This window comes from Streptomyces sp. NPDC097595, assembly GCF_044761525.1.
Taxonomy (GTDB): domain Bacteria; phylum Actinomycetota; class Actinomycetes; order Streptomycetales; family Streptomycetaceae; genus Streptomyces; species Streptomyces drozdowiczii_A.
On sequence record NZ_JBIWCN010000007.1, the window covers coordinates 225,217 to 282,887 of the forward strand.

Sequence of the window (57,671 nt, forward strand, 5' to 3'; positions counted from 1 at the left end):
TGGGCCGGGGCGGCGGCCGTGGCGGTCAGACCCAGGGAACTCGCCGAGGCGAGCACGAGCCCCGACGCCAGGGCGGCCGGGCGGCGGGGGAAGCGGAGACGCATGAACTGTCCTCCAGGTGAGGGGAGTTCCGGCCGCACGGGCGGCACGGCCGGGCCTGAGCACGGAGTTTTTGGGCCTCGTGAGCGACTGTCAATGGTTTCGGCAAGAGTTTCGAAAGCGTCGGTCTCCCGCTGTGTCGGATTCGCGTGTCAACAGTGCATGTCAGCGGGCATGAGGGGTGGCTTGTCCGGATGTCGAGAGGGTGGGCGAGGCTGCGGCGGTGTCGTGGCAGGGGATCGTACGGCGAAACTTTCGGACCCTCGGAAGTCTTCGCCCGCCACCGTATTGACAGTGCGCCGTCAACTCGCTGTCATACATGGGAGCGCTCCCACAATTCCCCACGCCCCGAGGAGGCGCACATGACCATCCACCCCCGCCGCTTACCGCGCAGACCCTGGACGGCGGCCGGCTCCGTCGTCGCGCTGGCCCTGTCGCTCTTCGTCGCCATGCCCGCCGGCGGACCGGCCGCGGCGGCGGAGTCCGCGCCCGGGTGCCAGGTCGACTACACCGCCAACGAGTGGACCGGCGGCTACACCGCCGAGGTGAGCGTCACCAACGAGGGCCCCGCGCTCAGCGACTGGCGGCTGACCTGGACGTACGAGGGCGACCAGCACGTCACCTCCGGCTGGAACGCCACCGTCACGCAGACCGGCCACGCCGTCACCGCCGTCGCCACGGCCTGGAACGGGGCGGTGGCCGAAGGCGGCACCGTCTCCTTCGGCGTGCAGGGGACCTCGCAGTCGGGCGGCCCCGCGCCCACCGGCTTCACGCTCAACGGCGTCTCCTGCGGCGGCGAGGACACCACACCCCCGACCACGCCTCCCACGACACCGCCGCCCACCACACCGCCCTCCGCCGAGTGCGGTGACGCGGTCGTCTGCGACGACTTCGAGGACCAGGCCGGCCCGGCCCCCGCCGGGAACTGGCGGTTCACCGCGCCCGACTGCCAGGGCACCGGAACGGCCGCCGTGGACACGGAGACCGCGCACAGCGGCACGCGCTCGCTGCGGCTGGACGGGAAGGCCGGCTACTGCAACCACGCCTTCGTGGCCTCCACCGCCGACCTCTCGACGGTCGGTCCCCAGCTGTACGTACGCATGTGGGTGCGGCACACCACGGCGCTCCCGGCCGCGCACGTGGCCTTCGTGTCGATGCCCGACAGCTCCCAGGGCGGCAAGGCCCTGCGGATCGGCGGGCAGAACGGGGCGCTCCAGTGGAACCGGGAGAGCGACGACGCGACGCTCCCGGCGCAGAGCCCGACCGGGGTGGGGCTGAGCAGGCCCCTGCCCACGGGCAGCTGGCAGTGCCTGCGGTTCGCGGTCGACACCTCGGCCCCGGGGCTCGACACCTGGCTGGGCGACGAGCAGGTGCCCGGTCTGCACGCCGACGGCGTCCCCACGCGTGACGTGGACGACCAGTGGCTCTCGCGGACCACCCCGCCCCGGCCCACCGCCCTGCGGCTGGGCTGGGAGAGCTACGGGGTCGGCGACGACACCCTGTGGTTCGACGACGTGGCCGTGGGCTCGGCGCCGATCGGTTGCTGAGAGGCGGACGCGTACCGGCCGCCCCCGGCCGGTACGCCGTTCACCCCAGGTGGTCGCCCAGCGTGCCGATCGCGGCGGCCGCCTCCAGGACGTGCGGGACGGCCCGGTCGGCGAGGTCGGGGTCGGAGGTGACCACGTTGATCGCGGCCCGGACCGGCCAGCCCGGCAGGGGGGCCGCGATGCCGTGGGCGCCGATGTTGACCTCGCTGTGGGTGATGACGTAACCGGTCTCGCGGATCGCCGGTACGCGGGGCGGTTCGGCGGTGCGCGGGGGACCGGAGGCCAGGGCGGCGAGACCGCCGGAGCCGTGGTCCAGGGGGTCGCGGCTGCCCTTGCGGTACCAGAACAGGGGGCCGTCCGTCGGCGGTTCGGCCACCACCGTGGTGACGGCGGCGGTGCCGACCGCCTCGACCAGGCTCGCGGTGGCGTCCAGCCGGCGGGCGAGGCGGTGCAGGACGGGCTCCGCGACGGTCCGCAGACTGGGGCCGGTGCCGCCGAGGAGCCCGGTCACGGCCGGGCCCACGGTGTAGCGGCCGCTGTCGTCGCGCGCGGCGAACCCCGTGCGGTGGAGCGAGACGAGCAGGCGGTGCGCGATGGAGCGGTGGAACCCCGTCGCGGCCGACACCTGACTGGTCGTCAGCCCCGCCGGGTGGCGGCCCAGTTCGACCAGGAGGGCGAGCCCGCGCTCCAGGGTCTGCGAGCCGCCGCTCTCGGAGTCGTTCGGCGGTGTCATTCCACCTCTTCGGGGAGCGGCCGGATGGTGGGGAGGATCCTGCCACGGACCTCGCCCAGGCCGATGCGCCCCCGCGCGCCCGGCGCCGAGTAGCGCAGGACGACCTCGTCGCCGTCCTCCAGGAACGTGCGCTCCTCGCCGCCCGCCGTCCAGGTCTCCTTGCCGCCCCAGGACAGTTCGAGGAACGAGCCGCGCTGGTGCTTGTCGGGGCCCGAGATGGTGCCCGAGGCGTAGAAGTCGCCGACCCGCAGCGAGGCGCCGTTGACCGTGAGGTGGGCCAGCATCTGCGCGGGTGACCAGTACATGGAGGCGTACGGCGGGCGTGCCACCACCGTGCCGTTGACCTCGACCTCCACGTCGATGTCGTAGCCCGACGGGCCCTCCTCGCGCAGGTACGGCAGTACGGCGGGCTCCTGGCCGGGCAGCTCGGTGCGGGCGTGCTCCAGCGCGGCGAGCGGGGTGACCCAGGCGCCGATGCTGGTGGCGAAGGACTTGCCGAGGTTGGGGCCCAGCGGGACGTACTCCCAGGCCTGGATGTCGCGCGAGGACCAGTCGTTGACGCCGGTGACGCCGAACACGGTCTCGGTGAACTCGGAGGTCGCGACGCGCTGCCCGAGCGGGACGGTGCGGCCGACGATGAAGCCGAGCTCGGCCTCGATGTCCAGGCGCAGCGACGGGCCGAAGGTGGGCGCCGGGTCGGCGGGGGCCTTGCGCTGTCCGGCGGGGCGGTGCACGGGGGTGCCCGAGACGACGATGGAGCCCGCGCGGCCGTGGTACGCGACCGGCAGATGGCGCCAGTTGGGCATCAGGGCGTCCCCGTCCGGCCGGAAGATCCGCCCGACGTTGGTGGCGTGGTCCACGGAGGCGTAGTAGTCGACGTAGTCCCCGACCTCGAACGGCAGACGCAGGGTGACCTCGGCCAGCGGCACCAGTCGGACCCGGTCGCGGTACGCCGGGTCGGTGAGCAGACCGGTCGCCCAGGCCCGGACCTCCGCCCACACCGTCGCGCCCGCCGCCATCAGCGGGTTGAGTGCGGGCGCGTCGAGCAGCGGCGCCCAGTCGGGGCGAAGACCGGTGGCGGCGGCGCCCAGGTCCAGGACGTGGTCGCCGATGCGGACGCCGACGCGCGGGGCGGTGTCCTCGGTGGAGAACGCGGCGTACGGGAGGTTGTCGACGTCGTACGCGCTGCCGGCCGCGGCCTCGACCCAGGTGGCGGGGTGGGTGGTGGACATACGTGGGCCCTTCGGTGACGGGTGGTCAGGTGGGGTCAGGCGGCCGGGCCGAGCAGGCCCAGGGCGGTCAGGTCCTCCAGCGGTTCGAGCACGCTGCACGACCCGTACGAGACGAAGGCCTCCCGCGCGGCGGCGGCCTCGGCGGCCGGGAGCGTGGTCACGGCGCGGGCCAGCTCCTCCGGGTCGCGCTCGGCGAGGGCCGCGCGGACATCGGACAGGGGTGCGCCGGCGCGGGCCCGGGCCGCCGCCAGGAGCACGTTGAGGTAGCCGTGGTGCTCGAAACCGGTGGTGGCGGCGGTGTGCCGGACCGCGTGGTGCAGCCCGGCCGTGCACTTGAAGGGGGTCCCGGCGGCGACCGCCCCGTGGATCCACGCCGCCACCTCGTCCTCGGACGGGAACGCCGCCGCCTCGGTCCCGCCGGTGCGGAACTTCAGCCGGAAGCCGTGGCGTACCGCCGGTGCGAGCGCCTGCTCCCACTCCGGCGTACCGGGGCGCGGCACCTCCACGTACACCGTGCCGGGGAAGCCCAGTGCGGCCAGTTCCCCGATCTGGGGGCCGGGCGGCCTGGCGGGGTCCGGCTTGAACTCCAGGGCCGCCGGCACGAGCCGGTCGGTCCCCGCGAGGGCGGTCAGGACCGCCGGGAGCGCGGCCGGTCCGGCCACCACGCTCACCCGCAGCCCGCCGGGGAACAGCCCGGGTTCGGCCAGTCCGGCCAGTTCGGCGAGCCGGTCGGCGCCGACCACGAAGGGGCCGACGAGCTCGGCGTGGCCGGACGCGAGATGCCCGGCGTGCTCGGTCACCGCACGCGGCAGCGGGGCCAGGCCGGGCGGGAAGACCGCTGCGTCGTCCACGAGATGACGGAAGGCGAGAGGGAAGGACACGCGCGACACCCTAGCCGAGGCCCTCGTAATACGGACAGAGCGTGTTCTGATATCGGTCACGCGGCTCAGGCGGGCGCGGGTGGGATCTTCAAGAATGCGCAATGGTCTAGGCCAACTCATTGACGTGAATGCGTCATCCTTCGATTCTGGCGGCACCTTCTCCCGACAGGAGCCTCCATGAGACGTCTTCGCGCTCTGCTCTCCGGCGTGGCCACCGCCGCCCTGGCCACCGCAGGACTCGCGGCCTTCGCTGCACAGCAGGCATCGGGTGCGTCCGCCGACGCCACTGCGCTCTCCAACCGGTGGTACGCCGCCGCGCCCTATCTGATGCCGCACGACAACAATCCGCCGGACGCGGGCGCCATCATGGACGCCACCGGCCTCAAGGCGTTCCAGCTCGCCTTCATCCTGGCGCCCAACGGCGGCGGTTGCAGCCCCACCTGGGACGGTACGTCGCCGGTCTCCTCGGACACCGCGGTCGCCTCCGTCATCAGCGCGATCCGCGCCAAGGGCGGCGACGTGTCGGTGTCCATCGGCGGCTACGGGGGGACGAAGCTCGGCCAGACCTGTTCCGACGCGGCCGCCACCGCCGCCGCGTACCAGCAGGTCATCACCAAGTACCAGCTGAAGGCCATCGACTTCGACCTGGAGGAGCCGGAGTACGAGAACACGGCGGCCATCGCCCGCGAGATCGGCGCCGCCAAGATCCTCCAGCAGAACAATCCGGGCCTCTACGTCTCCGTCACCACGGCGGCGACCGCCGACGGCACCGGCTGGTTCGGCAAGCAGATGCTCAACGAGGCCAAGGCGCAGGGCTTCACGCCCAACAACTTCTCCATCATGCCGTTCGACGGCGGCTTCAACGGGGCCGCCGCCCAGACGAGCGCCCTGACCAACTTCAACGCGATCCTGCGCACCACCTTCGGCTGGGACGAGGCCACCGCGTACGCCCACGAGGGCTTCTCCGGGATGAACGGCCGCAGCGACACCGGCGAGTACTTCAGCCAGGCCGACTTCCAGACCGTCCTGGACTTCGCCACCGGCCACCACATGGACCGCTTCACCTTCTGGTCCCTCAACCGCGACCGCCAGTGCACCCCGCCCGACAACAACGGCAAGACCTCCGGGACGTGCAGCAGCGTGGCCCAGGCGGACTGGGACTTCGCGAAGTACTCGGTGAAGTTCGCGGGCGTCACCCCGCCCACCACCACCCCGCCGACCACGCCGCCCCCGACCGGCAGCTGCGCCGCCGCCGCGTGGAGCGCGGGCGCCGTCTACAACGGCGGCAACACCGTCTCGTACGGGGGCCACACCTGGAAGGCCAAGTGGTGGACCCAGAACGAGACGCCCGGCTCCACCGGTGAATGGGGCGTCTGGCAGGACCTCGGCCCCTGCTGACCCGGCGGGCCGCCCCGGTCCCGGCCGGGGCGGCCCGTACCACGTGCATGCCTGCACGTGTCACCCGCTTTGCTCTGCCCCACCACTCTGCGACTAGTTTGTGTCCAGCACAGACGGGCGGTCCGTGACGGCAGAGGTGCACGGGGACGAGAGGTCGGGAAGAGTGTCGCTGCGCGCAGGCGATCCAGCCGAGATCGGCGGTTATCCGCTGGAGGCGCGGCTCGGTTCAGGTGGCATGGGCACGGTCTTCCTGGCCCGTACGAGCTCCGGCCGGCCCGTCGCGATCAAGCTGATCCACCAGCAGTTCGCCGGCGACAGCGAATTCCGCATCCGCTTCCGCCAGGAGGTCGCGGCGGCGCGCCGGGTCAGCGGCGCCTTCACCGCCGCCGTGGTGGACGCCGCGCCGGAGGCCGAACAGCCCTGGATGGCGACCACCTACATCGAGGGCCCCACCCTCGCCGAGCGCATCGCCGCCGAGGGCCCGCTGAACGGCGCCGGACTGCGCAGCCTGGCCATCGGGCTCGCCGAGGCGCTCCGCGACATCCACCGCGTCGGGGTCGTCCACCGCGACCTGAAGCCGTCGAACGTCGTGCTGTCGCCCGAGGGGCCGCGCGTCATCGACTTCGGCATCTCGCGCGCCGCCGACCAGCAGACCCTGACGATGACCGGACGCGTCATCGGCACCCCGCCCTTCATGTCACCGGAACAGCTCCAGGCACCGCGCGGCGTCGGACCGCGCTCCGACGTCTTCTCGCTGGCGACCCTCCTGGTGTACGCGGCCACGGGCCACGGCCCCTTCGACGCGGACAGCCCCTATCTCACCGCCTACCAGGTGGTGCACGAGGAACCCTCGCTGGACGCCGTACCGGCATCGCTGCGCACGGTCGTCGAACCGTGCCTGGTCAAGGAGCCCGAGGGCCGGCCCTCCGCCGACGAGCTCCTGGAGCTGCTACGGGACCTGCCCGTCGACCTCGGCGGCGCGGCGGCGGCTGGACGCGCCCCCGGCCGCACCCGGGACGTGACCACCCAGCACCACCTGGCCACGCGCGACACCCAGGCGCCCGGCGCCCCCGCCCCGGAGGAGACCGGCTCCCCCGGGGGACGCGGGCTGCGCGGCCGCTGGCGGCCCGTGCTCGCGGCGGCGGTCGCCGTGGCCGCGATCGGCGGGGGAGTGGCCGCCCTCCAGACGGGCGGCTTCGGCGAGGAGCCGGACGACGGCAAGGGCCGCACGGTCGCCGCGCCCGCCGGCACCCTCCCCGACGGCTTCACGCCCTGGCGCGTGACCGTGCCCGGCGGGCAGGAGGACATCCCCGACGAGCTGCGGTGCGTCGCCCGCGGCGATGCGGCGTTCTGCGGGGGCGGCGGCGTCGTCGCCACCCGGATCGACGTGCGGGACGGCTCACGCGCCTGGACGGTGAAGAGCCCGGGCGTCCCCGTCCAGGGCATGCACCTGGCGGGCGCCACCGACGACACCGTGATCGGTTACCGGTTCGCCGCCCAGGACGACCCCGAGGCGCGCGGCGACGAGGTGGTGGCCGTCGACGCCGACAGCGGCGAGGAGCTGTGGTCCACGGTCTCCGGCGCCCAGTCGACGGCCGTCACGGGCCGGACGCAGGACGCCGTGGTCTTCGGCACCGACGTGATCACGGTCGACGCCTCCGATACCGCCTTCGAGGTCCGGGACGCGCACAGCGGGGAGCTCGCCCGGACGGCGCCGTTCCCCGCCGGCTCCCGCTGCGCACCCGTCCCGGTCGGCACCCGGCTGCTCGCCATGTGCGCGACCGACGCCGAGCTCGACGCCTCGGAGGTGCGCCACCCGGCCCTGTACCCCCTCGACCCGGCCTCCGGCACCTGGGGCGAGGCCATCCCCGTCGACGGCCCCGCCGTCCCCGTGGGCGTCGCCGACGGACGGCTCGTCCTGTTCCGGGAACACCGGGACGGACCGGCGCTCGCCGGCTACGACGCGGTGGTCCGGGTCGACCCCGCTTCCGGGAAGGCCACGAAGGCCCCGCTGCCCGCCCCGTACGAGGGCACGCCCGGAATGGCGGGCGGCACCGTGTACATGAGCGGGCAGACCGGCCGCGTCACCGCGTTCGACCCCGCCACCGGCCGGAGGAAGTGGTCCCGGCAGACCAGCGTGGAGGGTGCGTCGGGCCCGGTGGCCGGGGAAGGTGCCCTGCTCTTCAGCTCCGCCACCGGCCGCGTGGTCGCCCTCTCCCCGTCCGACGGCACGGTGCTGTGGGCGACGGACCCCAGGGCCGACGGCCTGACCGGCGAGGTGGGCGCGAGCCCCCGCGTGACCGTCGCCGGACGCGCGGTGATCGTGACGGCCGCCCGGAACACCGTCTTCGCCTTCGACGCCCACCATCCGCCGAAGCCGGGCTGACCCGGGCCCCGTCTACAGTGGCCCGCATGAACCGCTGGACCGAACTCACCGGAGACACCTCGGGCGAGGACTACGCCGCCCGTTTCGCGGCCCTGGCCCGCAGCGGCAAGGACATGCACGGCGAGGCACGGTTCTGCGCCGCCCTGGTCCCGGCCGGGGCCCGGGTCCTGGACGCCGGCTGCGGCACCGGCCGGGTCGCGATCCGGCTCGCGGAGCTCGGGTACGACTGCACCGGGGTGGACGTCGACGCCTCGATGCTGGCCGTCGCGCGCGAGCAGGCGCCCGGGCTGCCCTGGCGCCGCGCCGACCTGGCCGCGCTCTCCGTCGAACCGGAGTTCGACCTCGTCGTCGCCGCGGGCAACGTGATGGCGCTGGTCGCCCCCGGCACCGAGGCCACCGTCGTCGCCCGCCTCGCCGGAGCGCTGCGCCCGGGCGGTCTGCTGGTCGCCGGGTTCGGCCTGGACGCGGCCCACCTCCCCGTGCCGCCCGGCCTCACGCTCGCGGAGTACGACGCCCACTGTGCCGCCGCCGGCCTCGCCCCGGTCGACCGCTTCGCCACCTGGGACGCGGCGCCGTACGACGGCGGCGGCTACGCGGTGAGCGTGCACCGGCGGGACGGCGTCTAGGTCCTGTCCGGCGTCGCGCACAGGGGTCTGAGGCCCCCTGGTTCGAACCTTTGTCCGCCGGGGGCAATATGCGGCGGCCGTTGATCCATTCCATCGCGTGTTCGTATTGACTTGGACTAGGTCCATCGTAGGATCGGTTCCGGCCGAGGCCAGGGCAGGACGTCCTCCGGGCGAGACCGGTCAGGCCGGCCCCCACATTCTCAGAGCGCCGAGATCCGCCCCGTCCGGAAGGAATTCCATGACTGAGAACCACGAAGCGATCGTCACCGACCCCAAGTCGGAGGAGGCCGGCGGCTGCCCCGTCGCGCACGGTCGCGCGCCGCACCCCACCCAGGGCGGCGGCAACCGCCAGTGGTGGCCGGAGCGGCTCAACGTGCGGATTCTCGCCAAGAACCCCGCCGTGGCCAACCCGCTCGGTGAGGGCTTCGACTACGCCGCGGCGTTCAACGCGCTGGACCTGGCCGCCGTCAAGCGGGACATCGCCGAGGTGCTGACGACCTCGCAGGACTGGTGGCCCGCCGACTTCGGCAACTACGGCCCCCTCATGATCCGGATGGCCTGGCACAGCGCGGGCACGTACCGCATCAGTGACGGCCGCGGCGGCGCGGGCTCAGGTCAGCAGCGCTTCGCCCCGCTCAACAGCTGGCCGGACAACGTGAGCCTCGACAAGGCGCGGCGCCTGCTGTGGCCGGTCAAGAAGAAGTACGGCCAGAACATCTCCTGGGCCGACCTCCTCGTCCTCACCGGGAACGTCGCCCTGGAGACCATGGGCTTCGAGACCTTCGGCTTCGGCGGCGGCCGCGCGGACGTCTGGGAGCCCGACGAGGACGTGTACTGGGGCCCGGAGACCGACTGGCTCGGCGACGCGCGCTACACCGGCGACCGTGAGCTGGAGGAACCGCTCGGCGCCGTGCAGATGGGCCTCATCTACGTCAACCCCGAGGGCCCCAACGGCAACCCGGACCCGATCGCCGCGGCCCGCGACATCCGCGAGACGTTCCGCCGGATGGCGATGAACGACGAGGAGACCGTCGCCCTGATCGCCGGCGGCCACACCTTCGGCAAGACGCACGGCGCCGGCCCCTCCGAGAGCGTCGGCCCGGACACCGAGGCCGCCCCGATGGAGCGCCAGGGCTTCGGCTGGGAGAGCTCGTACGGCACCGGCAAGGGCGGCGACGCCATCACCAGCGGCCTCGAAGGCATCTGGACGGACACCCCCACCACCTGGGACAACAGCTTCTTCAACATCCTCTTCGGCTACGAGTGGGAGCTCTTCAAGAGCCCCGCGGGCGCCCACCAGTGGCGGCCGAAGGACGGCGCGGGCGCGGGCACCGTGCCCGACGCGCACGACCCGTCGAAGAGCCACGCCCCGACCATGCTCACCACCGACCTCTCGCTGCGCTTCGACCCGGCGTACGAGCAGATCTCGCGGCGCTTCCACGAGAACCCGCAGGAGTTCGCCGACGCGTTCGCCCGCGCCTGGTACAAGCTGACCCACCGCGACATGGGTCCCGTCGTCCGCTACCTCGGCCCCGAGGTCCCGCAGGAGACGCTGATCTGGCAGGACCCGCTGCCCGAGCGCACCCACGAGCTGATCGGCGCCGCCGACATCGCGGCGCTCAAGGAGAAGGTCCTCGCCTCCGGCCTGTCCGTCTCCGAGCTGGTCTCCACCGCCTGGGCCTCCGCCTCCTCCTTCCGGGGCAGCGACAAGCGCGGCGGCGCCAACGGCGCGCGCATCCGCCTCGAACCGCAGAACGGCTGGGAGGTCAACGACCCGGACCGCCTCGCGGGCGTCCTGCGCACCCTCCAGTCCGTCCAGGAGTCCTTCAACGCCGGGCAGCAGGGCGGCAAGCAGGTCTCGCTGGCCGACCTGATCGTCCTCGCGGGCGCCGCCGGGGTCGAGAAGGCGGCCAAGGACGCCGGTACGGACATCGAGGTGCCGTTCACCCCGGGCCGGGTGGACGCCTCGCAGGACCAGACCGACGTCGAGTCCTTCGTGGAGCTGGAGCCCGTCGCCGACGGCTTCCGCAACTACCTGGGCAAGGGCAACCGGCTCCCCGCCGAGTACCTGCTGCTCGACCGGGCGAACCTGCTCAACCTGAGCGCGCCCGAGATGACGGTCCTCGTCGGCGGTCTGCGCGTCCTGGGCGCCAACCACCAGCAGACCTCGCACGGTGTGCTCACCGACGCGCCGGAGACCCTCACCAACGACTTCTTCGTCAACCTGCTCGACATGGGCACGACGTGGAAGTCCACGGCCGACGACCAGAGCGCCTTCGAGGGCCGCGACGCCGTCACCGGTGAGGTCCGCTGGACCGGCACCCGCGCCGACCTGGTCTTCGGCTCGAACTCCGAACTGCGCGCCGTCGCCGAGGTCTACGCGAGCGACGACGCCAAGGAGAAGTTCGTGCGCGACTTCGTCGCCGCCTGGGACAAGGTCATGAACCTGGACCGGTTCGACCTCGTCTGATGATGCTGTAAGGGCCGGCCCCCCAACTGGGAGGTCGGCCCTTGCTGTTGTGCGCGTCCGATCAGGCGGTGGCCACCGCGAAGACGTGGATGATCCCGCCGTCCGTGGTGCTCGGCAGCGTCACGGACGCCAGCTGCTTCCCGGCCTGGAGCGCGATCGGCGCGGTCGTGAAGATCTCGGTGCCCACCGGGTCCTTTCCGCCGCCCTGCACATCGCGGTACTCGGTGTGCACCGCCACCGTGTTCCCGTACGACGGCTGCTGCGAGCCGCCGCCCAGCGTCCAGTCGCTGAAGCCGATCTCGGCCTGCTGCGTGGTGCCGTCGGTGTACGTGAGCGTCACCGTGCCCGATGCCTTGCCCTCGGCGGCGCTCCCGAGGAACGCCAGCTTCGTGTCGCCCTCGGCGGAGGAAACGTTCAGCACCTGGGGGCCCGCACCGACCACCTCGATGTTGTCCGGGTCACCGGCGTCCACCTTCGGCCAGGTGAAGTCGAAGCCGCCCGAGGAGACCGTGCCGCCGGCCTTCGCACCGGCCGCCGCGAGCGCCTGGGCCGAGTAACTCCAGCCCTCACCGTCGAAGTTGGCCTGCGGGTTCTCGTCGTCCGCCGAGATCCCGGTGCTGTTGCGGTTCCACAGCAGCCCGTTCTTCTCGGCGACCGTCACCGCCGCCGACGTCTTCGGCAGCTCCGTGCCCGCCGACGAGGTCAGCGTCACCGGGACCGTGTAGTAGCCCTCGGCGGTGTCCTCACCCGCCGACACGGTGAGCTTCGCCTGCGCCGCGCCGCTCGCCGGAACCGTGAAGTCGCCCTCCGCCGGGGTGACGGTGACCCCGTCCGGCGCCTGGGCCTTCCAGTGCACCGTGGTGGCCTTCGTCTCCAGGCTCTGCACCTTGACCACGGTCTGCGCACCCTCGGCGCCCGGCTCGACCTTCAGCTGGTCGGGCGAGGCGCCCGTGAAGTACTTCAGCCCGCCGCCGGGGAAGGACGGCGGCGCGTCGGCCGGTGCGCCGCCCCAGGAGGTGTCGGGCGTCGTGCCGAGCGTGAAGTCCAGCCGCCCGCCGTGCTCCACGAGCGAGTCACCCACCCACGGCTTCGTGGACGTACGGCCGTTGACCTTCAGCCCGTGGATGTACGTGTGGTCCGCCGAGGCGGCCGGTGCCTCGATGGTGATCTTTTTCCCGTGCCCGGTGCGTACCACCGCGTGCGGGAACAGTGGGGCCGTGAGCGTCAGATCGGCGCGGCTCGGGTTCTGCGGGTACATGCCGAGCGCCGAGAAGACGTACCAGGACGACATGGTCCCGGCGTCGTCGTTGCCCGGAATCCCGCCGGGACCGTCGGTCCACAGCTGGTCCAGCTCCGCGCGCACCGTCTCCTGCGTCTTGTACGGGGCGCCGAAGTAGTTGTACAGGTAGGGCGCGTTGATGTCGGGCTCGTTCGTCGGGTCGTACCGCGTGTCGTCCTTCGCCGAGAAGTCGAACTTCCCGTCCGGCGTACGGAAGAACGCGTCGAGCCGCTCCGTGGCGCGCTCGTTGCCGCCCATCGCACCGGCGAGACCGGCCACGTCGGAGTAGACCATCCAGGTGTACCGGGCGCTGGTGCCCTCCACGAACCCGGCGCCGGTGCCCGGCGTGAAGGTGCCCGCCCAGCTGCCGTCGGACTTCCGGTCGCGTATGTACCCGCCCTGCTCGGTGGCGTTGGCGTCGAAGACGTTCGTCCAGTTGCCCGACCGGTCCAGGAACTTCTTGGCGTCGCCCTTGTTGCCCAGCCGCCGGGACAGCTCCGACAGACCGTAGTCGGCCGCCGCGTCCTCCAGCGTCTCGGCCGCCCCGCCCCAGCAGTGGCAGTTGTCCGCCGGTACGTAACCGAGCTCCAGGTACTTGTCGAGGGCGGGGCGCTGGCCCACGCACTCGACGTTGCAGCCGGAGCTGTCGGAGTCGTTGGCGGTCGGCACGGTCGCCGCCGTGACCAGCGACTTCAGCGCGCCCTTGACGTCGAAGTCACGGCCGCCGAAGGCGTAGATGCCGGCGAGCGCCGCGTCGGACGGGTCGCCCGACATCACGCTCGTCTTGCCGTTCTCCAGCAGCCAGCGGTCCCACTCGCCGTCGCGCTGGTCGGCGTAGTTGAAGAGGGACTGCGCGTAGTCGCTGCCCGCCCTCGGGTTGAGCAGGGCCATCAGCTGCACCTGCGCCCGGTACTGGTCCCAGCCGGAGAAGGTGCCGTACTGCGCCTTCTGGCTCTTGGACAGCCGGTGCGGCTTGCGGTCGGCGCCGAGGTAGCGGCCGTCCACGTCGCTGGTGAGGGTCGGCTCCAGCATGGAGTGGTAGAGCGCGGTGTAGAACGCGGTGCGCTGGGTGTCGGTGCCGCCGCCGATCTCCACGGCCTTCAGTGCCTTGTCCCAGTTCGCGGCGGCCTGCCGCTTCACCGCGTCGAAGCTCCTGCCTGGCCCGTTCTCCTTACGGAGGTTGGCCTCGGCGTTCGCGGCGCTGACGTACGAGACCGCCACCTTGGCGCGCGCCTCGGTGGTGCCGTCCGCGAAGGTGACGTACCCGCCGGAGCCCTTGCCCTCCACGGCGTTGCCGGACGAGCTGTAGCCCGTACCGCCGGAGGCGGAGGTGGAGCCTGGGGTGAGCGTTGCGTCCTTCCAGGTGCCGGTCTTCGCGAAGGGCTTGTCGAAGTGGGCGGTGAAGTACAGCGTGTAGAGGTCCTTGCGGTTGTTCGCGCTCTGCGGCCCGCAGAAGTTGCCCGCCGTGACCGAACCCGTCACCGTCCGCGCGGCCTTGTCGATCCGCACGGTGGCGTCGGTGCTGCCGGTCTCCGAGTTGGAGGTGCGGAAGAGCAGGCTGGCGGGCTTGTCCGCCGGGAAGCCGAACTCCCCGGACCCCGTCCTGGCGGTCGTGGTCAGCGCCGCCGAAGCACCGCTGGCCAGGCCCACCTTGTAGTAGCCGGGGGTGGCCGTCTCGTCGTCGTGCGAGAAGTCGCTGGCGTACTTCGCGTCGGTGGTGTCCGAGGTGGGGGAGGAGTCCACGTCACCCACGTACGGCATGATCGGGATGTCGCCGTTCGCGCCCGAGCAGCCCACGCCGTTGAGGTGGGTGAGGCTGAAGCCGCGGATCTTCTTCGCGTCGTACTGGTAGCCGCCGGGAGCGGGCGTCGAGACCTGCTTGCCCCGCGAGTTCTGCGGGCTCCACGCCAGCATGCCGAACGGCTGCACGGCGCCCGGGTAGGTGTTGCCCGCGTTGGACGTGCCGATCAGGGGATCGACGTACGACACCGGGTTCTTCACGATGTCCCTGCCCGGCGCGGCCGAGGCCGGGGCGGCGGCGACCGCGAGCCCCGCGACGGCCATGGCGGCGGCCGTGACGGAGCCCACGGCCCGGATCGCGGTGTGCGTACGACGTTTGTGCGTCTGTGGCACCGTTCCTGCCCTTCTGATGTGACGGACGGTCAACGCGGCGGGAGCCGGCCGCCGTGACCGGAGGAACGGCGTCGCCCCGACAACGTTGTCAACGACGTGGAGGATGCTCCTCCTGCCGGTCCGGGGTGTCAAGGCTCCCCGGAATCCGCCCGTCCGGCCGGGCTGCCCTCGCACAACAGCCCGGCCCGCGCCCTCGGTTGCCCCGGGCCCGTCAGCGCAGGGACGCCGGAAGCGCCTCCCGGTGCAGGATGCCCAGGCGCTGCGTCGCCCGGGTCAGTGCCACGTACAGGTCACTCGTGCCGAACCGGCCGGGCTCCACCACCAGGACGTGGTCGAATTCGAGGCCCTTGGCCTGCCGGGGCCCCAGCAGCACCACCGTGCGGGTCAGATCCGGCTCGGCGCCGGGCACCACCCCGTCCAGCGGCGCCGCGATCTCCTCGTGCAGCTCGTGCGGCGCGATCACCGCGAGGCGTCCCTCGGCGGGCGTCAGCTCCTCGACCGCCCGCGCCACCGCGCCCGCCAGGTCCGCCCCGGAGTCCCGGACCCACGGCACCTCGCCCGTGGAGCGCACCGAGCCCGGCGGCTCGAACGACGGGTCCTCGGCCCGCAGCACCTTCGCCGCGACCTCCATCACCTCTGCCGGCGTACGGTAGTTGACCGCGAGCCGCACATGCTCGTACCGGTCGCCCACATACGGCTCCAGGATGTCCTGCCACGAGCCGACCCCGGCCTCCTCCGAGGTCTGCGCCGGGTCGCCCACCAGCGTCATCGACCGGGTCGGCGACCGCCGCATCAGCAGCCGCCACGCCATCGGCGACAGCTCCTGCGCCTCGTCCACGATGATGTGCCCGAACGCCCACGTCCGGTCGGCGGCTGCCCGCTCGGCCGCGCTGCGGTGGTCGGCCTCCTCCTGGCGCTCGGCCATCCGCTCCGCGTCGATGATGTCGTGGGCGGCCAGCAGCTCCGACTCCTCGTCCTCGAACTCGAAGGACTCCGAGCCCCGGGACAGCTCCAGGACGCCCTGGGCGTACGCGATCCGCTCCTGGCGCTCCGCCTCGGCGGCGGCCCGCTCGGCGCTGTCGTCGGTCCCGAGCAGTTCGGCGGCCTCGTCCAGCAGCGGCACGTCCGCCGGTGTCCAGGTGCCCTCGCCGTGCGTCCGCCGGATCGCTTCGGCGTCCGCCTCCGGCAGGTGGACCGGCTCGGCCAGGTAGTCGGCGAGGAAGCCCTCGGGGGTGAGGGCCGGCCACAGCTCCTCGATCGCGGCGTGCACCTCCTGGCTGACCGCGACCGCCTTGCCGAGCTGGGCGATGTCGTCCGGGCCCAGGAAGTTCGGCCCGCCGTACGGGTCGGCGCCGATGCGCTCGGTGAGCTGGGCGGTCAGCGCGTCGATGATCCGGAACGCGAAGTGCGGCCGGGCGAGGTTGTGCGGCAGCCGGGTGTCACGGGCCGCCTGCCGGGCCTCGTAGGCGATCTCCCAGTCCAGGATCAGGTCGCCGTCGTCGTGCGGGACGATCAGCGGGGCGCCCGGCTCGGGCAGCAGCTGCCGGTCCCGCACCGCGATCTCCAGCGCCTCGGCCATGGCCACGCCGCCCTTCACGGCCGCCGCCCGGGGCGTGTCCGTACCCCGGGCGTGGACGCCGGGGAACAGTTCGGCCTGGGTGGCGAGGAGGACGCCGGTCTCACCGAGCGAGGGGAGCACTTCGCCGATGTAGCCGAGGAAGGCCGGGTTCGGGCCCACGATGAGGACCGCCCGCTTGGCCAGCAGCTCGCGCTGCTCGTACAGCAGGAAGGCCGCCCGGTGGAGGGCGACGGCCGTCTTGCCGGTGCCGGGCCCGCCCTCGACCACCAGGACGCCCCGGTGCGGCGCCCGGATGATGCGGTCCTGCTCGGCCTGGATGGTCCGCACGATGTCCGCCATGCGTCCGGTCCGCGCCGAGTTCACGGCGGCGAGCAGGACGGTGTCGCCGCTCGGGTCCTCGAAACCGGTGCGCTCCCGGTCCCCGACGTCCAGGATCTCGTCGTGCAGTTCGGTGACCGTGCGGCCCTCGGTCGTGAGGTGGCGGCGCCTGCGCAGACCCATCGGGGTGTGATTGGTCGCGAGATAGAAGGGGCGGGCGACCGGGGCGCGCCAGTCGATCAGCAAAGGCGTGTGTTCGGTGTCGTCCTCGCGGATTCCGATACGGCCGATATGGTGCGCGACGCCGTCCGTGAGATCGATACGGCCGAAACAGAGTGAGCCGTCCACCGCGTTCAGAGCGGCGAGCAGACCGGAGCGCTCGGCGACCAGGACATCGCGTTCGAGCCGGGCCTGCTGGCCGGTGCCGACCGGCGTCAGGGCGTCCTGGACCTGCTCGGCGGCGTCACCGCGCAGTACGTCGACACGGTGGTGGAGCCGGTCGATGTATTCCTGCTCCTTCTGCAATTCGGCGCTTTCCCGAGTTGACAAAACAGCTCCCTGACGGATATGGTGATTCTTGTTGGCCCCCAGTGAGGGGCCTTTTTCTGTGGGCGCACAGAACCACTCAATATACGTGAGAAAATCCCCGGTCCGCAATTGCGGACCGGGGATTTCACTTTGCCCCGGGAGTCCCCGGGAGCCCGGGGGCCGCATCTACGCCAAGACCTCGCGCAGCCGCGCGGCGTACGCGCGGGGGTGGGTGGTGTTGCCGTTGTGCCCGCCGGGAAAGGCGACGACCTCCCGCCCGACCAGCCCGGCCAGCCGGTGCGCGCACTGTCCGACGAAGACGTCCGGTGCGGTGGTGGCGCCGCCGGCGGGCACGATGCGCACCGGAGACGTCCGCAGCGCCGCCCGGTCGAGTTCGGCCTCGATGACGGCCGTGAAGTCGCGCGCGATGAAGAAGCCGAAGTTGGCGGCCCGCTCCGGGGTGAACGGCATGGGCGTCAGGTCCGGCTCGGTCTCCTGGCGGACCGGGTCGATGCCGAGGACCCGGGCGATCTCCGGCAGGGCGGCCCGCAACCCGCCCTGCCGGTACACCTGCTGGAGGTGGGCGAGTTCCGCCGCGTGCCCGGCGCGCGGGCCTGCGGGCAGCAGGGAGGGGGTGACCGGGTCGTGCGCCACCAGGGTGCGCAGCCGGCCCGGGTGGGCCACCGCGAGGTGGAGCCCGATCGCGGCGCCCATGCTGCACCCGAGTATCAGGGCGGGTTCGTCGGTGAGTTCGGCCAGCAGCCGGTGCGCGTCGTCGGCGTGCTGCTCCATGGTGACGCCCCGCCCGGATGCGGCGCAGGTGCTGCGGGACAGGCCCCGGCGGTCGTACGTGACCACGGTGTACCGGTCGGTGAGGCGGCCGACCAGGTCGGTGCTCCGGCCGGCATCGCCCTCACCGCTCTGCGACAGGAGCAGCAGCGGGCCGGTGCCACGGACCTCGTAGTACAGGGTGGCGCCATCGGTGTCGAGGAACATCGGAGTCTTCCGGTCGGTGCGGTTACCGGCGGGGAGGGCCGCCGACGGTAACCGCACCATACTGCATCTTTTTAGATGTATCGGTAATGATGGAGAGGTGCGCGGGCTCAGATCTCCTTCAGCAGCGCGTCCGTCGTCGTCACGACCGCGCAGCGGCCTGCCGCCCAGCGCAGCGCCATGTCGTGCTCCTCGCGCGAGAAGTCCGCGACCGCGTCGGCCACCACGAAGGCCTGGATGTCGCGCATCCACGCGTCGGCGGCGCTCATCAGCACCCCGATGTGCGCGTACACCCCGGTGATCACGAGCTGGTCGCGGCCGTCGTCGCGGATGAGGGATTCCAGCTCGGTGCGGACGAACGCGCTGTACTTCCATTTGGTGAGCACCGTGTCGCCCGGCGCGGGCGCCACCTCGTCCGGTGAGGCCAGCGCCTCCGGGTCGTCCGCCATCCCCGGCCCCCAGAAGTCCAGTTGGAGACCGCGCTCCTCGGGGGTCTGGCCGCCGCGCTGCGCCGAGTGCACCACCGGGATTCCGGCGCGGCGGGCGGCCTCGATCACGCGGGCGGTGTTCGCGAGCATGCCGGTCAGCGGCTCCTCGCCGGGGCGGTACGCGCGCAGGAAGTGGTTCTGGAGGTCGTGGACGAGCAGCACGGCGCGCGCCGGGTCGACGGTCCAGCCGACCCGGTTCGCCGGGAGCTCGTCGGCGCCGGGCAGGGGGTAGGGGGCGATGGCGGGAAGTGCCATGAGTGAAGCCTTTCGGTGCCGCGCGGGGGCGGACTCAGTTCTGTGCGGGGGGAGTTGACGTGGAGGCGGGGGCGGAATCGGTGCGCAGGCCCTTCTTGCTGACCTTGCCGATCCCCGTCTGCGGGAACACATCCACGAATTCGACGAGGTCGGGCACCTTGTACGCGGCGATACCGCGTTCGCGCACATGCCGCTTCACGGCGAGCGCCCCGGGCGGTTCGGCGCCCTCGCGCAGGATCACGTACGCCAGGGTGCGTTCACCGAGATACGGGTCGGCCACCCCGACCACCGAGACGTCGTGCACCGACGGGTGGGCCAGGATGATGTTCTCGATCTCCTCCGGCGCGACCTTCTCGCCGCCCCGGTTGATCTGGTCCTTCGCCCGCCCCTCCACGACGAGATGGCCGGACGGGGTGCGGCGCACGATGTCGCCCGTGCGGTAGAACCCGTCCTCGGTGAACGCGGTCCTGTTGTGCTCGGGGGCGCGCCAGTAGCCCCGGATCGTGTACGGGCCCCGGGTCAGCAGATGGCCGAACCGCCCGTCCGGGACGTCCTGTCCGGCGTCGTCCACGATGCGGATCTCGTCGTCCTCGGAGATCGGCCGGCCCTGGGTGGAGACGACGGTCTCGTAGTCGTCGTCCAGGCGCGTGTAGTTGACGAGGCCCTCGGCCATGCCGAAGACCTGCATCAGCCGGCAGCCGAGCGCCGGTTCGAGGCGCCGGGCGGCCGTCTCACTGTATTTGGCGCCGCCGACCAGGATCAGCTCCAGGCTCGACAGGTCCTGCTCCGCCGCAGCGGCCGCGTCCGTCCACACCAGGGCGAGCGGTGGCACCATGCCCGTCATGGTGACGCGCTCCCGCTCGATCACCGGGAACGCCGTGGCCGGGTCGGGGCGCGGGCAGAGGACCACGGTGCCGCCCGCGTACAGCGTGCCGAGCCAACCGGGTGAGCTCATCGGGAAGTTGTGCGCGGCGGGCAGGATCACGAGGAAGCGGGTGTCCGCGTCGACGCCGCAGATCTCGTTGGAGCCGCGCAGCGAGTAGATGTAGTCGTCGTGCGTACGGGGGATGAGCTTCGGCACCCCCGTGGTGCCGCCGGACAGCTGGAGGAAGGCCAGGTCGTGCGGTTCGGGCCCGTCCTCGGGCTCCCCGGCCGCGTCGCACGGCACATCGGACAGGGCGGTGTGCTCGCCCGGGTCGCCGACGACGAACACATGCTTCAGGCCGGGCGCCCGGTCCCGTACGGCGGTGGCGAGCGCGCGGTAGTCGAATCCGGCGTGCTGGTCCGGGATGACGTAGGCGACGGCCTCGGCGAAGGAGCAGAAGTAGCCGATCTCCGTCTCGCGGTGGGCGGGCAGCGCGTATACGGGGAGTGCGCCGATCCGGAAGAGGGCGAAGACGACCTCGGCGAACTCGGCGATGTTGGGCAGCTGGACGACTACCCGGTCGCCCTTGGCTATCCCGCGCGCCCGGAAGCCGGCCGCCAGCCGGGCCGCGCGCTCGTCCAGCTCCCGGTACGTCCAGGCGCGGCGCCCGGGCGCGGGGTCGATCAGCGCGACGCGGTCGCCGTGGGCCTCGGCCCGTTCGCGCAGCATGCCGGTGAAGGTCTCGCCGCGCCAGTGCCCGGCCGCGCGGTAGCGGGCGGCGAACTCCGCGGGCCAGGTCGGGGCGTCTTCGTACGGTGAGGCAGTCATCGTTCCAGGTCTCCAGGGGGATGGCCGTTGTGAGGGCGCCGGTCGGACGGGTCAGGCGCGCAGGGTGGCGCCGCCGTCGACGTACAGGTCGTGCAGGGTGATGTGGCGGGCCCGGTCGGACACGAGGAAGGCGACCGCCTCGGCGATGTCGGCCGGTTCGGCGATGCGGCCGAGCGGGATGCCCGTGCGGTAGCTCGCCAGGTCCCCGGCTATGACGCGCTGCGCGGCGGGCCCGTCGTCGTGCGCCTCACCGGCCGGCCACATCCCGCGCTGCATGTCGGTGAGCGTGGAGCCGGGCGAGACCGTGTTGCAGCGGACGCCCCGGGGGGCCAGTTCCAGGCCGAGGCACTTGGTGAACATGACGGAGGCGGCCTTCGACGCGGCGTACGCCGCCATGGTCGTACGGGGGATGCCGGCGGCGTTGGACGCGACGGTGACGATGCTGCCCGCGCCCCGCTCCGCCATCCGGCGCGCCACGGACCGCGAGACGTGGAAGACCCCGTCCGTGTTGACGGCGAACGTCGCCCGCCAGTCCTCGTCGGTCAGCTCGGTGACGGGTGAACAGCGCAGTATCCCGGCCACGTTGACCGCGATGTCGAGAGCGCCGAGCGTGTCCTCCGCCTCCGCGACCAGGGCCTCGACGGCGGCCGCGTCCGTGACGTCCAGCGCCCGGGCCACGACGCTCCCTTCGTGCTCCCGGGCGAGGGCGTCGACGCCCTCCGGGGCCGCGTCGGTCGCCAGGACCCGGCAGCCGCGCGCGACGAGCGCCCGCACGACCGCCTCTCCTATGCCGCGTCCGGCTCCCGTCACGAGGGCGAGCCGCCCGGTGAGTTCCTGGTCGGCCGGGGCGACGGAAGGACGGGAAGAAGGGGCGGAATGCGGCGCCATGGTCTTGGGGTCTCCCTGTGACGGTGAACGAGGGGCGGCAACACTTAGGTAAGCCTAACCATAGAGTGATCACGCGAGCGAGGGGGTCGGAACCCGCGATCCTGGCCGTTCCCGGGTCGCCGGATGCCCTTTTTGCACCTACTTGAGCAAAAAGTCAATTACGGGCGATCAGGGCGGTTTTGATGGTGCCAGACACACTCAAAACGGACTAATGCTTCTATTACGCCCACAGTGGGCAGCGTCACGTCAGCCGTTTCTGACGCGCAATCCGATCTCCCGGTTCCCAGTCGTGCCAAGAAATTTGACTTCCCCCGACTCGGGCGATCATGAGCATTTCCTTTGATTGATCTTGCAAAACAATTGTGATCAGCAATTCCGGGCTTGTTCCGGCTGTCGTTTCTCGCTTACGGTCCCGTCATCAATCCGGATGGAACGCCGAATCCTGCCGCCGTCCGGGAACCCGACCACTCACGTACGGCAGGAGCGGGGGACCCAGGTTTGCCGCCGGTCCGGAATCCGGAGCGGCTAGGGGTGAAGTCGCCATGTGCGACCGGACATCTCCAGTCCGAACCCGACAGCTCACCTCGTAGGCGACGGAGAGGAAATACGCCATGACCCTCACGGGTAAGCACCGTCGTGCCAAGTCCGCGTCCCTGACCCGCGGTTTCATCGCCGTCAGCGCGGGCGGAGCCGTTCTCGCGCTCCCCCTGATCTCGGCCGGATCGGCCTCCGCCGCCCCCGCCAAGACCGTCGTCGCCGAAAAGGCCGCGGCCCCGACTTCCGTCGCCGGCAAGGAAATTGCCGTGCGCAAGGCCGCGCCCACCACCTATTCCGTGGTGTCCGGCGATTCGCTTTACAAGATCGCCCAGGGGCATTCCCTCAGCGGCGGCTGGGAGCGGCTGTACAAGGACAACCGCGGTGCCGTCGGCGGCAACCCCGACCTCATTCACCCGGGCCTGAAGCTCACCATCGGCGCCAAGTCCGAGGCCGCCGCCCCCAAGGCCGCGAAGAAGAGCGCATTCAAGGCGGAGACCGCCGAGAAGAACGGCGACACCGCCCCCCGGACGGAGAGCGCCGACCGCGCCGACCGCTCCGAGCGCACCGTCGTCCCGGTCGCCGCCGAGAAGCCCGCCGAGACCCAGGCGTCCGTCACGTACACCGACGACCTCGACGGCTGGATCAAGGAATCCCTGGCGATCATGGCGCAGCATGGCATCCCCGGCAGCTACGACGGCATCTACCGCAACATCATGCGCGAGTCCTCGGGCAACCCGATGGCGATCAACAACTGGGACATCAACGCCGTCAACGGCACCCCCTCCAAGGGGCTGCTCCAGGTGATCCAGCCCACCTTCGACGCGTACCACGTGCCCGGTACGTCGATGGACCTCTACGACCCGGTCGCCAACATCACGGCCGCGTGCAACTACGCCGCCGCCACGTACGGCTCGATGGACAACGTCTTCGGCGCGTACTGATCCACACCGGCCCCGCGCTCGGGGCAGGGTCGTGAGCAGGGGCGGGAAGAAGCGGAAGCGCTTCTTCCCGCCCCTTTCGCGTGCCCTGCCGCCCACGGTGGCCCCGGCCCCGGAATGCGAGGGCACGGCAAGGCGCGGATGCTGGAACGGTCAGCGTCTCTAGGAGGTCAGTCATGGGCATGCTCGACAAGATCAAGGACATGATCAAGGGGCATCCGGACCAGGCCCGCCAGGGAGTCGAGAAGGGCGGCGACTACGTCGACAAGAAGACCGGCGGCAAGTACAGCGGCCAGGTCGACTCGGCCCAGCAGAAGGCCAATGACCAGTTCGGTGACAGGCCGGACCAGGGCCGGTAATCGCTGGCCCGGACCGTGCGGGAGCGGTGGACGCCACAGCCGTGGTGTCCACCGCTCCCGCGTGTCGCGCCGCGCCCCGCCGGCCGTGCGGGCCCGGGGGGCGCCTCCGACGTGCCGCACCGGCCGCCCGGGAGCATGCTGGCTGTGTGACCTGGCACGGCGCGGCCGGGCGGCTGCCGTTCGGCCCGAGCGGCGGACCGCCCGCAGGACCGGAGGACGGCCGGGCACCGGACGACCTGTCCCTGGTGCTCGCCCAGTCCGTCGTACACGCCGTCGAGGCGGTCGGCGGCCGGGCCGGCGGGATCTACCTCCCCTCGCGCACCCCCGGCCTGCTCCGGCTGGCCGTCCTCGCCGGATTCCCCGTCCCCCTGCTCCGCCCCTGGTGGCGGATGCACGTGAACCGGCCGTTCCCGGTCGCCGAGGCGTTCCGCACCGGCAGCCCGGTGTATCTCACCGACGCCGAGGACGCCATGCGGCGCTTCCCGCAGCTGATGGCCGGGCTGCCCTTCCCCTTCGGCTCCCTGTACGTGCCGGTACTGCGCCGCCGTGAACCGGTGGGCGTCCTCGTCGTCCTGCGCGGTGCGACCGGCGACGAGCCGGTGCCCGCCGTCGAGCGGGAACGCCTCCAACGCATCGCCGACCGCCTGGGCACCGAACTGGCCGGCCTCGCGGGCGCCGGCACCCGGCCCGAGTGGGAGGGCGAGCCGCTCCCCGTACAGCTGCCCGCCAGGACCTCGCCGCCGGTGCGCATCGGCCGCTTCGACTGGAACCTCGCCACCGGCGCCGTCGACGCGGACGACGACCTCGCCGCGATCCTCGGCACCGGGAGCGGCCGCTTCCCCGGCACCATCGACGCCCTGGCCGCCCGGCTCGCACCGGAGGACGTCTACGGCCTCTGGGCGCTGGCCCGGCAGGCGGCGGGCTCCCGCGGCCCCGTCGTGCGCCGGATGCGGCTGCGCGGCCCGGACGGGCGCTCCCACCTGCTGGAGGTCTCCGGGCGCCGCCAGGACGACGTCGGGCCCGGCGGGCACCTGACCGGCTTCCTGGTGGACCTGGGCATCGGCCCGGTCGTCGCCGAGGCCGCCGACCGGCTGCCGCGCGGCATCTTCTCGCTCGACCGCTTCGGCCGGATCACCTACGTCAACCCGCTCGCCGAGGACATGCTCGGCCGGCCCCGCGCCGCCCTGGTCGGCCGGGTGTTCTGGGAGGCGCTGCCCTGGTTCGCCAACCCGGCGTACGAGGACCACTACCGGGCCGCGATGATCTCCGACGCCCCGGTCCACTTCCTCGCCCGCCGCGAGCCGCCCCCCTGGCTCTCGGTCTCCCTGTACCCCGGGCACGACGGCCTGACCGCCGTCCTCACACCCACCGACACACCCGCCTACACCCCGGACTCCGTCGTCTCGCCCGGGCTGGGGCTCGGCTCGCCGGCCGACCGGTCCGCCGCCCTCTACCGGCCGGTCGCCCTGGCCATCGCGCTCACCGAGGCCGTCACCGCCCGGCAGGTCTCCCGGGTGGTCACCGAGGAGCTGCTCCCCGCCTTCGGCGGCCGGCAGCTGGCGATCTACCTGCTCAAGGAGGGCCACCTCTACCTGGAGTGGGAGACCGGCTTCCCGCAGGGCTTCCTCGACCGGTTCGACGCGGTCGGCCTGGACGCCCGCATCCCCGGCGTGGAAACGCTCACCACCGGCCGCCCCATCTTCTTCGAGTCGATGCAGCGCCTGGCCGCCGCCTACCCGGGAATCCCCATGGACGCCGACGTCGGCGCCCGCGCCTTCCTCCCGCTCATCGCCTCCGGACGGCTCGTCGGCTCCTGCATCCTCGGCTTCGACCAGCCGCGCGGCTTCAGCCCGGAGGAGCGCACGGTCCTGACCGCCCTGGCCGGCCTCATCGCCCAGGCCCTCCAGCGGGCCCAGCGCTACGACACCGAGGCCGCCCTCGCCCGCGGCCTCCAGGACGCCCTGCTGCCGCACCGGCTGCCCGCCGTCCGCGGCATCGACACCCAGGGCCGCTACCTCGCCGGCACCCAGGGCATGGACGTCGGCGGCGACTGGTACGACGTGATCGAGACCGGCGGCCGCCTCGCCCTCGTCATCGGGGACGTGCAGGGCCACGGCGTGTCCGCGGCCGCGACCATGGGCCAGCTCCGCAGCGCCGTACGGGCCTTCGCGCTCAGCGGCCACGACCCCCAGGAGGTCATGAGCGGCACCAACCGCCTGCTCATCGACCTGGACACCGGCCAGTTCGCGAGTTGCTGCTACATCGTGACGGACCCGGCCACCGGCCGGACGCACGCCGTGCGCGCCGGACACCCCCAGCCCGTCCTGCGCAGACCCGACGGCACCGCCGAGGTCATGGACCTCCCGGGCGGCATCGTCCTGGGCATCGACGCCGAGGCCGGCTACCCCGTCACCGAACTCCACCTCGACCCGGGCGCCACGCTCGCGCTGTACACCGACGGCCTGGTCGAGCAGGCGGGCATCGACATCGACATCGGGGTCGAGCGGCTGCGCTCCACCCTCCAGGGCCTGGGCGCCGCCCCGCTCACCGACACCGCCGACCACGTCATCCGCCGCGCCCGCCAGGCCGCGGACCGGCCCGACGACATCGCCCTGCTCCTCGCGGCGCGGTGGACGGGGGAGAACGGCTGAGAACCGCCTCGGAGCGCAACACCGGGGGCAGTTCGCACGGGTCCCGCGCCCCGGCATCGTGCAAGCGGCTCAGGCGCGGTCGGTGGCCGGCTCACGCCCGGTGGACGTCTCCTCCGGCGCCTCGGGGGCGGCGGCCGGTGCGGGGCCGGGCCTCCCGGGCAGCAGCAGCCCCGCGGCGAAGACCACGACGGCCGCGGCGACCGGCCACCAGAAGGCGTTGGAGAAGGAGTCGGCGGTGGGGGCCGCGTGGGAGCCGCCGCCCTGGAGGATCAGGGCGACCACGGCGATGCCGAGCGAGGCGCCGATCTGGTTGAGGATGAAGACCGCGCCGGTGGCACCGGCGACCGACTCGCCCGGGACCGTCCTGTAGACCGAGCCCATCGTGGGCGCGCCCACCAGGCCCATGCCGAAGCCGGCGGCGAACTGCGCGGCGGTCAGGGCGACCTGGGAGGTGCCGGAGCCCGAACCGGTGAAGACCAGGGCGCCGGCGCCGATCAGCAGCGCACCGGTCGGGACCAGCCGCCGGGCGCCCACCCTGTCCGCGAGGTTGCCCGCGATCGGCATCCCGATCAGCGTGCCGAGACCCAGCGGCGCGAGCAGCAGCCCGGATTCCAGGACGGTGTGGCCGTGGACCTGCTGGTAGTACAACGGCAGCAGGAACAGCAGCGAGAACAGACCGCCGCCGAGCAGGAACATGGTGATCACGCTCGCGCTGAACCCCTTGCCGCCGAACAGCCGGAGGTCCAGCAGCGGCGTCGCCGTGGTGCGCAGCGCGTGCACGGCGTACGCGGCGAACAGGGCGACGCCCACCGCGAGCCCGACGATCACCTCCGTACCGCCGAAGCCGTCGCCGCCCGCCCGGGACAGCGCGAACACGATCGCGGCGAAACCGGGGGAGAGCAGTGCGACGCCCAGTGCGTCGAACGGGACGGGGTCGCCGCTCGGCGGGGGGTCGGCCGGCAGCACCCGCACCGCCAGGACGATCGCGGCCAGCGCGAAGGGGATGTTGACCAGGAACATCCACTCCCAGGAGAAGCTGTCCAGCAGCAGCCCGCCGATCACCGGGCCGATCACCGGGCCCAGCGTGATCGGTACGGAGACCAGGCCCATGACCCGGCCGATCCTGGCGGGTCCCGCGGCGCCCGCCACCACGGTCATCATGATCGGGTCGACCATGCCGCCGCCGAAGCCCTGGACGACGCGGAAGGCGATCAGGCTCTCCGCGTTCCAGGCGAAGGCGCAGAGCGTCGAGCCGATCAGGAACACCGAGAGGCCGAGCAGCCACATGCGCTTGGCGCCGAACCGGACCACGGCCCAGCCGGCCAGCGGAATCGCCAGCGCGACCGCGAGCAGATAGCCGGTGGTGACCCACTCGACGGTGGCCAGCGTCGCGTGGAACTCACCGCCCAGCGTGCTGATCCCGACGTTGACGATCGTCGCATCCAGGTACGACATCATCCCGCCGAGCACCATGACGCCGACCAGCGTCAGAAGTGCGGCGTCGAGCCTGGCGGGCCCGCCCTCCGCCGGCTTTGTTACAGACACGGGAACTCCTTTGAACCGAGTAAGTCATCAAATTTAACTGGGTAGTTAAATCAGGTGGCTGGCACCGTAGCATGGGCGCATGAGCGTTGGCGAGAAGGAAGAGATGGACGGGCGCCCGGCGGACCGCGGGCGCCTCGACAAGCGCCGGGCGATCGTGGAGGCGGCCCTGCGGGTCTTCGCGCAGGTCGGATACGCCCAGGCGAGCCTGGACGTGATCGCCGCCGAGGCCGGGGTGTCCAAACCGACGATCTACAACCACCTGGGCTCGAAGGAGAAGCTCTTCCGGTACGTCCTGACGGAGACGGCGGCCCGGTCCAACGCCAAGACCCTGGACGTCCTCACCGGCTTCCCCACCGATCCGGACCGGCTGCGCCCCGCACTGGAGGACCTGGCCACCAAGCTGGTCGACTGCTACTGCGACGAGCGGTCCGAGGCCGTACGCCGGCTGCTGTACGCGGAGGCCGTGCGCTTCCCGGACCTCTTCGACGCGGTACGGGCCAGCGGGCCCAACCAGTTCACCGAGGCGCTCGCGGGCCGCCTCGCCCGGCTGGCCAATGCCGGGCACCTGAGGATCGGGGACCCGGTCAGGGCGGCCAACCAGTTCATCGCGCTGGTCTACGAGGAGCTGCCGGGGATGAGCGCGCTCGGCACCCGCCCGCTGGACCCGGAGGAGGTCGCCGAGGTCGTCACAGCGGGCGTCGACACCTTCCTGCGCGCCTTCGGCACCCACAAGGAAGCCCCCGACGCGCCGGGGGCGGCGTCGGGGGCTTCCGACGGGGTCAGCGGCTGAGCGGCCCCCGCGCCGGAGCGTCCGACAGGGACACGGCCAGCTCCGCCACGGCCGGCACATGGTCGTTCAGGAAGAAGTGCCCGCCCGCCAGGACCCGCATCGCGAAGGGGCCCGTGGTCGTCTCGCGCCACGGCCCCACGTCCTCCACCGACACCTCCGGGTCACCGTCCCCGGTGAGGGCGACGACCGGGCACGCCAGGAGACCGCCGCGCGGCACGTACCCCGCGACGGCCGCGTAGTCGGCGCGCAGGGCGGGGAGGATCACGTCGAGCAGTTCCGGATGGGCCAGCACGGCCGGGTCCGTGCCGCCGAGCGCGCGGACCCGGGCGAGCAGCGCCTCATCGGTCTCCGGCGTGCCGGATCCCAGGCGCGACGGCGCCCGCCGGCCGGACACGATCAGTGCCGCCGCCCCGTGACCCGGGACATCGGCCAGCCGCAGCGCCACCTCGTGGGCGAGCGAGGCGCCCATGCTGTGCCCCAGGAGGACGCGCGGCCCGGCCGGGGCGGGGCCGGCCGCCAGGGCCTCGGCGATCAGGTCGGCGAGCCGGTGCAGATCGTCGAGGGGCTCCTCGCGGTAGCGGTCCTGCCGGCCCGGGTACTGCACGGCGCGCACGTCCAGCGCCTGCCGCACGGCCTCGGACAGCGGACGCCAGAACCCCGCCGCGCCGCCCGCGTGCGGGAAGCACACCAGCTCGGCGCGGGCGTCCGTGGGGTGGTAGCGGCGCAGCCAGGTCTCCGGACGCGTGCCCGCTCCCCGGCCTGTCTCTTCGGTCTCTTGCTGGTGCATGGATCGCCTTCGGTTCTCACATCTGGTGTGCGGGGCCTACGGGTTCAGCGTCGCCGGGCGCCCGGCGCGGGCACCAGGCGGACCGCCGTGTTCAGGACATGGTCGATCGCGTCGCGCGAGGGGTGCTCCGTGAGGTTGGTGAGCAGCCGGGCCAGGGTGTTGAGCAGGGCCGGCGAGCCCATCACGTACCGGTTCAGCACCGGCTGGAAGCCCGACCGGCTGAAGATCAGATCGGCGGCCGTGTTGCCGAGCCGGTAGTAGCGGCCCCAGCGCCGGTTCATCTCAGCCGGATAGTGGCGCAGCGCCCGCTCGCGCCTCGGTCCCGGCGGCAGCGCCAGCGCGAGCGCCGTCGTCTCGGCGGCCACCTCGCCCGCCTCCATCGCCTGCCCGATGCCCTCGCCGTTCCACGGGCTGACCATGCCCCCGGAGTCCCCGACGAGCAGGAGGCCCCGGGTGTACAGCGGGTGGCGGTTGAAGCCCAGCGGCAGCGCGGCGCTGCGTACGGGCCCCTCCGCGTTCTCCTCCCGCAGCCCCCACTCCTCGGGCGTACGGGCGAGCCACCGGTCCAGCGTGGCACGCAGGTCCGCACTGCCGTGCCGACGGTGGGGGAGCGCGCCCAGGCCGACGTTCACCCGGCCGTCCCCCATCGGGAAGATCCAGCCGTACCCCGGCAGATAGGCATCGCTCCTCGGGAAGCGGAGGTCGGCCCACAGTTCGAGGAAGTCCTCCCCGGAACGCTCCGGGCTGCGGTAGTAGCGCCGGGCGGCCGTCGCGATCTGGCGCTTGGCGTCCCGCTCAAGACCCATGGCCAGCGCGATCCGGGCCGAGGCGCCGTCGGCGGCGATCACCACGGGAGCCCGGTGCACCACCGTGCCCGCGTCGGACACCGCCGTCACCCCGGTGATCCGCCCCGCCCGGTCGGTCACCGGCTCCTTCACCTTCACCCCGGTACGCAGCCGGGCACCGGCCGCCACGGCGTGCCGGGCCAGGATGTCGTCGAAGTCGTGCCGGCTGCGGGTGAGCCCGAAGTCCGGGAAGCCGCCCAGCGCCGGCCAGTCGATCTCCACCTGCCGGGGACCCGCCACCCAGCGCATCCCCCGCGACCGGGTCCAGCCGGGGGCCTGGATGTCGACGCCCATGCGAATCAGCTGGTGCACCGCGCGCGGGGTCAGACCGTCCCCGCACACCTTCTCGCGGGGAAAGCGGGACTTCTCCAGGAGCAGCACATCGACCCCGGCCCTCGCGAGGTGGTAGGCGGCGGACGAACCGGCCGGGCCCGCGCCGACCACGATGACCTGCGCCTCCTCGGCCGCGCCGTGAGCGGTCTCCTCGTCCGACGGCGACTGCTCTGCACGCGTGTCCCGCATGGGGCTCCTCTCCTCGCTCGGGCCCGCCGCCGGGACGACGGCCCTGTACACCGACATCCTGCCGGTTTCCCGGGCCCCCGGGGCGGGTGATCGAAAAAGGGCTGCCCCGCCCCGGGCCGTTCACACCCGGAGCGCCCCGCCGCTCAGCCCGGCGGCCTGCGCCCCGCGTCGGCGAGCAGCCGCTCGATGCGGTCGAAGCGCTCGTGCAGCAGCCGCTCCGTGTCGTCCCGCATCCGGCGCGCGGCGTGCTCGGCCTCGGCGGCCAGCCGGTGACGGCGCCGCTGCTCATGCCCGACGAACCAGGTCGCGAGCGCGGCCGTGACCATCCCGTACGTCGTGATGCCGACACCCATCACGACGGCGGCCACGACCCGCCCCCACAGCGTCACCGGGAAGAGATCCCCGTAACCGACGGTCGTCGCGGTCTCCACCGACCACCACAGCCCCCGCGGATACGAGGTGATCGTGGCGGCCGGCGCGTGCCGCTCGGCCAGGACCACCAGCCACGAGCCGGCCAGCATGGTCACGGCGAGCAGCACCGTCGCCCAGCCCGCCGCCTTCAGATGCAGCGAGCGGTTCTCCCGGCCGAGCAGCAGCTCGACCGCCTTGGTCAGGAATACAGGCACCATTTCCGGATCATCGGGCGCCGGCGGCGGTCTCGGCGCCCGGGCACGCGCCCGCCGCCCGCGCGTCACCCGATCGCGCCCGGCCCGGCGCGCCGGGGGACGGGGACCGGTCCCGCACGCCGATCGCCCTGCGGCGATCCGTGTTAAACCTGGATATGTGGGTGGCACAGGTCGATTCCGGGCGAAATTTCACCGCTCCGCCCGGCGTCCGCAGCGACACGAGGGCGGCCGCCCGGGCGGTCGCGCACCCGCGCCCTCGGAGCGGCCCCGCGGGCGGACCTCCCGGGGACGCGGGCTCCTGTCGATGTTCAGCGTCCGCACCGTCGCCGGACAGTTCTTCGTCCTCATGCTCGGCATCGTCGTCCTGCTCGACGCCGCCGCCGTCGTCGCCCTCGTCGTGCAGGGCCGCCGCGACAGCATGAACGCGGCGCGCACCCAGTCGCTGAGCGTCGCGCAGACCTTCGCCCACGCCCCGGGCGTGGCGGCGGCCCTCGACAGCAAGGACCCCACGGCCGTCCTCCAGCCGCGCGCCGAGGAGATCCGGCAGAGCACCGGCGTCGAGAACGTGGTCGTGGCCGGCACCGACGGCATCCGCTACACCCACCGCGACATCGCCCTCATCGGCAAGAAGATCAGCGGCCCCTACAAGGAAGCGGTCGAAGGGGAAGCGGTCACCCGCACGGTGACGGGGAGCCGGGGCAGAGCGGTCACCTCGCTGGTGCCCGTCGAGCGCCGGGACGGCTCCGTGGCCGGACTGGTGGCGGTCGGCATCAAGGTCGAGGCCGTCAACCGGCTGGCGTCCCCGAGCATCCCGCTGACCATCGGCGCCGGGGTCGCCGCCCTCGCCCTCACCGCGGCCGGCGCCGCCCTGGTCGGCCGCCGGCTCAGCCGCCAGACGCGCGGCCTCGGCCCGGCCGAGATGACCCGGATGTACGAACACCACGACGCCGTCCTGCACGCCGTGCGCGAGGGCGTCCTCATCATCGGCGCCGACCACCGGCTGCTGCTCGCCAACGACGAGGCCCGGCGGCTGCTCGACCTCCCGCCGGACGCCGAGGGCCGTGCGGTGACCGACCTCGGGCTCGCCTCCGGCACGGCGGAGCTGCTGGCCTCCGGGCAGGTCGCCACGGACGAGCTGCGGCCCGCCGGGGACCGGCTGCTCGCCGTCAACCTCCGCCCCACCGAGGAGCGCGGCGGCCAGCCCGGCATGGTCGCCACCCTCCGCGACACCACCGAACTGCGGGCCCTCACCGGCCGCGCGGAGACCGTACGCGAGCGGCTGACGCTCCTCTACCGGGCGGGCGCCCTGATCGGGACCACGCTCGACGTCACCACCACCGCCCAGGAACTCGCGGACGTCGCCGTCCCCGGATTCGCCGACTGCGTCACGGTCGACCTGGCCGACGCCGTCCTGCGCGGAGGGGAGCCGAGACCGCCCACCGGCGACACCCTGGACCTCCGCCGCACCGCCGTCCGCACCTCCGCCGAGGACCACCCGCTCTTCCCGGCCGGCCGCGTCATCGGTTACCGGCCGACCTCCGCCGAGGGCCTGGGCACCGGCGTCGGGCACACCTGGATCGTCTCCGACCTGGCCTCCTCCCAGCAGTGGCGCGAGACCGAGCCGGAACAGGCCGACCGCGTCCTGGAGCACGGCTACCACTCGCTGCTCTCCGTCCCGCTGCGGGCCCGGGGCGTCATTCTGGGCGTCGCCAACTTCTGGCGCGGGCACAACGAGGACCCCTTCGACCTGGACGACCTCTCCTTCGCCGAGGAACTGGTGGCCCGCGCCGCGGTCAGCGTCGACAACGCCCGCCGCTACACCCGCGAGCACGAGATGGCCGTCACCCTTCAGCGCAGCCTCCTGCCGCGCGGCCTGCCCGAGCAGAACGCCCTGGACGTCGCCTACCGCTATCTGCCGGCGCAGGCGGGCGTGGGCGGCGACTGGTTCGACGTGATCCCGCTCTCCGGCGCCCGGGTCGCCCTCGTCGTCGGCGACGTCGTCGGGCACGGGCTGCACGCGGCGGCCACCATGGGCCGGCTCCGCACGACGGTCCTCAACTTCTCCACGCTCGACCTGGCGCCCGACGAACTCCTCGGCCACCTGGACGAACTGGTGGTCAGGATGGACCAGGACGAGGAGTCGGACGGCGGCGCGATCACCGGAGCCACCTGCCTGTACGCGATCTACGACGCGGTGTCCGGCCGCTGCACGGTCGCCAGGGCCGGCCACCCCGGTCCCGCGCTCGTGCTGCCCGACGGCACGGTCAGCTTCCCGGAGATCCCGGCCGGACTGCCCCTCGGGATCGGCGGCATGCCCTTCGAGATGACCGAGCTGGAGGTCCCCGAGGGCAGCCGCCTCGTCCTGTACACGGACGGTCTGGTGGAGCGCCGGGACCGGGACATCGACGACGGCATGGAGCTGCTGCGCCGCTCGCTCGCCGACCGCGACCGCACCCCCGAGGAGACCTGCGACGACGTGCTGGAGGCCCTGCTGCCCAGCCGCCCCGGCGACGACGTGGCCCTGCTGGTCGCCCGGACCCGCACCCTGGACCCGTCCCGGCGCGTCCAGTGGGACGTGCCCCCGGACCCCGCCGCGGTCGCCGGAATCCGTAAGCAGGCCATGCGCTGGCTCTCCGACCGGGGCCTGGACGAGGAGGGCTTCGTCACCGAGCTCATCCTGAGCGAACTCGTCACCAACGCCATCCGCTACGGCTCCGAGCCCATCACGGTCCGGCTGCTGTACGACAGGGCCCTGACCTGCGAGGTCTCGGACTGCAGCAGCACCTCCCCGCATCTGCGCTACGCCACCACGACGGACGAGGGCGGCCGGGGCCTCTTCCTCGTCGCCCAGTTCGCGGAGCGCTGGGGGGCCAGGTACACCGACCGGGGCAAGGTCATCTGGTCCGAGCAGACCCTCGGCGGGCCCCCGCCGGCCGGTCCGCTGTAGACGACGGGCCTGACGACGGACGCGGGGCCCGGCAGTCTGCCGGGCCCCGCGCCGCTTCACCTCGGGTGCCTCATGTCCTGCGTGTCCCCGTCAGGGGAAGGACACCACGTTCGACGGCACGGTCGAGGTCCCGGAGGTCGGCGAACCCGTGTCGTTGATGACGTGGTTGTACTGCCCCTGGCCGCCGAGCGAGACGACGAGCAGGTCGTGGAACTTCACGCCCGCCTTGACCGGGGCCTCGAAGCCGTGGTCCTGGCGGATGCTCGGGTCGACGTTGAAGTAGCAGTAGCTCCCCAGCCCCCAGCCCTCATGGGTGTTGACCGAGTCGTCCACCTTGTAGGCGGCGTAGCCCTTGACGTTGCCGTTCTGCACGGCCGCCTGGTTGGGGGCGTCGTACGCCTTCTCGTTCTGGAAGAAGATCGTCTTGCCGTTCTCGCCGGACCAGCGGACGTCGTACTTGTTGAAGTGCTCGACGAAGAGCCCGGTGGCCAGGACGTTGTCGCCGTTGACCTGGAGGCCGTAGTCGGAGCGGTTGGTCTCCCAGCCGATGCCCTCGCCGTGGTCGGCGCGCCACAGCCAGGTGTGGTCGATGATCGTGTCGTTGCTGTTGATCACCATGCCCGTGGTCGCCTTGCCGGCTCCCGCGCCGCCGACCCGGACGAACACGTCCTGGACGCTGGTCGGGTTGGCGGAGTGGTTCGCGGAGGCGCCGTCGGGGCCGACCTGCACGAGGACCTGGGAGTTCTGCGGACCGGCGTCGACCAGGAGCCCGGCCAGCTTCACGCCGTCCACGTCACCGACCTTGAGGGCGGTCACGCCGTTGTCCGGGATGATCGTGGCGAGGCCGAGGCCCAGCACGACGGTGTTGGCGCGGTCGATGTTGATCGTCTGGTTCACGTGGTAGATGCCGGGCGTGAACAGCAGGTGCAGGCCCTGCTGGACGGCCGCGTTGATGGTGGCGGCGGTGGCCCCCGGCTTGACGACGTAGAACTGGCTCAGCGGGATCGACTCGCCCTGCGGGGTGCCGTTCCAGGACACACCGCGCGCGTTGGTGCGCTTGGCGGGGACGAACACCTTGTAGTCGTTGCCGTCCAGGTAGAGGAACGGCTTCTCACGGGAGACCGGGGTGTTCTGGAGGGTGGTGTACGGGGGGTTGGGGAAGCTCTGGGCGGGCGCGCCCTCGACGCCGGAGAACGTCATGTTCCAGACGCCGTTGCCCCAGCTGCCGATGGAGCTGTCGCGGGTGTACCACTGCTGCTGCGAGTACGGGCCGACCTGGCCGTCGATCTTGCTGTCGGCGATGTAGCCGCCGCTCGCCCAGCCGTAACCGTTCGGGGCGAGGTTGAGGCCGCCCTTGACGTGCATCCGGCGGAACGGCGCGGCCTGGGACACGGCCCAGCGGTCGGTGCCGTTGACCGGGTTCAGCGCGAGGTTCTCGGCCGAACGCCAGAAGTTCTGGGTGGCGTTGCCGTTGAACCAGCCCGCGTCCACGGTGACGTCACCGTTGAACGTGGTGTCGTCGGGCTTCAGGCCGAGACCGGCGATCGAGGTGTAGAAGCCGATCTGCGCGTTGATGTTGTTGTACGTGCCCGGCTTGAACATCAGCGCGTAGCGGCCGTTGCCGAACTGCGCCGACTCCTGCTGGTGGAAGATCTCGTCCACCTTGGCCTGGATGTTGGGCGTCGACGGGTCGAAGACCAGGACGTTCGGGCCGAGGTCACCGCCGCCCGGGAGCTGCGGGCCACCGCCGCCGCCGGTGGTGCCGAACACCTGGAACTCCCAGAGCGAGTAGCCGTATCCGGTGGCGCGGGCGGTACCGGTCAGCCGCACGTAGCGGGCAGTGCCCGAGACGTTCAGCGTCTCGTTGCCGCCGGGGCCCGTGGTGGTCGAGTAGGCGGTGCTCCACGTGTTGTTGTCCGTGGAGAACTCGATCTTGTAGCTCTTGGCGTAGGCGGCCTCCCACTTCAGCGCGATCTGGCTGACCGATGCCGAGGCGCCGAGGTCGACCTTGATCCACTGCGGGTCGGAGAACGCGCTCGACCAGCGGGTGCCGTTGTCGCCGTCGACGGCGGCGGTGGCGGGGGTGCCGGCGCTCTCCTGGCTGGACACGGTCACCGTCTTGCCCTGGGAGAGCAGGGAAGGGGCGGCGCTGGCCGAGGTGGAGGGCACGAAGGCGAGGAGCGAGACGACGAGACCGGCGACGGCGGCCAGTACGCCGGTGCGTCTTCTTCCGGTCGAAGGTGCGGGTCTGCGGAGCGAGGGGGGTCCATACATGGGGGCTTGTCTCCTGAGTCGCGGAACGGGTGCACGACACGAAGCCGGAGAGCGCTCTCTCCGGCGAGGGGGATACTTCACCCCCGGCTCACGACACGTCAATAGGTGTGCACCGACGGCTTGTTCGGGTGGCCTTGAGAACAACAGTTGACGACGGAAAGCTCACGTGTGTCCGTGTTGCGGCCATCTTGACAGCGCCCGCCGCACGTGAACTGACGCAGCGTCGGTTCAGGTGATGACGGAGCGCGTACGGGGAGTGTGTGAGGCTTCGCTGATCGTTGCCACCGCAATCACCGCGCGCCCCCGGCGCACCCGCGGACCCCACCACCGCCCGCACCCGCGTCTGTTACCGGACATGTTGTTCCCACCCCGGGGACAGCCGGCCCGGCCCCTCGCTATCCTCCGGGCATGAGCCGTGAGCGTGGCGCGAGAAGCACCGCTGACCAGGCACGACGAGGCCCGGGGTGACCGAGATGAGGGGCCCCGCACCGGCGGACGCCCGGGGTGCCGAGGCATGGCGGGCGTTCGGCGCCCGGCTCCGTCTCCGGCGCAGGAGGGCCGGTCTCACCCAGGCCCAGGTGGGCGCCCGGGTCGGCTACGACCACACCGCCATCAGCAAACTCGAACACGGCAGCCGCCGCACCCCGCTCCCGCTGGCCCGCCGCCTGGACCAGCTGCTGAGCGCCGACGGGGACCTCGTCGCCGCCTGCGAGGAGGCCGAGGAGAGGGAGCGGGCGGAGGCGGTGCCGGTCGCACCCGGGCCGCTGCCCGACCCGGTCCGGCAGGGCCCGCTGCCCGGCGAACCCGCCGGCGGTGAACTTCCGGCGATGCTCCCGCCGGGGACCGTGCTGCCCGGGCAGCTGCCCGCGTACGGCCTGGTCTGCCCGTTGCACGGACGCGGCGGCTGCACGGTCCCCGCGCTCACCGACGTCGTCGCCCTGCACGCGCGGTTCTGCGCCCTGGGGCCCGCCGCCGCGGGCCGCCCCGCCCTGGACACCGACACGGTGCACGCCCTGACCGCGCTGCTCGCCGTCTGCCTGCGCGCCGACGAGGAGCGCGGCTGGCCCGGAGCGACCGCCGTGGTCGAGCGCACCCTGCACGCGATGCTCCGCTGGATGGCGCTCCCGGCCGCCCCGTACCAACGCCAACTCGCCCCGCTGGCCGCCGAGTACGCCCAGTCGGCCGGCTGCCTCAGGCTGCTGTGGGGGCGCAACGGGACGGCGATGGCCTGGCTCGACCGGTCCCTGGTGTGGGCGGCCATGTCCGGCCATGTCGGCGTGCGGGTCGCGGCGCTCAGCGATATGAGCACCCTGGCCCGGCTGGAGGGCGACGGCTCCTCCGCCCTGGCGTACGGCGAAGCCATCGGCACGGCCGCGGCGGGCCGGCACTGGGCGGGGGCGATGAGCGATCTGTACCAGGCGCGCGGCCACGCGGTGCGCGGTGACGCCGGCCGCACCCTGCACCACATCGCCCGGGCCTGGTCGCTGATGGACCTGGCCGATGAGCGGGACGAGGCGGAGGCGCCCTGGCTCTCCGTCGCCTCCGTGCGCCTGCGGGTGGAGTCCGGCGCGGCGGGCGCCCTGCGCGACCTCGCCGCCGCGACGGGGGAGCGCCGGTACGCGCTGCGCGCCCTGGACGCGGCCGGCAGCGCGATCCGGCTGCTGCCGCCGGGCCTGCACTCGGCCCGCAAGCTGTTCCTGGCCCGCACGGCGGACGCGTACGTCTGCGCGGGCGAACCGGCCGCCGCGGCTGCGGTGGCCGGACCGGTCCTGGACAGCACCGAGGTGCATCCCGCGACCCTGCTCGGCCAGGAGCTGCGCGGACTCCACGGACGGCTGGCCGGCAGCGCCGACGGGAGCAGGGAGACCGAGGAGTTCCTCCGCAGGCTGGCCGCGGTCGTCCACTGAGGACGGACGACGGCAGGGGCGGGGCGTGTGGACCACGCCCCGCCCCCGTGCACGCGCCGGTGGATCAGCTCACATCGAGGGCCACATCGTCCACGACGAAGCTGGTCTGCAGATAGGCGTCCTCCTTACTGGTGAAGCCCAGCGTCACGGTCTGCCCGGCCGCCGACGCGACGTCGAAGGTCTCCAGCACATAGCCGTTGGTCGCGTCGAGATTCGAGTACGTGGCCAGGGTCCGGGACCCCAGCTTCACGGTGAACGTGTCGTACGCGTTCCCGTCCGGCGTGTCGGCGGTGTCGGTCCGCAGGTAGAACGACAGCCGGTACGTCGAGCAGCCGGCCGGAACGGTCAGCGACTGGGTGGCGGTGTCGCTGTGGGTGCTGCCCCAGCCGCCGAACCACGCCTGGTACGAGCCGCTGTGCGCGGGCTTCTCGGAGGTCCGGTTGTTGATGACGCCGCTCGTCTGCGTCCAGGGCGACGTCCCGTTCTCGAACCCGCCGTTGGTCACGACCTGCCGGGGCCGGCAGTTCCCGCCGCCACCGACCACCAGCGAGTACGTGGTGGTGTGGGCGGCCGTGCCGGTACCGGTCACGGTGAGCGTGTACGTACCCGCCACGGCCTGGGCGCTCGCGGAGACCGTCATCGTGGCCGACGACCCGGACTGCACGGAGGTGGGCGAGAAGGAGACGGTGACACCGCCCGGCGCACCGGACGCCGTCAGCCGGACGCTCTGCGCGGAGCCGCTGGTGGTGGCCGTGGACACGGTCGCGGTGACCGATGAGCCCGGCTGGACGCTCCCCGAGACCGGGTTCACCGAGACGGAGAAGTCGTCGGCGGGCGCGGTGGAGCCGACCGCCGTCTTCCACAGCGTGTAGGCGATCCCGTCGGCGCTGCGGTCGAGCGCGGTGGCGTTGATGTTGGCGGTGGTGTCGCAGGACTGGTGGTAGCAGGGGTCGTACGAACGGCCTGCCGTGCCGCCCCACTTGGCCGCCTGCGCCGAGGTCTTGGTGTCACTGGCCCCGGTGGCGTAGCCGGAGGTGGCGATCCCGCCCTGCTGGAAGGAGTAGTCGTCCGAGCGCCCCTGACCCTCGACGTTCTCCTCCGGGGCGAGCCCGAGGGAGGACCAGTACTCCTTCATCGGGGCCGAGGCCGCCGAGTTGAGGTTGTTGATGAAGTAGCCGCCGTTGACCGAGGCGACCATGTCGAAGTTGTAGTACGCGGTGATGGCGCTGCGCTGCGCCGAACTCAGCTGGCTCACGTAGTACTTGGATCCCTGGAGGCCCTGTTCCTCGCCGTTCCACCAGGCGAACCGGACGTGCTTGGTCATGGTGGGGTTCTGCTGGGCCAGGGCGAGCGCGTTCTCCAGCAGGGTCGCCGAGCCGGAGCCGTTGTCGTTGATGCCGGGCCCGGCGGAGACGCTGTCCAGGTGGGCGCCGAACATCACGGTGCTGTCGGCGGGGCCACCGGGCCAGTCCGCGATGAGGTTCTTGCCGGTGTAGGTGCAGGTGGCGCAGGTCTGCTCGGTGACGGTGTAGCCGGCCGCCTGGAGCTTGCCCTTCACGTAGGTGAGCGAGGCGGTGTACCCGCTGCTGCCGGCCCGCCGGTTGCCGCCGTTCTGCGAGGCGAGGGTGTTGAACTGGGTGAGGTGTGCCTGCACGTTGGCGACGCTGATGTCGGGAGCGGTGCCGCCGGGGTTGCCGCCGCCGTCGTTGACGGTCAGCGTGTACTGGGCGGTGTGCTCCTGGGTTCCCGCGCCCTTCACGGTGAAGGTGTACGCGCCGGGGGCCGCGGCCGACGTGGTCGTCACGGTCATCGTGGACGTGGCGCCGGACTGCACCGAGGACGGGCTGAAGGAGACGCTCACCCCGCCGGGCAGGCCGCTCGCGGACAGGTTCACCGTCTGGGCGCTGCCGGACGAGATCGTCGTACGGACGGTGGACGTCACCGAACCGCCGGGCTTCACCGAGCCGGAGGCCGGGTCCAGGGACAGCGAGAAGTCGTTGTCGCCGCTCGGCGAGCAGGTCGGGTCACCGCTCTGGGCGGGCACGCTGACCGCGTCCCACGCCGCCTTGGCGCGGTTGTACAGCGTGCAGGTGGCGTCGAGGTTCTTGGCCGCGGTGAGGGTGGTCGTGCGATAGCGCTTGTACGTCATGCCGCTGGTCTTCAGGAGCATGCCGCCGTAGAACACCTTGCCGGCGCTCTGGATGCCCACACCGGTCACCGAGGAGTTGTTGCAGGTCGGGCTGGAGGGCTTGCCGCCACCGGGGCTGGAGCCCTCGGCGAGCAGGTAGAACCAGTGGTTGAGGGGCCCGGCCGCGGCGTGCTCCTCGGTGCTGGGTATGGAGGAGCTGTAGCAGTTCGGGTCGCCGATCTGGCCGGGGTTGTACATGATCCGGATCGGCCCGTTGCCGACTAGGTTGATCTTCTCGCCGACGGTGTAGTCCGGATCGTCGTACGGGGCCGGCTCATTGGTGTACGCCTCGGTCAGCGCGCCCATGATGTCGCCGGTGGCCTCGCCGAGCCCGGACTCGTTGTTGGCGCCGCCCGGGGTGTACTGGTCGATGCCGTGGCCGAACTCGTGGCCCACGACGTCCATCGCGCCGATCCACTGGTTGGCCTGGTTGTGGCCGATCGAGACCGTGGAGCCGTCCCAGTACGCGTTGACGTCGTTGAGGCCGACCTTGACCGGCCAACTGCGGCCGTTGCCGTCGTGGCCGTTGCGCCCGAGCCAGTCGCGCAGCATGTCCCACTCGTGCTGGGCCGCCCACATCACGTCGACGCAGCCGGTCTCCTTGCTGGACGCGTTGCCGGTGCCCCAGGAGTCCGTGGACTTGGTGAACACGCCGCCGGTGCTGTAGTCGGCACAGCTCAGCCCGGGGCGGTTCGGGTCGCGGAGCGAGTAACTGCTGCCCGACGAGGTGGTGTTGATGGTGAGCGGGTTCGGCCCGTTCCACTGGCTGTTGCCGGTCCCGGCCCGGACGTCGTCGTAGCTGTCGATGACGGCGCCGGTGCCCGCGTCCACGAACACGTGCAGCCGGCTGGGCGCCTTCGCGGTGTGGCCGGTGAGCACGGTCTCCCAGGCCAGCCGGGAGCGCGTGCCGGTGGCCCGTACCACCAGCCGGTGGCTCTCGACCTCGTCCACCGTACGCAGTTGCTTGCGGGAGGTGGCCTCGGCGGTCCTCGCGGAGACGGTCGCGGTGGTCGGCACGTTGATGCGCCGCGAGACCGCCGACTGCGTCCCGCGCACCCGGCCCTTGGAGTCGGCCACCACGACCGCGTCCCCGCCGACCACGGGCAGGCCGCGGTAGGTGCGCTCGTACGCGACGGAGTAGAGGCCGTTGACCCACGGGGTGACCATCCGGCGCTCGTAGCGCTCCTCCGGGCCCTTGGCCAGGGTGTCGAGCCCGCTGGCCGCGGCCTTGTCGGCGGCCGAGACGGCGGTGGTGAGCGCCTTGGGGGCGGGCGGCGGTGTGGGGTCCGCCGAGGCGGACGGGCCGCTGACGGCGACCAGCATTCCGGCGAGGACGGCCAGGGTCGTCCCGGCCGTCATCGGTCTGCGTTTCATCGAGGCTCCTCATGGTGTCCGTGATCGAGCGACCGAACACTCACATGTGGTCATGACCCCGTCAACGAACTGCGGGCGCCCGCAGGGGAGTTGGCAAGTCTCGTCAAGTCGGACGGACGCGCCACGGAAACGCATGCGAAAAAGGGGGATGGACAGGCGGGGAGGCGGAAGTTATCCTGCACTCTCACCAGAACGGTGATCCACACGCAACTGTCGACGCGAGCCTATCACTGAATCGGCAAGCGCACAAGCATTTCTGGCCCCCCCTTCATCCGGCCCCCTCTTCCCGCCCGAACCCACAAGGAAGGCACCAGCCTTGACCTCGCACTCCCTCACCGCAGCGGCCGCCGGCACCTGGCGGCTCGGTGATCTGCCCGTCAACCGGATGGGCTTCGGCGCCATGCGGCTGACCCAGAACGGCCGGGCGCTCAGCAACGAGCGCACCCCGCACGACCGGGACCGGGCCGTCGCGGTGCTGCGCCGCGCCGTCGAGCTGGGCGTGAACCACATCGACACGGCGGCCTTCTACTTCTCGCCCCTGCGCTCCGCCAACGAGCTGATCGGCCGGGCCCTCGGCCCCTACCCGGACGACCTGGTCATCACCACCAAGGTGGGCCCGGGCCGCGGCCCCTCCGGCGACTGGATCGACTGGGCCCGCCCCGAGCAGCTGCGCGGGCAGGTCCAGGAGAACATCCGTCAGCTCGGCCGCGACCACCTCGACGTCGTCAACCTCCGGATGAACGGCAACCGCCCGGTCTCCGATCTCTTCGGCGCCCTGGCCGAACTGCGCGAGGAGGGGCTCATCCGCCACCTGGGCCTCTCCAACGTCTGGCCGGAACAGATAGCCGAGGCCCGGGCCATCGCACCCGTCGTCTGCGTGCAGAACCGCTACGGCATCGGCGAGCGGCGCGCCGGCTCCCAGGAGGTCCTGCGCCTGTGCGGTGAACTGGGCATCGCCTTCGTCCCCTTCTACGCCATCGCGGGCGCCGGCCACGAGGCCGGGGCAGGCGACGCCGAGCACGAGGCGGTGCTCGACGTCGCCCGCGCCCACGACGCCTCGCCCGCCCAGGTCCGGCTGGCCTGGACCCTCCAGCAGGGCCCGCACGTCCTGGCCATCCCGGGCACCGGCAACCCCGCCCACCTGGAGGCCAATGTGGCGGCGGGCGCCCTGCGGCTCACCGACGAGGAGGTGGCGCGGCTCAGCGCACTCGGGCAGGCCGCCGGGGCGGACGTAGCATGATCCCCATGGAACAGCGCGAACTGGGCAGGACCGGACGTGACGTGTCGGTCATCGGACAGGGCACCTGGCAACTCGGCGGGGACTGGGGCGAGGTCCGCGAGGAGGACGCCCTCGCGGTGCTCGACGTGGCCGTCGAATCGGGGGTCACCTTCTTCGACACGGCGGACGTCTACGGGGACGGCCGCAGCGAACAGCTCATCGGCCGCTATCTGAAGGAGCGGCCCGATGCCGGGGTGTTCGTCGCGACGAAGATGGGCCGCCGCGTCGACCAGGTGCCGGAGAACTACACCCTGGACAACTTCCGTGCCTGGAGCGACCGTTCCCGCGCCAACCTGGGCGTCGACACCCTCGACCTCGTACAGCTGCACTGTCCGCCCACCGCCGTCTACTCCTCCGACGAGGTGTACGACGCGCTGGACACCCTGGTCGACGAGCAGCGGATCGCGGCCTACGCGGTCAGCGTCGAGACGTGCGCCGAGGCGCTGACGGCCATCGCCCGGCCGGGCGTCGCGAGCGTCCAGATCATCCTGAACCCGTTCCGCCTCAAGCCGCTGGACGAGGTGCTGCCGGCGGCGCGGGAGGCCGGGGTGGGCATCGTCGCCCGGGTCCCGCTGGCCTCCGGGCTGCTGTCGGGCAAGTACACCGCGGACACCGTCTTCGCGTCCGGCGACCACCGCACGTACAACCGGCACGGCGAGGCGTTCGACCAGGGCGAGACCTTCTCCGGCGTCGACTACGGCACCGGTGTGGCGGCCGCCGCCGAGTTCGCCGCGTTCGCCCCCGAGGGCGCGACCCCGGCGCAGACGGCACTGCGCTGGATCATCCAGCAGCCGGGTGTCACCAGTGTCATCCCCGGCGCGCGTTCGACGGAGCAGGCGCGGGCCAACGCGGCCGCCGCCGCGCTCGCCCCGCTGCCGCAGAGCACGCTGGACGCGGTGCGCGACCTCTACGACCGGCGGTTCCGCGCGACGGTCCACGGCCGCTGGTAGTCACCGCCCGGAGAACAGGCTCATCCCCAGGAGTACGGCAGCCAGAAAGGCGATCGCACCCGCGATGGCACTGGCCACCCGGGGCCGGCGCCGGATCGCCTCACCGGCGGTCCGGCGCCGGCCTTTCGCGGGCCGGGCGGCCGCACGCCGCCCGTGCCCGCCGTGTCCGCTCCCGTTCGCGGTTCCCTGACCGTTGCCGGGTCCCGGCGGTGCCTGCGGGAGCCGGTACGTCGTCGGCGCACCGGGGTCCGCTCCGGGGAGCGGGGCGGGAGTGGCGGGTGCGGCGGGGAAGGGCGCGAGGGCGGGCGCCGGGTGGTGCGGGGGCAGCGGTTCCGGGCGGCCGCGCCAGGCGTCGCCGTGGAACCAGTCGGCGACCTGCTGGGCGGTGGGCCGGTCCTCCGGCTGCTTGGCGAGCAGGCCGAGCAGATACGTGTCGAAGGCGGCGGGCACGTCCACACCCCGCTGACGCAGCGGCACCGGAGGCGTGTCCACGTGCTGGTACAAGGTGGCCGTCGCGGTGTCCGAACGGAACGGCGGTTCACCGAGCAGCAGTTGGTAGACGACGCAGCCGAGCGAGTACATGTCGGACGCGGCGTCGGCGGTGCGGCCGAGCGCCCGCTCCGGGGCGAGGTAGAGGCTCGTACCGACGATGTGGCCGGTAGTCGTCAGCGCGGCGGACGGGTCGTCCACGAACTGGGCGATGCCGAAGTCCCCGATCTTGACGGTTCCTTCGCCGTCCAGCATGAGGTTTCCGGGCTTGATGTCGCGGTGGACGATGCCCTGCCGGTGCGCGGCGGCCAGTCCGGCGGCGGCCTGTCCGGCGATGCGGGCGGCCTGTTCGGGGCCCAGTCGTTCCTGGGCGAGCAGCAGGTCCGCCAGGCTGCGGCCCTCGACGAGCTCCATCACCAGGAAGAGCCGGTTCTCCCAGGCGCCGAAGTCGAAGACGGCCACCAGATGAGGGTGGCTCAGCCGGGCGGCGGTCTGCGCCTCCAGGCGGAACCGGGCGGTGGCCGACTCGTCGGCGTGTTCCCCGAGGAGCAGTTTCACGGCGACGGCGCGGCCGAGGACTTCGTCGGTGGCCCGCCAGACCTCACCCATTCCACCCCGGCCGATGGCGGATATCAGCCGGTACCGACCAGCAACCAGCACCTGTGCACACCAATCTCGATGGCTCGGGCCCAGGGCCTGGCCGAGGACCGCTCCGACTGCCGCGGCGACGGCCTCGCCGGGGCGAGAGCGGGGTGGGGGAGCGCGGCAAGATCAGGATATCCGGCGCGCGGACCCCGTACGACCGGCCCTCCTCAACGGGCGGTGCCGCCCAGCGATTCGACCAGGGGGAGCAGCCGGTGCGGCACCCGTTCGCGCAGCGCGACCTCGGTCCGGGTCCTGACCACGCCGGGCAGCCGGATGAGCCGCTGGATGACGTCCTCCAGGTGCCCGTTGTCCCGGGCGACCACCCGGGTCAGCAGATCGCCGCCACCCGTGGTCGAGAAGGCCTCGATGATCTCGGGCACGGCGGCGAGCGCGTCACCGACCTCGTCCAGATGGCCCTGGGTCACTTCCAGGTGCACGAAGGCGAGGACGGGGTGGCCGAGTGCGGCGGGGGAGAGGAAGGGGCCGCTCCCGGTGATCACACCGTCCCGCTCCAGCCGGTCGATGCGCGCCTGGAGGGTGCCCCGGGCGATGGACAGGATGCGTGCGTACTCGCGCACGCTCGTCTGCGGCTGCTCGATGAGCAGCCGCAGGATACGGGTGTCGAGCGCGTCCACCGCCATGCTTCGCCGGCCTCTTTCGGTGCGTCCTCCGGGGGCCAGCGACTGTATCAACGGCCTCCGTGCGCGGCGGGCCGCGTGTCACCGGTCCGGCCGGATGTGCCCCGCGCACGGGCGGGTGGCGCGGGGCACGGGCCGGACGGTCAGAACTGCACGTCGGAGCAGGCGTAGAACGCGTTGCCGGTGTCGGAGATCGTCCACACGCCGAGGATCAGGTGCTTGCCGGACTTCTGCGGCAGTACGCCGGAGTGGCTGACCGTCGAGCCGGGGAGCCGTCCGCCGAAGGGCACCGTGAGGAACGGCTGCGTCTCCAGGTCGGCCCGGGTGAGCGGCTTGGTGGGGTCGTAGCCGTCCTTGGTGATGTAGTAGCGGAAGTCGGTCGTGGCGTGCCGGGCCTCGATCCGCCAGTTGAACGTGTAGTTCTGGCCGGCGGTGACCTTGGTGGCGGGCCAGGCGCCGCCGCGCGGGTCGTCCAGCTCGGAGAAGCGGCCGATGCCGCCCGAGCAGATGTGGCCGTCGGCCGGGCCGCGGGTGGGGAAGCCCTTGGGGCCCTCGACGCTCGGCGGCTCCCACTGGATCTGCCCGCAGCGCTTGACGGTGCCGATGCCGCAGAGCTGCTGCCTGCTGATCGGCGAGTCGGTGTAGCCGTGGCTCTGGGCGGGGGCCGAGGTGGCCAGCAGGGCCGCACCGGCGACCGCCAGCCCGGCCAGTAACGAGGTGATCTTCTTGCGCATACGTCGCTCCTGGAGATGTGGGGTGATGTCCGGAGAGTGCTGCGGTCTAGACCAAGGGTGAGCGTAGCGATGGCAATTTGACATGTCTAGACCAAGGGAGGCGCCTCGCGGGGAGGCTTCCCGGCGGGGGTGGTCCGTTGGCTGTCGCCTGGTAGCTCCGATATGCCTTTGAGTGAGCCAATGGCTCAGTCGATCGAGTTCAGTTTGAGCCAACCGCCCTTCGGGTGGTCTGATGTATCCGTCGATGGCGCTGCGGACCTCCGCGGCGCCTTTTTCGTGCCTGAACGTGACGGGAACGGAGAGCCGGTGGACCGGAGTGCGGGAGCAGCAGTGCTGAGGAAAGCGTTCGTGGGCCAGGACCCCGGCCGGATGCGGCTGCGCTTCGCGTCCCGGGCCGTGCTCGGCATCGGGCTGGCCGTCGTGGTGTGCGGGCTCGCCGGCCACTCGCTCGTGGCGGCCATCACCGGCGGCCTGGCCGCGCTGCTCGCCCTGTTCACCGTGACCGACCCCACCGTCCGGGGGCAGGCGGTCACCACCGCGCTGCTGCCCGCCGTCGGCTTCCCGGTGCTCGCGCTGGCCGCCCTGCTCCACGACCACCCGCTCGCCCGTGACACCGCGTTCCTCGCGGTCATGGGGGCGGGGGTCTACGCGAGGCGGTGGGGGCCGCGCGGGCACTCCCTCGGCGTGTTCGCCTTCATGGCCTTCTTCACCACGCAGTTCCTCCACACCCTGCCCGGGCAGCTCCCCGAGCTCTACTCCGCCGTCGCCCTCTCCCTGCTCACCGCGGCGGCCGTCCGCTTCGGCCTCTGGTGCTACGAACGCCGGCTGACCGCCCCCGCCGCGCCCACCCCGCCCGCCGGCACCGGCCTGGCCAGGGTCACCACCCGCCAGGCCGTCCAGGCGGTCACCGGCGGAGCCGTCGCGCTCATGGCCGGGCAGCTGATGTCCGACCAGCGCTGGTACTGGGCCGTCGGCGCCACCTGGTGGGTCTTCGTGAACACCGCCTCGCGCGGCGAGACCCTGGTACGCGGCTTCCGCCGGGTGCTCGGCACCCTCATCGGCATCCCGGTCGGCCTCGCCGTCGTCGTCCCGCTGCACGGGGCGCCCGTGCCGACCGCCCTCGTCGTCGCCGCCGGGGTGTTCGGGATCTTCTACACGGCCGCGGTCTCCTACACCTGGATGATGCTCTCCGTGACGGTCATGGCCGGTGCGCTCTACGGCTCGCTGGGCGTGCTCGACCCCGCGCTGCTAGCCCTGCGGCTCGGCGAGACCGCCGTCGGCGCGCTCGGTGCGATGCTCGCGGTGCTGTGCGTCCTGCCCGTCACCACGCACGCCACGACCGACGCCTGGATCCAGCGCGCCCTGCGCTGCGTGCACACCTGCACCGAGGAGGCCGCCGCCCGCCTCTCCGGCTCCGCCACCGCCGACCCGGCCCCGCGTATCGCCGAGCTGGAGGCCCTCCTCGGCCGCGTCCGCCTCTCGCTCGCCCCGCTGGTCCACCCGCTGAGCCCGCTCCGCGCCCGCCGGGCCCGGGCCGGACACGTGCTGACCCTGCTGGACGAGTGCGCCCGCGAGGTACGGGGCCTCGCCTCGGTGGCCGCCGACCCGGAGGCGTCCCACGACGCCCGGCTCGCCGCCGCCTGCTGGCGCGTCGAGAACGCGGTCGAGGCCCTGACCGGCCGTACGGCCGTCGCATCCGCCGTCCCGGCGCACCCGGCCGCCACCGAACCCGCCCTCGCCCACCTGCACAGCCTGGAACGCGCGCTCGCCGAACTCGCCGTGCCGCTGCACAGCCCGCCGGGTGCCCCGCTGGTCACCGCCTGATCGAGCACCCTTGGTCTAGACCGCCCCGCCGCACTGCTACCGTCGCCGCAAAAGATCACGACGGCACGTCCGCCGCGCACAGCCGGGGCGGGGAGGAGCAGCGGTGGACAGCAGCAACGGAGCGGTACGGGCCTTCATCGGATCGTTCACCTCGGCGGGCGGGCGGGGCGTCACCGTCGCCGCCGTGGACGCGGAGACCGGCGCGCTCACGGTCCTGGGGGCCACGGACGCCGTGCCCGACCCCTCCTACCTGGCGCTCGGCGCCGGCGGCACGGTCCTCTACGCGGTCAGCGAGACCGAGCCGGGCGGCGCGGCGGCCCTGGACGTCAGCACGGACGAACCCCGCCCGCTCGGCGAGGTCCGGGCGGTGGACGGCGACGGCCCCACCCACCTCACCCTCGCCGCCGGCCACCTGGTCACCGCGAACTACGGCTCGGGCAGCGTCAGCGTGCTGCCCGTCGCCGGGGACGGCACGCTCGGCCCCGTCGCCGCGGTCCTCGCGCACGAGGGCGGCGGACCGGTCACGGACCGCCAGGAGGGCCCGCACGCCCACCAGGTCCTGCCCGACCCCTCCGGTGCCTGGCTGCTCAGCGTCGACCTCGGCACCGACTCGGTCCGGGTCTGCGCGGTCGACCCGGCCACCGGCGAGCTGCGCACGCACGGCGAGACGGCCCTGCGCCCCGGCACCGGCCCGCGCCACCTGGCCTTCCACCCCTCGGGCGGCCACGCCTACGTGCTGAACGAGCTGGAGCCCACGCTCACCGTGTGCCGGTGGGACGCCACGGCGGGCGTCCTGGAACCGGTCCGCGAGATCCCGGTGCTGCCCGAGGGCGTGACCGTCGAGAGCTACGCCTCCGAGGTCGTCGTCGCCCACGACGGCCGGTTCCTGTGGGCGGCCAACCGGGGCCACGACAGCATCTCCGTCCTCGCGCTCGACGCGACCGGCGAGCACCCGTCCCTGGTCACGACCGTGGGCTGCGGCGGCCACTGGCCCCGCGACCTCGCGCTGGACCCGGCCGGGCGCCGGCTCTACGCGGCCAATGAGCGCAGCGGGAACGTCGCCTGGTTCACCGTGGACCCGGAGACCGGTGTCCCGGCCCAGGAGGGCACCCTGGACGCCCCGGCGGCGTCCTGTGTGGTCTTCGGCTGAAAACCGGTGAGGCCCCGGTGCCGGACTGCCGTCCGGGCCGGGGCCTCACGCATGCCGGAGAGGTCAGCGGGCCTGCGCCCCCTGGGCCACCGGGGGAGCGATCCCCAGGGCCGAGGTGTACATCGAGAGGACCAGCTTGCCGATCGCCGGGTACGCGCCCAGCGGCTCGGCGCTCGCGCAGCCGGCCTCCTTCGCCGCGGCGTCCAGCAGCCCCTCGGCCACCTCCGGGCCCACCAGGTACGGAGCCACGGCCAGCTGGAGCGAGCCGGAGCCCTTCAGCTGGTCGGCGATCGCGGCGACCGAACCCTCCACGTCGAGCGCGGCGGCCATCACCGGCACCGCGAGCCGGGCCGCGAGCAGCATGCCCGTGATCCCCGCCGCCTGCACGGCCTCCTCGCCGCCCACCGTGGCGAGCACGATCCCGTCGGCGGCCGTCGCCACCGTGAAGAGCCTGGCCCGGTCCGCGCGGGCCAGCCCGGCCTCCGACAGCCGGACGTGCAGCGCCTCGGCCAGCAGCGGGTGCGGGCCGAGCACATCGGTCAGCTCCGCCGGAGCCTCGCTGTCGGTGATCGCCTGACGTATCCGCTGCACCAGCGCGCTGTCCGGACCCGCGAGCAGCGGGACCACCACGGCGGCCGGGCCCTCGGGCTCGGCGACCTCACGGCCCACGGCCAGCGCCTGCTCGTACCGCGCGGTGCGCTCGGCGGCGGAATGCGCGATCACGGAGGCCAGCGCCGGGTACTCGGCGTCGTCCCCGTCCACGTAGCCGATCAGGGCGTTCAGACCGGGCAGCTCGGAACGGGCGATGCTGATGACCTCTTCGGCCAGACCGCGGCTGGTCGAGGAGGGGGTACCGGGAACGGCGAGAACGAGCGCGGCAGCGCCCTCGGGTGCGACCACGGGCTCCGGGCGGCGGTGCCGTCCGGACTGGCGAGGTCGCGGCATTCGTACAGGCAGGCCGGAAGCGGGCCCAGTGGGGGTGCTCATGGCGCCGCATGCTACTGGTTTCGGACGCCTCCCTGCTCGGGGAGGGTCCGGTCGAGCGGCCTCTGTCCGCTTTTATCCGATCGGCGGCTTACCGGGCTACTGCCCTGATCTGTCGTCAGCGTGCGCGCGGCCCGTCGCCCTACGAGCGGGGCCCGGGCGCCGGAACGCAGAGCAGCGTCGGATGGTGCGGCAGCCTCAGCCCTCCGGTGTCCAGGGCCTGGGCGATGCGCAGCGCACCGATCAGGGGATCACCCGAACCGGGGACTGCCCGTGCCCGGGGCAGCAGCCGCGCCAGCTCCTCGCGCAGCGGTACGAGCAGGGGCTCGCCCATCCGGAACAGCCCGCCGGTCAGCGCGACTTCGCAGGCGTCCTCGTCCGCCTTCGCCTCCGGGCACACCGCCGCGGCCGCCTCCGCGATATGCGCGGCGGCTTCCCGCAGGATGCCCCCGGAGACCGGGTCGCGGTCCGCGCACGCGGCCACCTCCGGCGCGAACGAGGCCAGCAGCGCGGGCCGGTCGGCGCGCGGGTAGAGCAGACCGGGCAGCTCCTGCGGCGGCCCGAACACCGCTTCCAGCCTGGCCAGCAGCGCCGGTGAACCGCCGCGCCGCCCGTCGTACGCGCGCATCGCGGCATCGAGCCCGGCCCGTCCGATCCAGGCACCGCCCCCGCTGTCGCCGAGCAGGTGCCCCCAGCCGTCCGCCCGCCGCCACGCCGTCAGGTCCGTGCCGAGCGCGATCAGCCCGGTGCCGGCGGCCACCACCGCGCCGGGCCGCTGGCCGACCGCCCCGGCGTACGCGGTCACCGCGTCCGCCGCGAGCGCGATCCGGCGCACCCCCAGCGCATCGGCCAGGGCGCCCGGCAGTTCGGCGCGCAACTCGTCGCCCAGCGTGGCCATCCCCGCGGCTCCGACCGCCGCGGCGGTGATCCGCCCGCCGGGGGCGTGCCCGTCGAGCAGGCCGCGTACGGCGGGGAGCACCTGATCCAGGAGGTGGGCGGCGTCGATGCCGCGCGGGCCGGTGCGCACGGGACCGCCGCAGGCGACGGTGGCCAGTGGGGCGTCCGCATCGGCCGTGCCCAGCGCCACCCGGAGCCCCGAGCCGCCCGAATCCACACCGAGGACATACGTGCCCGGTTGTCCGTGTGACGTCATGGACCGGCTCCCGGGGACGAAGGGGTGAGGGACGGGCAGCACCCTATCCCCGGGGGACCGCGTTGCGCCGGTAGGGTGATCTTTCGTGACAGCGCGACCGTTGAACGAAGTAGTCGAGCCCGGCTGGGCCGACGCCCTGGCCCCCGTGGCGGGGCGTATCGCCGCGATGGGCGATTTCCTGCGTGCGGAGGTCGCGGCCGGCCGCACCTACCTCCCCTCCGGGGCGAACGTGCTGCGCGCGTTCCAGCAGCCCTTCGAGGACGTACGGGTCCTGATCGTCGGTCAGGACCCGTACCCCACACCGGGGATGGCGATCGGGTTGAGCTTCGCGGTCTCCCCGGACGTGCGCAGGCTGCCGGGCAGCCTGGAGAACATCTACCGGGAGCTCAACGCCGACCTCGGGCTGCCCAGGCCGTCGAACGGCGACCTGACCCCGTGGACCCAGCAGGGCGTGCTGCTGCTGAACAGGGCGCTGACCACCGCGCCCCGCTCGCCCGGCGCCCACCGCGGCAAGGGCTGGGAGGAGGTCACCGACCAGGCCATCCGCGCCCTGGCCGCCCGGGGCAAGCCGCTGGTGTCCGTGCTCTGGGGCCGCGACGCCCGCAATCTGCGCCCGCTGCTCGGCGACCTGCCGGCCATCGAGTCCGCCCACCCCTCCCCGATGTCCGCCGACCGGGGCTTCTTCGGGTCCAGGCCGTTCAGCCGGGTCAACGAACTGCTCGCCGCCCAGGGTGCCCAGCCGGTCGACTGGCGGCTTCCGTAGGAAGCGCGCCTCACACCTCGACCGCCGCCGCCCGTACGCACAGCACGTCCGGGAGGTGCGAGGCGAGCTGTTCCCAGCTGTCCCCGTCGTCCGCGCTCGCGTACAACTCGCCGTTGCGGTTGCCGAAGTAGACCCCGGCCGGGTCCGCGTCGTCCGTGCAGAGCGCGTCGCGCAGCACCGTGCCGTAGTGCGCGCTCTCCGGCAGGCCCGCCGACAGGGGCTCCCAGTGGGCGCCCGCGTCGGTGGTCCGGAAGACCCGGCAGCGGTGCTCGGCGGGCACCCGGTCGGCGTCGGCGTTGATCGGGAAGACGTACGCGGTGTCCGCGCGGTGCGGGTGGGCGGCGACCGCGAAGCCGAAGTCCGAGGGCAGGCCGGCGCCGATGTCCGTCCAGTGGCCCCCGGCGTCGTCGCTGCGGAAGACGCCCCAGTGGTTCTGGAGATAGAGGCGGTCCGGGTCGGCCGCGTCCCGGCTGACCTTGTGCACGCACTGGCCGAACTCCGGGTCCGGGTCGGGCAGGAAGACCGCCGAGACCCCCTTGTTGGCCGGGGTCCAGCTCGCGCCGCCATCGCTGGTCCGGAACACCCCGGCGGTGGACACCGCGACCGTCACGGCGCGCGCGTCCCGCTCATCGGTCAGGATCGTGTGCAGCCCCTCGCCGCCCCCGCCGGGCACCCAGCGCGAACGCGTCGGGTGCTCCCACAGCGGGCGCACCAGCTCGAAGGACTCGCCGCCGTCCCCGGACCGGAAGAGCGCGGCCGGTTCCGTGCCCGCGTAGACGACGCCCGGCGCCTCGGGTCCCGCCGGCTGCAACTGCCACACCCGCTCCAGCGAGGTCCCGGTGAACTCGGGGAACTTCACCGCCGGGGTCTTCGGCTCGACCCAGCTCGCGCCCAGGTCGTCGGAGTGGAAGACGGACGGGCCCCAGTGCGCGCTGTCGCCGCCGACCAGCAGCCGTGGCCGGTCGCCCCGGGTGTCGATGGCGACCGAGTAGATCGCCTGGGCGTTGAAATGAGGCCCCTCGAACTCCCACGCACCGCCGCGCCTGCGGCCGATGAAGAGCCCCTTGCGGGTGCCCACGGTGAGCAGTACATCGGTCATGACCGAACCTCCCGAAACGCCGTTGTGCCGGATACGCGCCAGTCTGTACCCCGGCACTGACAACGGCGTGGACGACGGTCCGGGCGGGCCGTGTCTCAGCGGCAGGGCGGTGCGGTGCTGCTGCGGACCACCAGGTTCGTCGCCAGGTCCACCCGGGTCGTCGCGGGCTGCCGGCCGCGCCCGAGGTCGAGCACCAGCCGCGCCGCCGTCTCGGCCATCTCGATCAGGGGCTGGCGCACCGTGGTCAATGGCGGCCCGATCCACCGAGTGAGCGGCAGGTCGTCGAAGCCCACGACGCTCAGGTCCTCCGGGATGCGCAGACCGAGCTCGCGCGCCGCCTCGTACACACCGAGCGCCTGGAGGTCGTTGCCGGCGAAGACGGCGGTCGGCCGGTCCGCCGAGCGCAGCAGCTCCATCCCGGCCGCGTACCCCGCCTCGTGCGAGAACTCGGCCTCGCGGATCAGCGACGGGTCGATCGGGATGTCCGCCGTCTCCAGGGCGGCCCGGTAGCCGTCCACCCGGGCCCGGCTGCACATCATCCGGGTCGGTCCGCCGACCACGCCGATCCTGCGGTGGCCGAGGCCGGTGAGGTGGCGGGTCGCGGCGAGACCGCCCTGCCAGTTCGTCGTGCCGACCGAGGGGATGTCGTCGCCCGGGTCTCCGGCCGGGTCCACCACCGCGTACGGGATGCTGCGACTGGTGAGCTGCGCGCGCTGGGCGGCGGTGAGGTCGGACAGCACCAGGATGACCCCGACCGGCCGGCGGGCCAGCACCCCGTCGACCCAGGTCTGCCCCGGGCTGAGGCGGCCCGCGCTCTCCGAGAGGACCAGGCTCAGCCCCTCCTCGCGGGCGACGTTCTCCACCCCGCGTACGACCTCCATGGCCCACGCGCTGTCCAGCTCGTGGAAGACCAGGTCGATGAGTTGCGACTGCGTGGTCGAGCCGCGTCTGCGGCGGTAGCCGTGCTGGAGCAGCAGCTCCTCGACCTTGGTGCGCGTACCGGGCGCGACATCGGCGCGCCCGTTCAGGACCTTCGAAACTGTCGGAGCCGAGACTCCGGCCGCTCGGGCGATTTCCGCCAGCGTGGCAGTGCCGTCCGACGGCGCTGCGGCAGGCGCATTCTCCTGATGTGACTGGACGTTTGCGGGGCTCATACAGCGAATCGTAACCGCCCGGCGCCCGAACGGAGGCGGGAGCCCGGGCGAAAAATTCGCGGTCCGCGACCTCTTGACTGGCCGGAAACCCAACCGTACGGTTCCGGCAACATTCGCAAGCAACTCCGAAAGATTCGACAGAGGTGCGGTCATGCGGTCGGGAATATTCACTCAGGGCAAGCGCGCGGCGAGATGGACCGCGGCCGGTGCGGCCATGGTCATGGCGGGAGTCCTGGCGGGCTGCGGATCGGACGGTGACAGCGGCGGTGGCGGCGCCACGCTGACCGCGTACGTCTACGGCGACGACGCCGTGAAGGTGCAGCAGGCCGCGGTCAAGGAGTTCAACAAGACCTCCGACGTCAAGGTCAAGCTCGTCTCCGTCCCCGGCACCGACTACGTCAACAAGCTCCGCAGCGCCATGGGTTCCCCGAGCGCCCCCGACATCTTCTTCAACTGGGGCGGCGGCTCCATCAAGCCGTACGTCGACGCGAACCAGCTGGTCGACCTCACCTCGACGTTCAAGGACGACGCCACCCTCAAGGACGGCTTCCTGCCGTCGATCGTCACCGCCGGCAGCCTCGACGGGAAGGTCTACGGCGTCCCGATGCGCGGTATGCAGCCCGTGATGCTCTTCTACAACAAGACCCTCTTCGCCGAGAACAACGTCCAGGTCCCCAAGACCTGGGAGGACCTGCAGCAGGCCATCAAGACCTTCAAGGGCAAGGGCATCACCCCGTTCGCCCTCGGCGGCTCCGACAAGTGGCCCGAGCTGATGTGGATGGAGTACCTGCTCGACCGGATCGGCGGCCCCGACGTCTTCCGCAAGATCCAGAACGGTGACAGCTCCGCCTGGGGCGACCCGGCTGTTCTGAAGACCGCCCAGACCGTCGAGCAGCTCGTGGACGACGGCGCCTTCGGCAAGAACTTCAACTCCGTCGACTACGGCAACGGCGGTGCGCCCACCCTGCTCAACAAGGGCAAGGCGGCCATGCACCTGATGGGTTCGTGGGAGTACTCCACCCAGCTCGGCAAGGCGCCCGACTTCGCCAAGAAGGACCTCGGCTGGACGAACTTCCCGACCGTCGCGGGCGGCGTCGGCGACCCGGCCGACGTGGTCGGCAACCCCACCAACTACTGGTCGGTGAACGCCCGCACCAAGCACAAGGACGCGGCCATAGCCTTCCTGAAGACCATGGCGTCCAAGTCGTACGCGCAGGCCCTCGTGGACAACGGCGACGTGCCCACCACGTCCAACGCCGCCTCCATGCTCAGCGGCTCGCCCAACCCGAAGTTCGCCACCGACCAGTACGAGATGGTCCAGAAGGCCCCCGACTTCACCCTGTCCTGGGACCAGGCGCTCGAATCCCAGACCGCCACCCCGCTGCTCACCGAGATCAGCAAGCTGTTCGCCGGCAAGTCCACGCCCGAGCAGTTCGTCGCCGCGATGAAGGCCGTCAAGTAACGATGTCCCACGTCTCCTCGTCACCCAAGGTGCGCGGAGGACGGAAGGCGGCCGCCGGAAACGTCGGCCGCCCCCCGGTCGCCTGGGCGCTGCCCGGCATCCTCTTCTTCGCCCTCTTCGCGATCGTCCCGCTGGCGATCGCCGTGTACCTCTCCTTCTGCCACTGGGACGGGCTGAACTCCCCGACCTCCGTCGGCACGGCCAACTGGACCCGGCTCTTCAAGGACCCGGAGTTCCGCCAGGCCGCCTGGCTCAGCCTGCTGCTGACCACGGTCAGCTGGGCCTTCCAGACCCCGGTGGCCCTGCTCCTCGGCGTCTGGGCGGCCGGCCGGCAGCGCAGCCGCGCCGTGCTCTCGGCGGTCTTCTTCATCCCGCTGCTGCTGTCCACCACCGCCATCGCGATGCTGTTCCACGCGCTCCTCGACCCCAACTTCGGCGTCATCAAGGAGATCGGGCCCTGGTTCGGCATCGACCCGAACATCATGGGCTCGTCCACCGGAGCCCTGCTCACCGTGGCGTTCGTCGGCGGCTGGCAGTTCATGCCCTTCCACACCCTGATCTACCAGGGCGGCACCCGGCAGATCCCGCAGGTCCTCTACCAGGCCGCCGAGATCGACGGCGCAGGCATGTTCCGGCAGTTCTTCCACATCACCCTGCCGCAGCTGCGCAACACCATCACGACCTCCTCGGTCCTGATGATCGTCGGCTCGCTGACCTACTTCGACACCGTGCTCATCATGACCAAGGGCGGCCCTGGCACCGACACCACCGTGCTGCCGTACCTCATGTACCGCACCGGTTTCCAGACCTACGACCTCGGGTACGCCGCCGCCATCGCGACCGCCCTCGTCGTCGTGGCCACCGCCCTCTCGCTGATCCTCGTCCGCTTCAGCGGCTTCGGGAACATGCGCTCCACCCGGGAAGGTATGTGACGCGATGTCGACCGACACCCGCCCCGCGACGCGCCCCGCGCAGCCCCTGACCCGCACCCGCCCCGCCACCGCGCGGCGCCGCCGCAGGTGGGGCAACCCGCTGGCCGGCCTCGGCTCGCTGGTCTGGCTCGTGCTCGTCGTCGTCCCGCTGTACACGCTGGTCTCGTCCTCGCTGATGCACCAGGACGAGGCGCTGAACGGCGACCCGCTGGCCGTCCCGACCAACCCCACGCTCGAGAACTACCGCACGGTGCTGGACAGCGGCTTCTCCACGATGCTCTCCAACACGGCCATCGTCGCCGTGGCGACCACGGCGATCGTGCTGGTCCTCTCGATCCCCGTCGCGTACGTCGCGGTACGCACCCGCAGCAGGCTCTCCGGACTCGCCTTCCGCACCTTCCTGCTCGGCGTCGCCATCCCCGCCCAGGCCGTGATCGTGCCGCTCTACCTGCTCATCAGCAAGATGGGCCTGTACGACAGCCTGCCGGCCATCATCCTGCCGACCGCCGCGTTCGCGATGCCCGTGGCGGTGCTCATCCTCAGCGGCACCATGCGCGACGTCTCCGAGGAGATGTACGAGGCCATGGCGCTCGACGGCG

The 57,671-nt window shown here is 72.5% G+C and carries 42 protein-coding genes and 1 riboswitch (2 of these 43 only partly in view); of the genes, 19 read left to right on the forward strand and 23 right to left on the reverse strand.

All coding sequences use genetic code 11. The features are described from left to right. Positions 1 to 104 carry the 5' end (the start) of a polysaccharide deacetylase family protein gene (locus ACIQZN_RS13935; protein WP_403992125.1) on the reverse strand. 883 nt of this gene lie to the left of the window's left edge, so only the first 104 of its 987 coding nucleotides appear in the window; the start codon lies at positions 102 to 104; its stop codon lies off the left edge, out of view. A 357-nt stretch (positions 105 to 461) separates the two neighbouring features. Here ACIQZN_RS13935 and ACIQZN_RS13940 point away from each other — a divergent pair, with 357 nt between their 5' ends. Then, entirely contained in the window at positions 462 to 1,646 is a 1,185-nt protein-coding gene (locus tag ACIQZN_RS13940) for a cellulose-binding domain-containing protein (RefSeq protein WP_403992128.1), read from the forward strand. A 40-nt stretch (positions 1,647 to 1,686) separates the two neighbouring features. Here ACIQZN_RS13940 and ACIQZN_RS13945 read toward each other — a convergent pair whose 3' ends face one another. The 3 genes from ACIQZN_RS13945 to ACIQZN_RS13955 are packed head-to-tail and all read right to left on the reverse strand — an operon-like array spanning position 1,687 to position 4,492. Beyond that, positions 1,687 to 2,379: an IclR family transcriptional regulator gene (locus ACIQZN_RS13945; RefSeq protein ID WP_403992131.1), complete on the reverse strand. Its 693-nt coding sequence runs from the start codon at positions 2,377 to 2,379 to the stop codon at positions 1,687 to 1,689. Further along, positions 2,376 to 3,611 (reverse strand): fumarylacetoacetase, encoded by a 1,236-nt coding sequence (gene fahA / locus ACIQZN_RS13950; RefSeq protein WP_403992133.1) that lies wholly within the window; start codon positions 3,609 to 3,611, stop codon positions 2,376 to 2,378. Before fahA ends, ACIQZN_RS13945 begins: the two co-directional genes overlap by 4 nt. Before the next feature lie 35 nt (positions 3,612 to 3,646). Beyond that, positions 3,647 to 4,492 carry a hypothetical protein gene (locus tag ACIQZN_RS13955; protein ID WP_403992136.1) on the reverse strand — a complete coding sequence of 282 codons (846 nt, stop codon included), beginning with the start codon at positions 4,490 to 4,492 and terminating at the stop codon, positions 3,647 to 3,649. A gap of 177 nt (positions 4,493 to 4,669) precedes the next feature. On the opposite strand from ACIQZN_RS13955, the gene ACIQZN_RS13960 reads away from it, so the two are divergent. The 4 genes from ACIQZN_RS13960 to katG all read left to right on the forward strand — a co-directional run bounded on the left by ACIQZN_RS13960 (position 4,670) and on the right by katG (position 11,372). Further along, positions 4,670 to 5,890, forward strand: coding sequence for a chitinase (locus ACIQZN_RS13960; RefSeq protein ID WP_403992139.1), 1,221 nt, complete (start codon positions 4,670 to 4,672; stop codon positions 5,888 to 5,890). A 163-nt stretch (positions 5,891 to 6,053) separates the two neighbouring features. After that, the gene (locus ACIQZN_RS13965; protein WP_403992142.1) at positions 6,054 to 8,276 is read left to right on the forward strand and encodes a PQQ-binding-like beta-propeller repeat protein; all 2,223 of its coding nucleotides are present in this window, start codon (positions 6,054 to 6,056) and stop codon (positions 8,274 to 8,276) included. Between the two features lie 26 nt (positions 8,277 to 8,302). Further along, positions 8,303 to 8,902, forward strand: a complete 600-nt coding sequence (locus ACIQZN_RS13970; RefSeq protein WP_403992145.1) for a class I SAM-dependent methyltransferase — start codon at positions 8,303 to 8,305, stop codon at positions 8,900 to 8,902. A gap of 238 nt (positions 8,903 to 9,140) precedes the next feature. Then, positions 9,141 to 11,372, forward strand: coding sequence for a catalase/peroxidase HPI (katG, locus tag ACIQZN_RS13975; protein ID WP_403992148.1), 2,232 nt, complete (start codon positions 9,141 to 9,143; stop codon positions 11,370 to 11,372). Positions 11,373 to 11,433: 61 nt separating this feature from the next. Here the strand turns inward: katG and ACIQZN_RS13980 are convergent, their stop codons facing one another. From ACIQZN_RS13980 to ACIQZN_RS14005, 6 genes are all read right to left on the reverse strand, one after another. After that, on the reverse strand, positions 11,434 to 14,739 hold the full coding sequence (locus tag ACIQZN_RS13980) for a GH92 family glycosyl hydrolase (protein ID WP_403992331.1): 3,306 nt from the start codon (positions 14,737 to 14,739) through the stop codon (positions 11,434 to 11,436). A gap of 256 nt (positions 14,740 to 14,995) precedes the next feature. Beyond that, complete coding sequence (locus ACIQZN_RS13985; RefSeq protein WP_403992334.1) at positions 14,996 to 17,206, reverse strand: HelD family protein; 2,211 nt, start codon at positions 17,204 to 17,206, stop codon at positions 14,996 to 14,998. A gap of 189 nt (positions 17,207 to 17,395) precedes the next feature. After that, entirely contained in the window at positions 17,396 to 18,205 is an 810-nt protein-coding gene (locus ACIQZN_RS13990) for an alpha/beta fold hydrolase (protein ID WP_403992336.1), read from the reverse strand. Positions 18,206 to 18,312: 107 nt separating this feature from the next. Continuing rightward, complete coding sequence (locus ACIQZN_RS13995) at positions 18,313 to 18,945, reverse strand: isochorismatase family protein (protein ID WP_403992151.1); 633 nt, start codon at positions 18,943 to 18,945, stop codon at positions 18,313 to 18,315. A 34-nt stretch (positions 18,946 to 18,979) separates the two neighbouring features. Beyond that, positions 18,980 to 20,638: a (2,3-dihydroxybenzoyl)adenylate synthase gene (locus ACIQZN_RS14000; RefSeq protein WP_403992154.1), complete on the reverse strand. Its 1,659-nt coding sequence runs from the start codon at positions 20,636 to 20,638 to the stop codon at positions 18,980 to 18,982. A gap of 51 nt (positions 20,639 to 20,689) precedes the next feature. After that, positions 20,690 to 21,526 carry a 2,3-dihydro-2,3-dihydroxybenzoate dehydrogenase gene (locus ACIQZN_RS14005; protein WP_403992157.1) on the reverse strand — a complete coding sequence of 279 codons (837 nt, stop codon included), beginning with the start codon at positions 21,524 to 21,526 and terminating at the stop codon, positions 20,690 to 20,692. A 423-nt stretch (positions 21,527 to 21,949) separates the two neighbouring features. Beyond that, positions 21,950 to 22,134: riboswitch (cyclic di-AMP (ydaO/yuaA leader) on the forward strand. Positions 22,135 to 22,137: 3 nt separating this feature from the next. Between ACIQZN_RS14005 and ACIQZN_RS14010 the strand changes: the two genes are divergently transcribed. The 3 genes from ACIQZN_RS14010 to ACIQZN_RS14020 all read left to right on the forward strand — a co-directional run bounded on the left by ACIQZN_RS14010 (position 22,138) and on the right by ACIQZN_RS14020 (position 26,011). Beyond that, complete coding sequence (locus tag ACIQZN_RS14010; protein ID WP_403992160.1) at positions 22,138 to 23,004, forward strand: transglycosylase SLT domain-containing protein; 867 nt, start codon at positions 22,138 to 22,140, stop codon at positions 23,002 to 23,004. Positions 23,005 to 23,177: 173 nt separating this feature from the next. Next, positions 23,178 to 23,360: an Rv0909 family putative TA system antitoxin gene (locus tag ACIQZN_RS14015; protein ID WP_391266418.1), complete on the forward strand. Its 183-nt coding sequence runs from the start codon at positions 23,178 to 23,180 to the stop codon at positions 23,358 to 23,360. A gap of 146 nt (positions 23,361 to 23,506) precedes the next feature. Then, on the forward strand, positions 23,507 to 26,011 hold the full coding sequence (locus tag ACIQZN_RS14020) for a SpoIIE family protein phosphatase (protein WP_403992163.1): 2,505 nt from the start codon (positions 23,507 to 23,509) through the stop codon (positions 26,009 to 26,011). Positions 26,012 to 26,080: 69 nt separating this feature from the next. Here the strand turns inward: ACIQZN_RS14020 and ACIQZN_RS14025 are convergent, their stop codons facing one another. Further along, positions 26,081 to 27,556 (reverse strand): DHA2 family efflux MFS transporter permease subunit, encoded by a 1,476-nt coding sequence (locus ACIQZN_RS14025; RefSeq protein ID WP_403992166.1) that lies wholly within the window; start codon positions 27,554 to 27,556, stop codon positions 26,081 to 26,083. Positions 27,557 to 27,635: 79 nt separating this feature from the next. Between ACIQZN_RS14025 and ACIQZN_RS14030 the strand changes: the two genes are divergently transcribed. Then, positions 27,636 to 28,346, forward strand: a complete 711-nt coding sequence (locus tag ACIQZN_RS14030; RefSeq protein ID WP_403992169.1) for a TetR/AcrR family transcriptional regulator — start codon at positions 27,636 to 27,638, stop codon at positions 28,344 to 28,346. On the opposite strand, the gene ACIQZN_RS14035 is transcribed toward ACIQZN_RS14030, so the two are convergent. The 3 genes from ACIQZN_RS14035 to ACIQZN_RS14045 form a co-directional block, all read right to left on the reverse strand. Continuing rightward, on the reverse strand, positions 28,336 to 29,133 hold the full coding sequence (locus tag ACIQZN_RS14035; RefSeq protein WP_403992172.1) for a thioesterase II family protein: 798 nt from the start codon (positions 29,131 to 29,133) through the stop codon (positions 28,336 to 28,338). The genes ACIQZN_RS14030 and ACIQZN_RS14035 overlap by 11 nt on opposite strands. A 44-nt stretch (positions 29,134 to 29,177) precedes the next feature. After that, entirely contained in the window at positions 29,178 to 30,500 is a 1,323-nt protein-coding gene (locus ACIQZN_RS14040) for a geranylgeranyl reductase family protein (protein ID WP_403992175.1), read from the reverse strand. Positions 30,501 to 30,643: 143 nt separating this feature from the next. After that, positions 30,644 to 31,129 carry a potassium channel family protein gene (locus tag ACIQZN_RS14045; RefSeq protein ID WP_403992178.1) on the reverse strand — a complete coding sequence of 162 codons (486 nt, stop codon included), beginning with the start codon at positions 31,127 to 31,129 and terminating at the stop codon, positions 30,644 to 30,646. A 301-nt stretch (positions 31,130 to 31,430) separates the two neighbouring features. Between ACIQZN_RS14045 and ACIQZN_RS14050 the strand changes: the two genes are divergently transcribed. Continuing rightward, positions 31,431 to 34,073 carry a SpoIIE family protein phosphatase gene (locus ACIQZN_RS14050; RefSeq protein ID WP_403992181.1) on the forward strand — a complete coding sequence of 881 codons (2,643 nt, stop codon included), beginning with the start codon at positions 31,431 to 31,433 and terminating at the stop codon, positions 34,071 to 34,073. A 90-nt stretch (positions 34,074 to 34,163) separates the two neighbouring features. On the opposite strand, the gene ACIQZN_RS14055 is transcribed toward ACIQZN_RS14050, so the two are convergent. Then, a complete protein-coding gene (locus ACIQZN_RS14055; protein ID WP_403992184.1) occupies positions 34,164 to 36,347 on the reverse strand; it encodes a discoidin domain-containing protein in 2,184 nt (727 codons plus the stop codon). A 473-nt stretch (positions 36,348 to 36,820) separates the two neighbouring features. On the opposite strand from ACIQZN_RS14055, the gene ACIQZN_RS14060 reads away from it, so the two are divergent. Further along, on the forward strand, positions 36,821 to 38,254 hold the full coding sequence (locus ACIQZN_RS14060; RefSeq protein WP_403992339.1) for a helix-turn-helix domain-containing protein: 1,434 nt from the start codon (positions 36,821 to 36,823) through the stop codon (positions 38,252 to 38,254). Positions 38,255 to 38,318: 64 nt separating this feature from the next. On the opposite strand, the gene ACIQZN_RS14065 is transcribed toward ACIQZN_RS14060, so the two are convergent. Further along, complete coding sequence (locus ACIQZN_RS14065; RefSeq protein ID WP_403992342.1) at positions 38,319 to 41,801, reverse strand: M28 family peptidase; 3,483 nt, start codon at positions 41,799 to 41,801, stop codon at positions 38,319 to 38,321. Between the two features lie 331 nt (positions 41,802 to 42,132). On the opposite strand from ACIQZN_RS14065, the gene ACIQZN_RS14070 reads away from it, so the two are divergent. After that, on the forward strand, positions 42,133 to 43,056 hold the full coding sequence (locus ACIQZN_RS14070; protein WP_403992187.1) for an aldo/keto reductase: 924 nt from the start codon (positions 42,133 to 42,135) through the stop codon (positions 43,054 to 43,056). Further along, complete coding sequence (locus ACIQZN_RS14075) at positions 43,053 to 44,045, forward strand: aldo/keto reductase (protein WP_403992190.1); 993 nt, start codon at positions 43,053 to 43,055, stop codon at positions 44,043 to 44,045. Before ACIQZN_RS14070 ends, ACIQZN_RS14075 begins: the two co-directional genes overlap by 4 nt. On the opposite strand, the gene ACIQZN_RS14080 is transcribed toward ACIQZN_RS14075, so the two are convergent. The 3 genes from ACIQZN_RS14080 to ACIQZN_RS14090 form a co-directional block, all read right to left on the reverse strand. Beyond that, on the reverse strand, positions 44,046 to 45,143 hold the full coding sequence (locus tag ACIQZN_RS14080) for a serine/threonine-protein kinase (RefSeq protein WP_403992193.1): 1,098 nt from the start codon (positions 45,141 to 45,143) through the stop codon (positions 44,046 to 44,048). It lies immediately after the preceding gene. A gap of 203 nt (positions 45,144 to 45,346) precedes the next feature. After that, positions 45,347 to 45,820 carry an Lrp/AsnC family transcriptional regulator gene (locus ACIQZN_RS14085; protein ID WP_018106209.1) on the reverse strand — a complete coding sequence of 158 codons (474 nt, stop codon included), beginning with the start codon at positions 45,818 to 45,820 and terminating at the stop codon, positions 45,347 to 45,349. Positions 45,821 to 45,960: 140 nt separating this feature from the next. Next, positions 45,961 to 46,551, reverse strand: a complete 591-nt coding sequence (locus tag ACIQZN_RS14090) for a lytic polysaccharide monooxygenase (protein WP_403992196.1) — start codon at positions 46,549 to 46,551, stop codon at positions 45,961 to 45,963. A 369-nt stretch (positions 46,552 to 46,920) separates the two neighbouring features. On the opposite strand from ACIQZN_RS14090, the gene ACIQZN_RS14095 reads away from it, so the two are divergent. Together ACIQZN_RS14095 and ACIQZN_RS14100 are read left to right on the forward strand one after the other, a co-directional pair. After that, on the forward strand, positions 46,921 to 48,375 hold the full coding sequence (locus ACIQZN_RS14095) for an FUSC family protein (RefSeq protein WP_403992345.1): 1,455 nt from the start codon (positions 46,921 to 46,923) through the stop codon (positions 48,373 to 48,375). 103 nt (positions 48,376 to 48,478) lie between these two features. Next, positions 48,479 to 49,525: a lactonase family protein gene (locus ACIQZN_RS14100; RefSeq protein ID WP_403992198.1), complete on the forward strand. Its 1,047-nt coding sequence runs from the start codon at positions 48,479 to 48,481 to the stop codon at positions 49,523 to 49,525. Positions 49,526 to 49,588: 63 nt separating this feature from the next. Here the strand turns inward: ACIQZN_RS14100 and ACIQZN_RS14105 are convergent, their stop codons facing one another. Together ACIQZN_RS14105 and ACIQZN_RS14110 are read right to left on the reverse strand one after the other, a co-directional pair. Beyond that, positions 49,589 to 50,512 carry a sirohydrochlorin chelatase gene (locus ACIQZN_RS14105; protein WP_403992201.1) on the reverse strand — a complete coding sequence of 308 codons (924 nt, stop codon included), beginning with the start codon at positions 50,510 to 50,512 and terminating at the stop codon, positions 49,589 to 49,591. A 139-nt stretch (positions 50,513 to 50,651) separates the two neighbouring features. Further along, positions 50,652 to 51,662 (reverse strand): N-acetylglucosamine kinase, encoded by a 1,011-nt coding sequence (locus ACIQZN_RS14110; protein WP_403992204.1) that lies wholly within the window; start codon positions 51,660 to 51,662, stop codon positions 50,652 to 50,654. Between the two features lie 85 nt (positions 51,663 to 51,747). Here ACIQZN_RS14110 and ACIQZN_RS14115 point away from each other — a divergent pair, with 85 nt between their 5' ends. Then, positions 51,748 to 52,425, forward strand: a complete 678-nt coding sequence (locus tag ACIQZN_RS14115) for a uracil-DNA glycosylase (RefSeq protein WP_403992206.1) — start codon at positions 51,748 to 51,750, stop codon at positions 52,423 to 52,425. A gap of 10 nt (positions 52,426 to 52,435) precedes the next feature. Here ACIQZN_RS14115 and ACIQZN_RS14120 read toward each other — a convergent pair whose 3' ends face one another. Further along, on the reverse strand, positions 52,436 to 53,524 hold the full coding sequence (locus tag ACIQZN_RS14120; RefSeq protein WP_403992209.1) for a WD40/YVTN/BNR-like repeat-containing protein: 1,089 nt from the start codon (positions 53,522 to 53,524) through the stop codon (positions 52,436 to 52,438). Positions 53,525 to 53,619: 95 nt separating this feature from the next. After that, entirely contained in the window at positions 53,620 to 54,678 is a 1,059-nt protein-coding gene (locus ACIQZN_RS14125; RefSeq protein ID WP_403992212.1) for a LacI family DNA-binding transcriptional regulator, read from the reverse strand. A gap of 214 nt (positions 54,679 to 54,892) precedes the next feature. On the opposite strand from ACIQZN_RS14125, the gene ACIQZN_RS14130 reads away from it, so the two are divergent. The 3 genes in view from ACIQZN_RS14130 to ACIQZN_RS14140 are tightly spaced (at most 4 nt apart) and all read left to right on the forward strand, a layout consistent with a single transcriptional unit that may run on beyond the window. Beyond that, positions 54,893 to 56,140, forward strand: a complete 1,248-nt coding sequence (locus ACIQZN_RS14130; protein ID WP_403992348.1) for an extracellular solute-binding protein — start codon at positions 54,893 to 54,895, stop codon at positions 56,138 to 56,140. A gap of 2 nt (positions 56,141 to 56,142) precedes the next feature. Beyond that, complete coding sequence (locus tag ACIQZN_RS14135) at positions 56,143 to 57,072, forward strand: carbohydrate ABC transporter permease (RefSeq protein WP_403992214.1); 930 nt, start codon at positions 56,143 to 56,145, stop codon at positions 57,070 to 57,072. Between the two features lie 4 nt (positions 57,073 to 57,076). Then, positions 57,077 to 57,671 carry the 5' portion of a carbohydrate ABC transporter permease gene (locus ACIQZN_RS14140; protein WP_403992217.1) on the forward strand. 299 nt of this gene lie beyond the right edge of the window, so only the first 595 of its 894 coding nucleotides appear in the window; it begins with the start codon at positions 57,077 to 57,079; the stop codon falls past the right edge of the window.

Excerpts from the sequence above, each read along its gene's own strand:
- ACIQZN_RS13940 (WP_403992128.1), top strand. The coding sequence starts at position 462 with ATGACCATCCACCCCCGCCGCTTACCGCGCAGACCCTGGACGGCGGCC.
- ACIQZN_RS13945 (WP_403992131.1), bottom strand. The coding sequence starts at position 2,379 with ATGACACCGCCGAACGACTCCGAGAGCGGCGGCTCGCAGACCCTGGAG.
- fahA (WP_403992133.1), bottom strand. The coding sequence starts at position 3,611 with ATGTCCACCACCCACCCCGCCACCTGGGTCGAGGCCGCGGCCGGCAGC.
- ACIQZN_RS13960 (WP_403992139.1), top strand. The coding sequence starts at position 4,670 with ATGAGACGTCTTCGCGCTCTGCTCTCCGGCGTGGCCACCGCCGCCCTG.
- ACIQZN_RS13970 (WP_403992145.1), top strand. The coding sequence starts at position 8,303 with ATGAACCGCTGGACCGAACTCACCGGAGACACCTCGGGCGAGGACTAC.
- katG (WP_403992148.1), top strand. The coding sequence starts at position 9,141 with ATGACTGAGAACCACGAAGCGATCGTCACCGACCCCAAGTCGGAGGAG.
- ACIQZN_RS13990 (WP_403992336.1), bottom strand. The coding sequence starts at position 18,205 with ATGTTCCTCGACACCGATGGCGCCACCCTGTACTACGAGGTCCGTGGC.
- ACIQZN_RS13995 (WP_403992151.1), bottom strand. The coding sequence starts at position 18,945 with ATGGCACTTCCCGCCATCGCCCCCTACCCCCTGCCCGGCGCCGACGAG.
- ACIQZN_RS14000 (WP_403992154.1), bottom strand. The coding sequence starts at position 20,638 with ATGACTGCCTCACCGTACGAAGACGCCCCGACCTGGCCCGCGGAGTTC.
- ACIQZN_RS14005 (WP_403992157.1), bottom strand. The coding sequence starts at position 21,526 with ATGGCGCCGCATTCCGCCCCTTCTTCCCGTCCTTCCGTCGCCCCGGCC.
- ACIQZN_RS14010 (WP_403992160.1), top strand. The coding sequence starts at position 22,138 with ATGACCCTCACGGGTAAGCACCGTCGTGCCAAGTCCGCGTCCCTGACC.
- ACIQZN_RS14015 (WP_391266418.1), top strand. The coding sequence starts at position 23,178 with ATGGGCATGCTCGACAAGATCAAGGACATGATCAAGGGGCATCCGGAC.
- ACIQZN_RS14030 (WP_403992169.1), top strand. The coding sequence starts at position 27,636 with ATGAGCGTTGGCGAGAAGGAAGAGATGGACGGGCGCCCGGCGGACCGC.
- ACIQZN_RS14035 (WP_403992172.1), bottom strand. The coding sequence starts at position 29,133 with ATGCACCAGCAAGAGACCGAAGAGACAGGCCGGGGAGCGGGCACGCGT.
- ACIQZN_RS14040 (WP_403992175.1), bottom strand. The coding sequence starts at position 30,500 with ATGCGGGACACGCGTGCAGAGCAGTCGCCGTCGGACGAGGAGACCGCT.
- ACIQZN_RS14045 (WP_403992178.1), bottom strand. The coding sequence starts at position 31,129 with ATGGTGCCTGTATTCCTGACCAAGGCGGTCGAGCTGCTGCTCGGCCGG.
- ACIQZN_RS14050 (WP_403992181.1), top strand. The coding sequence starts at position 31,431 with ATGTTCAGCGTCCGCACCGTCGCCGGACAGTTCTTCGTCCTCATGCTC.
- ACIQZN_RS14055 (WP_403992184.1), bottom strand. The coding sequence starts at position 36,347 with ATGTATGGACCCCCCTCGCTCCGCAGACCCGCACCTTCGACCGGAAGA.
- ACIQZN_RS14060 (WP_403992339.1), top strand. The coding sequence starts at position 36,821 with ATGAGGGGCCCCGCACCGGCGGACGCCCGGGGTGCCGAGGCATGGCGG.
- ACIQZN_RS14065 (WP_403992342.1), bottom strand. The coding sequence starts at position 41,801 with ATGACGGCCGGGACGACCCTGGCCGTCCTCGCCGGAATGCTGGTCGCC.
- ACIQZN_RS14075 (WP_403992190.1), top strand. The coding sequence starts at position 43,053 with ATGATCCCCATGGAACAGCGCGAACTGGGCAGGACCGGACGTGACGTG.
- ACIQZN_RS14080 (WP_403992193.1), bottom strand. The coding sequence starts at position 45,143 with ATGGGTGAGGTCTGGCGGGCCACCGACGAAGTCCTCGGCCGCGCCGTC.
- ACIQZN_RS14085 (WP_018106209.1), bottom strand. The coding sequence starts at position 45,820 with ATGGCGGTGGACGCGCTCGACACCCGTATCCTGCGGCTGCTCATCGAG.
- ACIQZN_RS14090 (WP_403992196.1), bottom strand. The coding sequence starts at position 46,551 with ATGCGCAAGAAGATCACCTCGTTACTGGCCGGGCTGGCGGTCGCCGGT.
- ACIQZN_RS14095 (WP_403992345.1), top strand. The coding sequence starts at position 46,921 with ATGCGGCTGCGCTTCGCGTCCCGGGCCGTGCTCGGCATCGGGCTGGCC.
- ACIQZN_RS14105 (WP_403992201.1), bottom strand. The coding sequence starts at position 50,512 with ATGAGCACCCCCACTGGGCCCGCTTCCGGCCTGCCTGTACGAATGCCG.
- ACIQZN_RS14110 (WP_403992204.1), bottom strand. The coding sequence starts at position 51,662 with ATGACGTCACACGGACAACCGGGCACGTATGTCCTCGGTGTGGATTCG.
- ACIQZN_RS14120 (WP_403992209.1), bottom strand. The coding sequence starts at position 53,524 with ATGACCGATGTACTGCTCACCGTGGGCACCCGCAAGGGGCTCTTCATC.
- ACIQZN_RS14125 (WP_403992212.1), bottom strand. The coding sequence starts at position 54,678 with ATGAGCCCCGCAAACGTCCAGTCACATCAGGAGAATGCGCCTGCCGCA.
- ACIQZN_RS14130 (WP_403992348.1), top strand. The coding sequence starts at position 54,893 with ATGGTCATGGCGGGAGTCCTGGCGGGCTGCGGATCGGACGGTGACAGC.
- ACIQZN_RS14135 (WP_403992214.1), top strand. The coding sequence starts at position 56,143 with ATGTCCCACGTCTCCTCGTCACCCAAGGTGCGCGGAGGACGGAAGGCG.